This window comes from Moorena sp. SIO3I8 (assembly GCF_010692325.1).
Lineage (GTDB): Bacteria > Cyanobacteriota > Cyanobacteriia > Cyanobacteriales > Coleofasciculaceae > Moorena.
The window spans coordinates 1-41,669 of the sequence record NZ_JAAHHW010000055.1 but is presented as its reverse complement, the minus strand read 5'-3'; the positions used below and the strand labels follow the sequence as shown (position 1 = coordinate 41,669).

Sequence of the window (41,669 nt, the reverse complement as noted above, 5' to 3'; positions counted from 1 at the left end):
GAGATGGGGAGATGGGGAGATGGGGAGATGGGGAGATGGGGAGATGGGGAGATGGGGAGATGGGGAGATGGGGAGATGGGGAGATGGGGAGATGGGGAGATGGGGAGATGGGGAGATGGGGAGATGGGGAGATGGAGAAATTAGGTGTAAACAAACACAGGTGAATAGCACAATTCAATAATAGTGTCGGGCCAAATTGGCGGTTTTGCCAAATCTTTACATAACTAATTTTATTTAGTGCATAAATATTTGAACAAAACCAAGAAGCTTGAGTGGTGGATTGTCTAGGAAGGTTATCCCTTGATTAGCGGAATTTTCGGCAACACCAATTACCTACCAACAATGAAAATTCCATAAATTCTAATTATATTGACTGACTTAATACCTCAAACGGCGTAGTAGATATTTTAAAGTAATTAATTATTTCCCATCAACATATAAAGATTTCCCCTAGACTGCCTCAGAATTACGTAAAATTTTGATTAATTTATCACAATCCTAGTCCCAATCACTAGGATTAACTGAGATGATGGCAAATCGAAAGGATATATACATCTACCAACTTAACTATGTCAAATCAACTATTTAATCTTTCAAACCTTAACGGCAGAATTGGGTTCTCTATTAATGGTGTTACATTAGGTGACCGCTCCGGCTACTCAGTCAGCAGCGCCGGAGATATCAACGGTGATGGCAATCTTGACCTGATTATCGGAGCCCCAGGAGCTGATCCCAATGGCGATTTTTCAGGTACAAGCTATGTGGTGTTCGGTGGTCCAGGTGTGGGTGCTGGTGGTAGCATCGAACTCGCTAACCTAGACGGTACTAACGGTTTTGTGATTGGAGGTCTGAATGAGGCTGCATTCTTAGGCTTCTCGGTTAGCAGTGGTGGAGATATCAATGGTGATGATACGAATGACCTAGTGGTAAGTGCTCCCGGTGCTGGTCCCAACAACAATGGCGTGAGCTATGTGATATTTGGCGGTTCCACTGTCGGCTCTACTGGTAGCGTAGATCTCTCATCCCTAGACGGTACCAATGGCTTCGCTATCAATGGCGTCGATCCTGCAGAATTTTCCGGTTATTCCATCAGCAATTTAGGGGACGTTAACGGCGATGGTAAAGATGACCTCTTGATTGGTGCTCCTCATGCCTTGTTGCCTATTGCTTCTCCGGGTCTTAATCCTGGCAAGGCTTATGTAGTATTTGGTGGCACAGTAGGTACTGGCGGTAGCCTAGACCTCTCCACTCTGGACGGCACTAATGGCTTCCTCCTCACCAGTGGTGTTGCCGGAAACTTAGCAGGTTTCTCAGTCAGTAGTGCTGGGGATATCAATGGTGATGGCATCAAAGACTTCGCTATCGGTGTTCCTGGTAGTGATTCTCCTCTTACTGACAACAGTTCTGCTGGCAAGACTTATGTAGTCTTCGGTGGTTCAGGTTTGGGTGCCACTGGAACTCTAGACCTCTCATCGATACCCTCCTCCGACCCCAAAACTGGCTTCGTCATTAATGGTATTGATGAAGGTTCCACCCTTGATCTCGGTGACAGGGCAGGCTGGTCCGTGAGTGATGCTGGCGATGTCAATGGTGATGGTGTTAGTGACTTAATCATTGGGGCTCCCTTTGTTGACGCCGGTGACCAGACTAATGTTGGCCAGGCTTACGTAATCTTTGGCGGCACAGATGTTGCTGGTACAGGGAACTTAGACCTTGCCAGCCTCGACGGTACCAACGGCTTTGCCATCACAGGGATTGAAGCGAATGGTCTCCTGGGCTCGTCAGTTAGTTATGCTGGGGATCTCAACTATGATGGGTATGCTGATGTTGCGATTGGAGCTAAAGGTGCAGGCAAAGTTTATGTGCTATTCGGCAGTGAAGAGTTGGGAACTACTGGCAGTGTAGACCTTTCTACCCTAAACGGGGAAAATGGCTTAGTTATCGAAGGTACTGACTCCCTAGGCTTCTCAGTAAGTGGAGCAAAAGACGTTAATAGTGATAGCATTGATGACCTAGTTATCGGAGCACCTGGTCTTGAGCTGAGTACATCCAATGGCAACACTTCAGGGAATAGCTATGTCCTATTCGGTAATGTTGCCCCAGTGATAGACCTCAATGGTGTATCGGTCACAGATACCACGACTGATACCACGACTGATACCACGACTGATACCACGACTGATACCACGACTGATACCACGACTGATACCACGACTGATACCACGACTGATACCACGACTGATACCACGACTGATACCACGACTGATACCACGACTGATACCACGACTGATACCACGACTGATACCACGACTGATACTGATCCAGCACCCGAACCAATTATTGCTGCTGCCCCAGCTATTGCAGCTGCTGCCCCAGCTATTGTAGATACCGAAGGGATTGATGGTACTATCACATTTACCGGTAATCAGCTGGCACTGTTCCCAGATAACAAATTGACTCTGAGTGATGCTAATAACACCACTCTGGTTGGCGCAACAGTAAAAATTGCCAATCTGCTGAATCCCACACAGGAACTGCTGAGTGTTGACAACACTGATACCTCGATAGCGGTTAGCTTCGATGCCACCAATGGTATCCTTACCTTAGATGGGGTAGATACCATCCAAAATTACCAGCAAGTCCTCAACACCCTAGAGTATGAGAACACATCTGGTGTGACTAATGCCTCTGGTCGCATTATCCAGTTTGTGGTTGATGATGGTTTAGCTTTCAACAACGTCAGTGAGGTAGCTACTCTGATTACCATCCAAGATAATGACTCGACGGTGATTGGTACTTTCCAGGATGATACCTTGCTTGGGGGTAATGGCAACGATAGCCTAGAAGGTAGCTCAGGCAATGACTTACTCGACGGTGGAGCTGGTAATGATACCCTGGTTGGAGGAGATAACTCAGACACCTTGCACGGTGGTGACGGTGATGACGTCCTTGATGGTGGGACTAATGGCGACTTACTCAAAGGTGGAGCTGGTAATGATACCTTGTCTGGGGGAGAAAACTCAGACACCTTGATCGGTGGTGAGGGTGATGACATCCTTGTTGGTGATAACGGTGATGATACCTTAGAAGGCGGATTAGGGAATGATATCTTATCTGGAGGAGTCGGCTCTGACACCTATGTCTTGAACCCTGGTGAGGGAACAGATACTGTGAATGATTTTCAAAATGGAATCGATTTCTTCAAGTTAGGTGGAGGTCTGACCTTTGCTGACCTGGAGATTACTGGTAATATTGTCCAGAGTACTATTAGTATTGATGACACTGGCGAAGTCTTAGCACAGGTGTTAGGGATATCCGCAAGTCAGCTCACAGAGGCAGATTTTATTTAATTCAAGAGCCGCACACCCACTTCCAGAGTGGGTGTGTTGGTCCTTGCTGACAAATCCTCTGTACTTGTTGCTCCAGGCGTTTCTGTTCTAAGGGTGGTAATCCAAATAAAATATTGCGACTTTGCCAAACTAAGACGGCTAAGGTTGTGCCAATACAGATAGCCAGACCTATTGCAGGCACATGGTTGTAGATAATACTATACCGGAGTGCCGCCCAGGTAAAATGCGATCGCATCAGGGAAATTTCATAGTGCCAACCCCACAGGCTTAATGGAGCAACAGTTATCCAGAGGATGCCTACGAAAACCCACCTACCATAAACAGTTATTTGATGTAATCGTTTTACCCTGGCCTTAAAGATGGGGTCAAGGGTAATTTTTCTTCTTTGGCTACCTGGCTGCTCCATAATCAGAAAACTATTGAAAATTAGAACTAAACTTCATCAGAAAATTCTGCTTCAATCACTGAATTCCCCTCCTTTTCGGGATTAACCGGAACCTCTACTACAGACTGAGCTTTACCAGTGCGCTCTCTCCACCAAGCTAAGAGGGTACTGGCAATAAAAATACTGGAGTAAGACCCTGCTATAAAACCAATAATCAGTGCTAAGGCAAAGAATTTTAGGGTTTCTCCCCCGAACAGCAAGATTCCTAACAGGGGTAGCAAGGTAGTTAAGGTGGTATTAATGGAACGGGTTAAGGTTTGATTAACAGCATCCTCTACAATTTGATTGATATGTTGACCTGGCTTGAGTTTAATTACTTCTCGCACCCGGTCGTAAATCACCACAGTATCATTAACCGAAAAACCAATAATTGTCAATAGGGCAACCACAAACAAGGTATCGACTTCTACCCCTAGCACCAAACCTAGGATAGAGAAAAGACCAATGGCGATTAAGACATCGTGGAACAGGGCAACGAAAGCGAATAGGCCATAGTCAAATTCGAATCGGAAGGTAAGGTAGACAAAGATGCCCACAAAGGCCATAAACAAAGCGATTAAGCCAGAAACAAACAGTTGTCTGCCCAAGGTCGGACCAACGGTGTCAATCTGAGTAGATTTGGGATTGAAAACACCAAGACGCTCGGTTAGGGAAGTTTGCAACTGGGTGCGTTGTTCAACATCTAATGTTTTAGTCCGAATTGTTAGGGCTTGTTTTTCTTCCCCTAGAATTTGGATACTGCTATTGCCAAGACCTTGTACTGTCATCACCTCCCGTACCATAGCCACATCAATGGGTTGGTCGCAGTTTCCAGGTTGAGTACAGTCTCTCTCTAGCTGTAGGCGGGTACCACCAACGAAATCCAGACCTAACCGTAAAGGGGCTCCTAGTTGGAGAAAAGAAATCACCATGGCAATGATACCGACGGTAATCAGGGAGGTTGAGATGCTCCACCAAAGCGATCGCGTTTTAATTACATTAAGTTTCATATTGACTTTTTTATTAGTAAATCCTGATATAGCAAAGGGAGTAGGGAGTAGGGAGTAGGGAGTAGGGAGTAGGGAACAAAATTATCACAATTAATTTAATTTAGGATTGCTATAACCTAGGAATTATGAATGATGAATTATGAAATGGGTTTGTTGATGGAAACTGATCATGGTCAACTAAACACTTTATCCACAACTCTATTCACCACTTTATCTACAACTAGGATGAAGGATGAAATAGGTTTTTTAGTTAAACCGGATCATGGTGAAATAAACGCTTTATCCAAACCCTTGAATTACACTTCCTACTTCCTAGTTTCTACTTCCTAGTTCCTACTTCCTAGTTGCTAATTTCTAAACTATTAGGTTGGTAAATTAGGGCAGAAGAGTTCTGGTTTCTGACGTACCCCTGGAAGTCCTAAAACTGTCACGAGCATCAGCGTGCGACTACAGGTAAGGGCGGTAAACATACTGATTCCTACCCCAATGCCTAGGGTGACAGCAAAGCCTTTGACTAGACCTGAGCCTAGCCAAAACAGTACTGCACAAGCGATTAATGTGGTCACAGTTGCATCTACAATACTAGAAAATGCTCGGTAAAACCCGGACTCCACTGAGCGATACAAGGTCTTACCAGCACGTAATTCTTCCCGTGTCCGCTCAAAAATCAGCACATTGGCATCAACTGCCATACCGATACTAAGGATAAAACCAGCAATTCCGGGTAGGGTTAAGGTAACATCTAGTAGGGCAAATGCTGCGATGGTAAGTAAAGCGTAGATACTCAGAGCAATATCAGCAATGATGCCAGGGAGTCGGTAATAGACCACCATAAAGATTAATACTAAAATCAGACCCACTACAGCAGCATAGATACTACGTTGAATACTATCTCGTCCTAAGGTTGCCCCTACGGTGCGATTCTCCACGATTTCCACTGGCAAGGGCAAGGAACCTCCCCGCAGCTGGGCAGCAAATTCATAGGCACTTTCGGCATCAAAGTTACCCGTAATCACTGCTGCACCACCACTGATGCCATTTTCAGCATATTGCGCTGCCACACTCGGAGCACTAATTAGTAAATTGTCGAGGAAAATACCAATGCTGCGTCCTGTACCGGCAATGTTCTTGGTCAGCTCAGCAAACTTTTGAGCTCCCTCACTATCAAATCGGATAGCTACTTCCCAAGCACTACCACTTTGAAGAGGTTGGGGACGAGCATCTTTGAGGTTTTTGCCAGTCAGACCAGTACTTTCAAATAGTTCAAGGATGGCTTGGTTACTACGATTGATAGCAGCTTGATTTTCTGCGATCGCATCTCCATCACCACTGTTGCGTAATACTTCTTGGTTGAATTGTTGTTCTTGTAGCACTTGCTGTTCAACCCGCAGCTGTGCTTCTGTACCAATCTTTTGATTGAGAAAATCCAGCTGTGCTGTTCCCCCTAGTACCCGTTCCGCTTGTTGCGGGTCATTGACACCAGGTAGCTGTACCAAAAGCTGGTCTTTGCCAACGGTTTGCACTACCGACTCAGAAACCCCTAGGGCATTGACTCGGCCTTCTATAACCGTTTTAACTGCGGCTAATTGCTCAGCCGTGATTTCCGTAATCTCTTCGGTAGTGTTAATCTGAATTGTAAGTTGAGCCCCTCCCTGCAAGTCCAGTCCTAACCGGATCGGAATTTGCACCAGTACTATGATTGCTGTAATTACAAGTACTAGGATTAAGGCTAATAGTGAACGCTGTTTTTGCATGACTACGACCCGCCGCAACAAATGCTATGATAATCTGTTTTGGCGAGTGTAGTAACTGAGAAAGTCTGAAGTCTGAAGTCTAAAGTCTAAAGTCTAAAGTCTAAAGTCTGAACTCTGAAGTCTGAAGGCTGGAGGTTTAAGTATTCCATCGATTGGTTACTTAGTATAGTTAGTCACCAATCGGGATCTTTTTAACCTCCAGCATCCAAAGATCAGCAACGCCCCCTGCATGGCTAATGCCTAAGCTTTATTTGCCAAGCTTTAAATTAAATCCGCAAAGCCATCATCTTTTTCACACCCTCGACAATCTGATCGGGTTGGACAATGGTGAGATTTTCCAGAGTCCCGTTGTAGGGAGTGGGAATATCTTGAGATGAAAGCCGAAGCACTGGTGCATCGAGTTCATCAAACCAGCGCTCGTTAATCGATGCTGTTAATTCTGCCCCAATGCCACCGGTTTTCATGCACTCTTCTACAATAATGACTCGGTGGGTTTTGGCCAGTGAAGCACCAATGGTTTCAAAGTCTAGAGGCTTGAGGGAAATCAGGTCAATTACCTCAGGATCATACCCCTCTTTTTCCAGCTGCTTAGCCGCTTGCATGGCGTGGTAACGCATCCGGGAGTAGGTGAGAATGGTAACATCTTTACCGGAGCGTACAACTTCAGCTTTATCAAGGGGTACCAAGTACTCCTGTTCTGGCAGATTTTCTTTGAGATTGTAGAGCAGGACGTGTTCAAAGAACAGTACTGGGTTATCATCTCGAATGGCAGATTTCAGCAACCCTTTCCCATTGTAGGGGGTGGAGCAAGCAACGATTTTGAGACCAGGAACTGCCTGAAAGTAGGCTTCTAGACGCTGGGAGTGTTCGGCTCCTAACTGACGTCCGACACCACCAGGACCTCTAACCACCATCGGGATTTTAAAATTACCACCAGAGGTATAACGCAGCATCCCAGCATTGTTGGAAATTTGGTTAAATGCCAGGAGTAAAAACCCCATATTCATGCCTTCGACAATTGGTCGTAAACCTGTCATTGCTGCACCCACAGCTAGACCAGTAAAGCTATTTTCGGCAATGGGGGTATCCAGAAGCCGCAAGTCACCGTATTTTTTACACAGATCTTTGGTAACTTTGTAGGAACCACCGTAGTGACCAACATCTTCACCGATTACAAATACTGTCTCATCCCGTGCCATTTCTTCGTCTATGGCTTCACGCAGAGCATTAAAGAATAGTGTTTCTGCCATTAATAATTCAATATAGGGGGCTACTGTGATCCTAGCATTGCCAGAGCCCTCGAATGATTATGCACAGGGAAGTTTCCCTCAGGTAAGTCGGGCAGATTGAGCTGTGGTAGCGCTAATCAATAGTATTGAATCTACTACTTAACCCGATGTTCGAGTTTGCTAACATAATCTTTATTATGATACGATGCTTACTTTAAAATTATGCTCAATTTGAGCATAACTCAAGGGATAGAATAGATTCAGCACTTCGGGGCATCCCTTAGCATAACTGCAAGCGTCAGGGGTCTAGGGTGACTACGCTTCGGAAAACCGAACCACTGGCTATATACAATTTTAATCAAAATATCATCTATATATATAGTAGTTGAAATTCATTGAACGAGTTGACAGCATTCATCTTGAGGAGAATAAAGGACGCATGGGCAAGGTAGTCGGCATTGACCTGGGTACAACAAACTCCGTGGTGGCTGTCATCGAAGGCGGTAAGCCGGTGGTAATTGCTAATGCGGAAGGTATGCGCACAACTCCGTCAATGGTTGGCTTTAGTAAGGATGGGGAAAGGGTTGTAGGACAATTGGCACGCCGCCAAGCTGTGCTTAATCCCCAAAATACTTTCTATGGGGTGAAGCGGTATATTGGACGTAAGTATGCTGAACTGAATCCAGAGTCGAAGCGGGTTGCTTATACTATTCGTCGGGATGAAAATGGTAATGTGAGAATTAAGTGCCCCCGCTTGAAAAAAGACTTCGCCCCAGAGGAAATTTCTGCGATGATTCTGCGGAAGTTGGCGGATGAGGCCAGCCGCTACCTGGGAGAGGAGGTAACAGGGACAGTAATAACAGTCCCGGCTTACTTTAATGATTCTCAACGGCAAGCCACACGAGATGCTGGACGAATTGCTGGGTTAGAGGTTCTGCGGATTCTTAATGAACCAACAGCAGCGTCTTTGGCTTATGGCTTGGATCTCGAGGCAAGTCAAACAATCCTAGTATTTGATTTGGGTGGGGGTACCTTTGATGTCTCTATCCTAGAGGTGGGGGATGGGGTGTGTGAAGTCCTATCCACCAGTGGTGATACTCAACTGGGGGGCAATGATTTTGATCGAAAAATTGTTGACTGGTTGGCAGAGCAATTTTTGGAATCAGAAGGAATTGATCTGCGACGCGATCGCCAAGCCCTACAACGGCTGACTGAAGCTGCAGAAAAAGCCAAGATCGAGCTGTCTGGGGTGGGTGTAACTGATATTAATTTGCCCTTTATCACAGCTACAGAAGATGGTCCAAAACACCTAGAAACTAGGCTGAAGCGCTCCCAGTTTGAAGAGCTATGTGTGGATCTAGTTAGTCGTTTGCGCAGACCCCTAAAACGAGCTTTCAAAGATGCTGGCTTAACTCCTATGGAAATCGATGAAGTGATCTTGGTAGGAGGGGGAACCCGCACCCCGATGGTACAACAATTGGTGCGCAGCTTAATCGATCGGGCACCAAATCAAAACGTTAATCCTGATGAGGTAGTGGCAGTAGGAGCTGCAATTCAAGGAGGAATTCTCAACAGTGAAGTCAAAGATATCCTATTGCTGGATGTAACCCCGTTGTCCTTGGGTTTGGAAACTATTGGTGGGGTGATGAAAAAATTAATCCCTCGCAACACGACTATCCCAGTCCGGCGGTCTGATATTTTTTCGACGTCCCAAAATAATCAGACTTTGGTGGAAATCCATGTGCTGCAAGGGGAACGGGATATGGCAACAGATAATAAGTCCTTGGGTCGGTTTAAGTTGACTGGTATTCCCCCAGCACCACGGGGAGTGCCCCAAATTCAGGTGGCTTTTGATATTGATGCCAATGGGATTTTGCAGGTATTGGCACTGGATAAAACTACTGGTCGAGAACAAAGCATTACCATTCAAGGGGCTTCTACCCTGAGTGAGGCGGAAGTCAACAAAATGATTCGTGAGGCAGAAGAATACGCCCAGGTTGACCGGGAACGAAGGGAACGAGTAGAAAAGCGCAATCGGGCAGAAAGTTTGGCTAATGAAGCGGAACGGCAACTGAGGGAGGTAGCCCTAGATTTTGGTAGACAGTTTGCTAGTGGTTATCGGCGTCAGATTGAAGGCTTAATTCAGGAGATGCGTCAATCCGTTGCCCAAAATGATGACCGGGCTATTGATCGGGCTCAAGGTGATCTACAAGATGCCCTCTATGAGCTCAAGCGAGAGGTACGGCTGCAATATGAGGAAGAAGAGGATGATGACTTCTTTGGCTCAATTCGTCGCACCTTTACCGGAGATAGTGACACAGACAGATATTCTCAACGGGATTACCGCCGGGGGGGGGACTCCTATGACTCCTATGGGGCTAGTTCATCGAGATCCAGTCGCGATCGCTATCGCAGAAATCCCCTTGAAAATGATTGGGATGAGGATGATGATTGGTTCTAAATTAGTCAATAGTTAGTTGTCAGTAGTCAGTAGCCACAACTAATTAGCAATTAGTGTTTAGGTAAAAGCAAACTGGGCTCTTCGCTTCAAAAAATACTGACAATTGACCATTAATCAAGAATAGATCAAAAAAGCGATGCAGCCCCTTAATACGGGGGTTTCCCCGATGAGGGAATGCATTAAGACACTGACAATGGACTAATGACCAATGACTAAGACCAATGACTATGCAAAACTATCGAGATTACTATGAAATGTTGGGTGTACCCACAGAGGCATCCAGCGAGGAAATTAAAAAGGCTTATCGGCGGTTAGCTCGACAGTATCACCCTGACCTGAATCCTGGAGATAAGACAGCAGAAGACAAGTTCAAGGATATTGGTGAGGCATATGAAGTTCTCTCTGACCCGAATAGGCGATCGCAGTACGACCAATTTAGTCGATATTGGCAGAAGAATTTTGGTAGAAAAGCGGCTAAAGCGGCTAGTTTGATTAAAAATGTAGGCTGGAACGGCAATGGTCGTGGTTCATACCAAGCAGAGGATTATGGCAATTACCGGGACTTTAACACCTTCGTTGATCAACTACTCGGACGCCGCTCTACTAGAAAGGCAACATCAACCCCACCTCCAGGGACTCGGGTAAGTTCCGACAGTGCGTTTCGACCAGGGAAAACTAAAACAGCCTACACGGTTAGTTCTCGTCTGAGACCTCAACCGAAATCCCAGCCTCAGCCTCAACCTTATCCCAAACCTCAACCTCAAGATATTGACGCTCGATTAACCCTACCTTTGGAAAAAGCCTATAAAGGGGGTCGAGAGCGAATTCGCCTAGAAGATGGACGGGGTTTAGAAATTGAGCTACCTGCTGGGATGGTAACCGGTGCCCTGGTGCGGCTCCAAGGTCAAGGTATTGATGGTGGATGTTTAAATTTAAAAATCACTGTCTCACCTCATCCCTTCTTTAAATTAGAGGAATTTGATGTGATTTGTGTAGTACCAGTAACGCCTGCTGAAGCAGTATTAGGTGACTTAATAGAAGTTCCCACCTTGGATGGTATAGTGCAAATTAATGTTCCTAGTGGGGTGAGGTCAGGACAAAAATTGCGCTTGGCCAATAAGGGTTATCCCAATCAAGAGGGGGGACGAGGGGATCAGGTAGTAGAAATTCAGATTGTTGTGCCCACCGAAGCCACTCAGGAGGTCAGAGAACTGTACGAAAAACTACGGCAGATTGATAATTTTAATCCTCGCCAGGATTTACCGGTCTAGGAAAAAGGCTGACATCCAAGCATCCACAAGTATGGTTAGAGTCGATGCCTAGGTAGGGCTTGCTGAATAAGTCGGGGAAAAACAACCGATGAATTATTTAGTTATTTAAGCCTGAAGCAAAGATGAGTGTTTATTGTTGACAAGTCCCATGATTATTTAATAATAATTGATGCCCAGGCGTTATTATTTTGTTTGAAAATGTTCTGTAGTGGCGTGGCAAGCTTAAAATAGTGCAATAGATTTTTGCTCCCCATCTTCCCACACTCCCCACACTCCCCACACTCCCCACACTCCCCCATCTGTTTCTAATGCATCAAATTAAGCTTGCCACGCCAGTAGGGTGCGTTAGGGATGGACTAGCCCTGATTTTCGCGGTAGCCAGTTTGGAACAGTCCGTCCGATTGTAACGGGCAAGATGCCCATTCCACCCACCGTGTTAAACAGCATGGATTGAGATGCACCCTGTGATCCCTTAATTGGGAGTAATTCTAGCGGTCTTAGTAAACGCGGATATTTAGGAAACTCATTAGAAACAATGGGATCACATAATAATATAGTAGTGTAAAATCTGATAGCGCTCAAATAATGATTAGCAATGCGATCGCGCAGTTTAGATTAACTCTACCGATAGGATAAAATTCGATTACTGGAAAAATCCTCACAAGCATTGCGATCGCATAATTTTTAGTTAACTATAGCGCTATATTAAATTGATCTAATTTGCTTTCTGATCACAAATATGTAAAAAACACAACTTTTGCTTCCCCTATTCCCTACTCCCTACTCCCTACTCCCTACTCCCTACTCCCTACTCCCTACTCCCTACTCCCTACTCCCTACTCCCTACTCCCTACTCCCGACTCCCTTGACTCCCAATTAAAAACTGCTATAATCCCCCAATAACCTACCATAATCAAGAAACCAAAACTCTTTTGCCTGGGTCTGCGATAATCAAAGGCACCGGAGTTTTTCCCATTCTTGAAGCAAAACCCGTCACCATCGATGACGAAACTAATTATTCAAATCCCCTGCTACAACGAAGAAAACAGCCTAGGGATTACCCTTTCGGTGCTTCCCCGTCAACTGAGGGGTGTAGATACCGTTGAGTGGCTAATTATCAATGATGGCAGTACAGACCGCACCGTAGACGTAGCCCGCTCTTATGGCGTAGACCACATTGTTAATTTTAAACACAATCAGGGACTAGCCAAAGCTTTCATGGCAGGAATCGAAGCTTGCTTGAAAGCAGATGCGGACATTATTGTCAATACCGATGCGGATAATCAGTACTGCGCTGATGACATTCCCAAACTCATACAACCTATTATATCAGGTCGAGCCGAAATAGTGATCGGGGCGCGACCGATTCAGAAGATTAAGCACTTCTCCCCTATTAAAAAGTGTCTACAAAAATTCGGTAGTTGGGTAGTCCGAATTGCTAGCAATACTAATATCATTGATGCTCCCAGTGGATTCCGAGCCTTTAGCCGAGAAGCCGCCTTAAAGCTAAATGTCTTTAATGAATACACTTACACCCTAGAAACTATTATTCAAGCTGGACAAAAAGGCATCGCTATCACCTCTGTCCCAATCCGCACCAATCGCTATTTACGCCCGTCCCGTCTAGTCAAGAGTATCAGTGCCTATGTTAAGCGATCGCTAATCACTATCCTGCGAATCTCCATGACCTACAACCCCCTGAGATTCTTTATCACCTTGGGGACAATTCCATTTACCCTAGGAACCTTACTGGGGATTCGTTGGTTAATCCTATACTTCGCTGGTACTCCCAAAGCTCACGTACCCAGCCTAGTTTTAGCTGCTATTCTGATTCTAATGGGCTTTCAACTGTGGATATTTGGTTTAGTGGCAGACCTAATGGCAGTCAATCGTCAACTTCTAGAAGACATCCAACTACGACTACGTCGATTGGAAGTTGACTCCAATCACACTCCCCATTTGCCATCAACCGGAAATCATCAACAGCGGGAAAACCGTGATGAGGGGGGAGAAGGAGAAGAATTTGTCAATAGTTTCTTGAATCGTTGACACTCCCATTGTTATAGTTGGAAGCTCTTAAGACTACTTGTTATAGTGGGAAGCTCTTAAGACTACTTTTGGCTGAAAAGAATTAATCACTCTCGGACTCTCGGACTAACGCACTCAGCAGTAAATAATGACCAGAGACCTATTCGCCCGTCAAGCCCTAAACCAAATCCCTAAAATCCTTACCCTCCTAGACCGCAATCCCCACAGTCCCACCTACGGCTGCTTTGACCGTAACTTCTGGCACTATAAAATAATTGATTTTCCTAGTGGGATGGCACAGGAATTTGTCTGGCCCCTAGCACTAGCCTATCATACCCACTTGCCAGATAACCCGTTCTACCAGCAACCAGTAATTCTCGATTGGGTCGAAGCAGGGATACTTTTTGCTGCATCCAGTTCCCATCCCGATGGCTCTTGTGATGATTATTTCCCCTATGAGCGTGCTGCTGGAGCCGCCGCCTTTTCCTTATTGGCTAGCATCGAAAGTTACAAAGCCATGGGACTCCATAACCCCATTGCCTTACAATTCTTTGAAAAACGAGCAGATTGGCTAGCCCATCACATGGAAAGTGGACAGCTCAGCAACCACCAAGCCTTGATTGTCCTATGTTTAGACCTGCTATCGGAACTGTTGCATACCAATCAATGGGATAGAGCGCGATCGCAAAGACTAGAGCAAGTATTATCCTGGCAAAGTCCCGAAGGTTGGTTTATAGAATACGAAGGCTGCGACCCAGGCTACCACACCTTAACGATTTCCTGTCTAGCCAGGATTTATCTGTTGAGATTAGACCCACGCCTAAAAGAAGCTCTGATCAAAGCTGTCGAATTAGCCGCACAATTCATCCATCCCGATGGTTCCTATGGCGGAGAATACACTAGCCGTAACACTTACAACTTTTTTCCCCATGGCTTTGAATTAGTAGGACGCTGGTTTCCAGAAGCCCTAGAGATTAATGACCGCTTCTTGGTGGGATTAGCTAATGGTCTTGGTCCCTGTTACGCCGATGATCACATTATTGGTCACCATACCTGGAATTATCTCCTATCTTGGCGGGATTTTGTCAGCAACCGACCCAAACCAACTCCCCGTCGCAGTGGTCGCGTATGGTTGAAAGACGCCAACATCCTAATTGACCGCCGTCGAGGTACAGAACTTTATTTAGCTTTGAATAAAGGAGGCGTTTTTAAGATATTTCGAGACAATCAATTAATTGCTTCAGATACCCATTTTTCTATATTAGTACAAGAAAGAGGTAAATTAAAAAATGCTGTTGGTCATCTGATTGATGACTATCAAGTTAAAGTCAGTGAAGATGAAATTCTGATTGAGGGAAACTTGGGATGGGCGAAACAGAAGCAAATGACTCCAATGAATTTACTAATTCTGCGGGGAGTGATGTTAACGATAGGACGCTTCTTTCCCAATTTAATTCGGAAATTATTACAGAAATTATTAATTACTGGTAAAAAAGACGCTCCCTTCTGCTTTCGCCGATATTTTTATTGGCAAGGTGAGCGATGGTTAGTAATTGATGAATTACAAGCTAAGTCTTGGAAATCGGTACAAAGTGTCGGCATTGGTGGTGACCAGACATCGATTTATGTGGTCATGAGTCGTACTTTTCAAGCAGGACAATTACAAGCCTGGGTTGACCTAAGTGATGAGGTGCAAACCTTGGATGATTATGAATGGTTGAAGTTCGAGCAGCGTTTTTGAGATCAGGTAACTGGGAAAATATTTTTGAGTGCCTCAGTGGTCAAGTGTTGTGTGATCAATGCTTATCCCAACTATAGCGCTATAAAATTTGTGGTGATTAGATCATGTCTTATCAAAAAAATGGCGTTGCTGATTCTGGGTATGGTTTTGCCCCCCTAACCCCCCAATTCTGGGGGGAATAAGACGTTCAAAGTCCCCCGAGCGAGCAATCCCTCGCTCGGGGGATTTAGGGGGCTTTAACAAAACCAGATGATTGCGCATTCATTCCTTAATTCAGCAACGCCAAAAAAATTAGGGCTATATTTAATCCTCCCCAACCAAATTATTATACCGCTATAGTTTTGATAGGCTCCTACTCTTAAGTAAAGATAGCGCTATTTAATTAAGAGTATCCTTTGCCTCCGCCGGTCAAGTAATAGCGCTATAGTAATTGGGTTCAATTCAAGCTACTAAATATAGCGCTAATCTAATCAGCTTACTAACTTCCTAAAACTATAACGATAGCCAAGATATTAAATTATGTAACAATTACAAAAAAATACTAGCACTATTTAAAAATTTGTGTTAACCTCAGATAGAAACTATACAATAGCGCTATAGTAAAGAGGAAAAGACATGGTAGCAAAAGACATAGTGGAATTTTAGGAAGAATCTGAGGGTAATCTATATAGGCTAAGGTTTTTAGGTTAGTCTCTTTCGCGACTCAATCCGATCACAGAAACAGTTTCGATAGCAATGCCCACCTGCTGAGAGAGATGGTGTCAGCGTTTTGACAATGTCTTCAAATTGGGGCTATTTGGAATTTTATTCACAATTATAATTTAGCGCTGCCTTAGGCACTGCTTAATAGACCGGTTGTAAATCATAACATCACTAATTCTACAGAACTGCCCATAATTTTTATTAGATGATATGAACTATAAAAATTGGATGGAAAAATGGAGAAATCGAAATCTCTACTACTATAAAGACTTAGAAAAGTTTTTCCGCTTTTCAACACGTCCTGGCTATTCTGTCTTAGAGGTTGGTTCACGTTTGGGGTACTTATTAGCGGCTGTTAATCCAAGTTATGGCCTCGGAATTGATAGAAATTCCGAGGCCGTCGAAGATAGTCAGAAAAGTTTTCCAGGACTGGAGTTTCAGGTAGAGAATATAGAATATTTTCAACCCCTAGAGAAATTTGATTATATTTTATTGGCCAATACAATCAGCTACATAGAGGATATACAGAAGGCATTACATTCTATAGAAAAAGCCTGCCATAATAATAGCCGTTTGGTCATGACGTTTCAAAACCCTGTATGGGAACCTATTCTACAATTTGCCACCTTGATCGGGCAACGCATGCCCTTATCAGATCTCAACTGGTTGAGTCTGGAAGATATTCAAAATTTATTACAACTAACTGGTTTTGAAGTCCTTTATCACGGAAAAAGATTACTCTTTCCAAAGCGAGTGCCACTAATAAGCTATTTTATAAATCGGTTCCTAGCACCCTTGCCTTTTATCAACCAACTTTGTTTATGTGAGTATATTATTGCCAGATTACAGCCTAAAGATGCTGATGCTCAAACCCAAATTCAGCAAAGGACTTGTTCAGTGATTATTCCAGCACGAAACGAAGCAGGGAATATCGAAGCTTGCGTCACCCGGATGCCAAAATTGGGCCGACATACTGAAATCATCTTTGTAGAAGGAAACTCTAGAGATGACACCTGGTCAGAAATTCAACGGGTTCAGGAAAAGTACAAAGATCGATGGGATATAAAAGTTGCCCAACAATCAGGGATAGGCAAAGGAGACGCAGTTCGCCAAGGCTTTAACATGGCAACAGGAGACGTTTTTATTATCTTAGATTCCGATTTAACCGTTAAGCCAGAAGATTTAGTTTACTTTTTCGAGGCGATCGCTTCTGGATACTGTGAATTTGCTAACGGTTGCCGCCTCATCTACCCAGTAAATGCTACTACTATGCCCTGGTTGAACCGAATGGCTAACCGTTTCTTCGCCTGGCTACTATCCTATCTTCTTAATACTAAAATCAAAGACTCTCTCTGTGGAACCAAGGCAATTTCAAAAGAGAATTATTGCCGCATTGCGGAAAATCGGAGTTACTTTGGTGATTTTGACCCTTTTGGCGATTTTGATTTGTTATTCGGCGCTGCGAAGTTAGGATTAAAAATAAATGATATTCCCGTCCGTTATATGCCCAGAACCTATGGCGCTTCAAATATTCAGCACTTTAAGGAGGGGTTGGTACTTTTTAAAATGTGTGCTTATGCAGCCAAGAAGATAAAGTTTTCCTAATTATATAGCTGACTTCTGTGATTACTATGCTTAACTTATTAAGACTTCCTGAGTTATCTAAGATGACCAATCTAGATAATCCAAACAACATCCATGTATTAAGGGCAATAATTCAGCGCAAACCCTTTCTTATAAAAACTTATAATAGTTTTTATAATCAGTTATTAGTGAGAATTAAGACAATTCCACCAGATGGTAAAATTGTGGAGCTTGGTAGTGGTGCTAGTTTCTTAAAAGAATACAATTCTCAAATTATCACTTCAGATGTCTTACCCTATGATGGTGTTGATCTAGTTTTTTCTGCTTTAGATATGCCCTTTGAAGACAACGATCTTAGTGCCATCCTGATGATTGATGTATTGCACCATATTAAAGATTCGCGACAATTTTTTCGGGAAGCAGATCGTTGCCTTAAGCCTGGTGGAAAACTTGTCATGATCGAACCAGCAAATACTTGTTGGTCTAACTTTATTTATAAGAATTTTCACCATGAACCATTTAATCCACGGGGGTATTGGGGTTTTGAAGAAGGGGGACCATTGTCAGGAGCAAATATGGCTATTCCTTGGATTATTTTTAACCGAGATAGCGAACTTTTTCGGGAAGAATTTCCTCGTTTAAGAGTACGAAGTATAAAAAATCATACACCCTTAAGATATCTGATTAGTGGAGGATTGTCTATGAGACAACTTCTCCCATCAGCCCTTTTTAGTCTAGTGCAATTTATGGAATGGCTTCTATCACCCCTTAATCCTCACTTGGGAATGTTCATGACGATTGAACTAGAAAAAGTAATTTAAGTGATAGCTAATGCTTAAATTAATAATAAGGATAATTATATTAAAACAACTACGTTAATGCTTCTATGAACATCAGTCATTTCCGGCAGAAAGTATCTAAAAAAAAGCAATTTGTTTATTTATTTATTATCCCGGTTATCTTCGCTGTTATTTCTCTGATTATTAGACAGGAATTCGGTCCATATTGGCTTGGAATAAACTCTGATCCTGAGTATGCTTATCTCCTAAATTTTTTAAATATCATCCAATTCCAAACACCTGGTCATACCGATCATCCGGGCACTACTCTACAAGTTTTTGGTGCTATTGTTATTCAAATCACTTATTTTATTCAGTACCTGACGAATTCTGTTGTTTCTAATATTACAGAATCTGTACTGCAAAATCCTGAGTTTTATTTGATCACTGTCAACACCATCCTGCTTCTTATCATAACATCTTGCTTGTTGCTGGTGGGTTTAGTTGCTTTTGCATTCTCTCAGAATATTGCGTTGAGTTTACTATTACAGTTAGGACCTTTTTTGTGGACTCCCCTACAAGAATCCACCCGTGTGAGACCGGAAACCCTACTACTTTCTTTGACTCAAGTGTTGGTGATTCTGCTGCTATTTTATCTTTACTCAGAGAGAGCCCGATTGCCTAAATTTGCCCTAGCTATCGGTATAGTTTTGGGATTAGGGATATCCACAAAAGTCACATTTATCCCCATGATACTGGTGATTATGCTGCTTCCTGGTTGGTTTCAGAAAGGATTAGCAATTTTTACAACAATAGTCACGTTTTTTATTACAACATCTCCTATTTTTTCCCAATACCCTCGTCTTTTTAATTGGTTGACGTCGATTGCGACCCATACAGGACACTATGGCAGTGGTAATCCAGGTTTAGTTGATATTTAAAATTTACCAAGCACCTTTATTAACTTGATTCCCCAGGATAGATTTTTCTTTTATACTGTTGGCTTATCGGTATTAAATTTCTTCATTGTTACTGTTTGGTTTTGGTTGGCTAGACCGACCTTACAAAATTTCGATTTACAACACAAATACTCTCCTATCGTCCCCGTTCAAAAGCTTTATTTATTGTACTTATGTCTTTTGTTGATTATTGGGTTTCAAATAATGCTTACGTTAAAACACCCTGCTACTCATTATTTAATCCCATCTATGGGGTTATGTAGTCTGCTGATTTGGGTGCAAGTTACTCTATTTGAACAACAACTGACTACTCTTTTACAACCAAGTATTTATGCAAAACTAAGTCTACTTGTGTTAACGGTGTATGTGACAGCAAGTGCCGCAGTTACTTATCAGCTAATGTTACAGGATAAAAATAGTCATCAATCTTATAGGGGTGAAATTAAAACTATTAATCAGTTGATTAAGCAAAATTACAATAATTGTATTCACGTAAGATATTATCGGTCTAGCGATAGACAATATGCACTCAAGTTTGGTAACGATTTTGCTTCAAATCGGTTTTCTAAGGTCTTAGAATATAGTTTTCCTGATGGATTTTTCTACAATATATGGTCTCGTAAATATGAATCTTTTAATCAAGAATTAGATTTAAGTAATCTTATAGAGAAGAATTGCATTATTTTTCAGGGTAGCCCCTTGAACGAAGCACATTATTCACAATTCATGCCAAGCACAACAATAGAAATAATTTTTGATGGTCAGAGCGAAAGCCTTTACAAGCTAATACAAAAGCCCAATGACAAAATAAAGTAGGTGGGCAGCTAGGGCAAACCCATCTAATCCTCATAACCCAGCTTAGAAAAGAGTTTGACTAACCCTAATTATTAATTACTGGTAAAAAAGACGCTCCCTTCTGCTTTCGCCGATATTTTTATTGGCAAGGTGAGCGATGGTTAGTAATTGATGAGTTACAAGCTAAGTCTTGGAAATCGGTACAAAGTGTCGGAATTGGTGGAGACTGGAGTTTAGACTATGACAAAATAGCCCAGTCTTCTTTTTGGGCTGAGAGTTGAGTAAATTGACTCAAAATAAGTGTCTAAGTCTTCTTGTTTTTAGCTTTTTTGTCGTTACTTTTTCCTTTTTTAACTACTGGATAACGGGTTCGTTTGTTTCTTTTTTTACCAGTTTTCCATCCCGTTGATTTTCCACGGGGTTTGGGAGATTGTGCTGGAGTTCCAATCTCAACTAAAAGTCCTAACATCGACTGTGCAACTCTTCCAGGCGTTAGATTTGACTGGGGCTTTTGCCGGAGACGAAACCTTAGAATAGTGGAGCCTTACTGCAAGAGATTTAACCCTGATACCCATAGCCGATCAACTATAAAGGCTCCACTATTCTTACGGTAACTTCAAAGGAAGATGGTGTTCTTTCACTATATCCCTAGCTAACCATAGCTGCCAAGTCATTAATGGCATCAAATCACTCCATCTTTCACATTGCTGTGGTGTACTTAGGGAGGGTAATGTCCAATGTAATCTTTGTTTAATGAACCGATACCAATGGTCAACGGCAAAACGTCTTAAATATTTGTTCCATATCATTTCTAATGTCGGCCTTTTTTGACCAATGAAAACTAACCACAATGGTTTTTGTAAGATGCCTTGTTTATTGGGTTTAAGCCTCTCAACTAAAATCAACTCCATTGACACAGATGAAGAGTTACGAAAGTGTAATTTTGACCACTTTCGGATTCTTATGAGACCTAATTTTGGGTCATTTACCTCGATAGTTTCCTTGGCTGACCACCAAGTATTTTCATCATTTAACTTAAATTTATCACCATGTTTTTTGGGTCGCCCTCGACCACTATACTTTCCTGGTAACCCATATAAGCAACAGTTTGAGCGAATTCTGATCAAGCAATCCGCTTCGATATCTTTTGTTGTGTTGACCCAAGAGGCATTGCCATATTCACTGTCTAATAGGGCTAAAATTGGTTGTTTTGAATTTTTTGCTACTTGTTTTAGTTGCCACGCTGCCTTACTAATTGGAGTTTCAAAACTTGTTATTCTCTCGTGTCTTAACGGCAGTGCCCAACTGCCTTTTTCTTCTGGTATCCATGCTATAGTACTATAACTATGTCCTGTCGTGACTTTTTTCTCTGCCGATGGCGAGTGATGGTAACCTCGGTCTTTCAATGTTGGGGAGTCTACTCTCGGACTCGATGTATGGTCAATTGCTACCATCAAATAGGATGATTCATCTGTATCTTTTCCTACTTCTTCTAGATACCTCTTCATTAACTTTTGTCGTAATGGACGACAATCTTGTAATGATTCATAGGTAGAAGACCATTCTCTTCTAAATACTGGAGACAGAGAAAAGTCAGCCAAAGAATTGGCAGTTCTTGTAGTTAAAACTGCATCAATCAAATCCATTGTAGCATCGGATGCCCGACCCAGTAAATTATAACTATCAATTCTAAATTGTTGCAGTCTACTTATGCTAGTATTCATAAGTGAGGGAGTAACTTTATTGTTTTAGCTTTTCAATTTTCTCCCTTTTTACAATGGGTGTTTTTATGAATATTTGTAACGGATAAGGCTCCGATAGTCGTGACTCACTCCAGCCTCTGGCGATCAGGTGACCCAAAGAGTGAGCACGCTGTTGCTAAGCTCAGCGATCAGCGGAAGCTGGTGCCGTAGGCAATCACGTTTCTGAATTAGCGATCGCATTTCTGGATTAGTGATCGCGTTGGCCACGATTAGCGATCAGCGGAAGCTGGTGCGGTAGGCAATCGCAGTCTTGGGAAACCTCAGTTACTCTGAACTCCAGACTAAACTCTCAGCCCAAAAAGAAGACTGGGCTATTTTGTCATAGTCTAAACTCCAGTGGAGACCAGACATCGATTTATGTGGTGATGAGTCGTACCTTTCAAGCAGGACAATTACAACCCTGGGTTGACCTAAGTGATGAGGTGCAAACCTTGGATGATTATGAATGGTTGAAGTTCGAGCAGCGTTTTTGAGATCAGGTAACTTGGAAAATAGTTCTGAGTGCCTCAGTGGTCAAGTGTTGTGTGATCAATGCTTATCCCAACTATAGCGCTATAAAATTTGTTGGTAATTAGATCACCTTTGCTGTGAAATTAATAGCGCTATATGAATTGGAACAATAAACATAGCGCTATATAAAACCACTAACAACACTGAATAAAGCTAGCGCGCTTATTAAGCTAACGGCCAAGATACTATAACGCTACATTAATTCATTAGCTAACACTCTGATGATTAAACTATAGCGCTATTTAATTTCTTGCCAATACTGTTTAAATCACCTGTCCCAAAAAGCAATAGCGCTATAGTAATTTGACTAATAAGATTAATCAAACTACATCAACGATCTAGTACTTTACTTCCCACTCTAAACTCAAACCTATAACACTATATAAACAACATAGTATTAAATTATGTAACATTTTTTACCAAAACACTAGCGCTATTTAAAAATCTGTGTTATATTAAAATCATGAACAAACAATAGCGCTAGACTAAAAGGCAAAGACATGGCAGCACAACAGATAACTACAATTGGAACCACTCAAGCAGCTTATCTTTTAGGAATTTGTGTCCAACGAGTTCGCCAACTCCTCAAAAGCGGCAGAATTAAAGGCGCTCAAAAAGTTGGCAGATTTTGGCAAATTCCCCTATTTAACGGCATGCCCAGAGTCATTCCTGGTAAGCGTGGACCAAAAGGAACCTGGAAAAAAGTTGCTCAAAAGGTGGCGACTTACATCCACGTCAACCAGCAAATTATTAAGGAAAATAGAAAATACGATACTTACAAGCCTGTCCTGACCGTCAAACAAGGCAACCGCAACACCTACGGTCATTATGTAGAAATCAAAGGCCCATCTCGCTTAGTTTATCAACCCAATTGTCCTAAGCATTGTGGGGCTACGGTGTGGCTAGAAGTTGACCCAGCTGTTGAAATTCTGACTAAAGTTTTTGGTTAGCATCAGATGTTGAAGGTTGTTCGCCTTTGGCGTTCCCCTAGGGTAGATTGAAGGTTGACCGTTGCCGGTTGCCTTTTGCCTTTTGCCTTTTGCTGCTAATCCATGAAACGACTAATCTCGATTGCCATCAGCCTAATCATCCTAGGGGTAATTTATACCAAAATTGACTTTCCCGAACTGATCGCTGTATTTAAAGAATGCGATCGCATGTGGATGGCGATTAGTCTGGGCATGGTGATTCCGATCACCCTGTTTACGGCTTGGCGACTGCAACAACTAATGCCGACGGGTTCCCAACTCCGATTTTGGGAAGCCAATCGCCTGATTTTAGCTGCCAGTACCCTGAATATGGTCTTGCCCTCCAAAATGGGAGATATTGCTAAAGCCTACTTTATGAAGCAGCGGGGTAATTTAGCTGGGAGCTTGTCGTTAGCCATCGTGATTTTCGAAAAAGCTTGTGACATGCTGTCTCTACTGCTATGGTGTGTCTTTGGTTTATTACTATATCCGGGCAAAAATGACTTCTTTTGGCTGATGACCGCTGGGATAATTTTCGGGTTAATTCTAGGGCTATTCCTGCTAAGCTCCCGCAAATTTGCCCATTTATTTTTCTTGCTGACAAAAAAAATTGCACCCAAAAAATTCCGCTCAAAGCTAGAAAAAATGCAAACTTCTTGGGGGGAAATGCACGGCTACTTCTGGCATGACCCCAAGCAGTTATTCAAAATTACCCTAACTTCAATTTTTATCTGGTTCTTACACTTATTGCAAATTTGGTTATTTATCCTCGCCCTCAACGCCTGGACACCCTTTTTAACCAATCTCGCTCTGTCCCCCCTAGCCATTTTAGCGGGATTGTTACCACTAACCTTTGCGGGGGTTGGCACCCGTGACGCTGCGCTAATTTTCTTCTACCAACCCTATTTTCCGGCTGCTACAGCTGCCGCCTTAGGGTTGCTGTGTACTTCCCGCTACCTACTTCCCGCCATTGGTGGATTACCCTTTCTAGGACAATATTTGACTACAGTGCGTAACTTGGGAAAAAAACCTTCTTAATTTGACTGTTGTCAAGGGGAGATGTATGTTAAATTTATTTAAATTCGGAGCAGTTTAGTTAATATTTTTTTAAACAACCGCTCAGGGATGGCACAATTCCCCAACAGCAAATACTATAGTCTGTAGCGGAAACCCATCCTTCAACAGGCAGCTAAAATGCTCAATAGTAATGGTCGTGAGGGAAAAAGGTGAGGCAACAATCTATGTTAATCAGTCGCAGAACTTTACCCCCTAGCTCTGGCAAGCGGGTCAAACCTAATCCAACGGTTCATAAAAACTTCACCAAGTGGAAAACTAGTTGGCAACCTACCAATCAGACACTAGCTGAGCCAATAATTGACCGTAAAAGAGTGGAAAAATCTCTCTTAGCAGTCCAACAGAGATATCGGTCTCTATTTGAAAACTCCACTGATGGTATCTTTAAAATTACCCCTGATGGTTACTATATAGCCTGCAACCCATCACTAGCTAGACTATATGGCTATGAATCACCTAACCAATTCCTCAGTCATGTAACTGGTGTTGGGGAGTACCTTCACAAAGATCCCCAGCGACGCTATCAATTCCTTGAACTACTGCACTTGAGGGGTTTGGTAGAGGATTTTGAATCCCAGGTCTATCGCCAAGACGGCACCCTAATGTGGATTTGCGAAAGTGCTTGGGCAGTGCGTGATGCTACTGGTTACATTCTATACTACGAAGGTTTTGTAAAAGATATTACTAAACAAAAATTAACTGAAGCAGCTTTACAAGCAGCACAAGCAAAATTAGAAGCCCAAAGCCAGGAACTGGAGAATGTCTTAAAGAAGCTGCAACTGGCTCAAGAGCAGTTAAAGCAAAGTGAAACAATGTCCACCTTAGGACAGTTATGCGCTGGTGTTGTTCACGAAATCAACAATCCACTTAACTTTATCTGTGGAAATGTGACTCCAGCAAGGGACTATAGCGAAGATTTATTAAGACTGTTGGGATTATATGTCAAACACTATCCCCAGCCTGTAGCCGAAATTCAACAGTACGCCGATGCAATTGACCTAGATTTCCTAATCCAAGATTTTCCCAAAGCCCTATCATCCATGGGATTAGGTGCAGAACGCTTGCAACAGATTGTGCAGTCAGTGCGCCACTTTTCCCGACAGCAGACCGATGAAAAGCAGCGCGTGAATATTCATCAAGGGATTGATAGTACTCTGACTATCCTCCATAATCGCTTAAAGCCCAAAGGAAACAATCCCGGGATTACCGTGACCAAGGACTATGGAAAACTCCCTTTAGTGGAGTGCTACTCTGGTCCAATCAACCAAGTGTTGATGAACCTGCTGTGCAATGCCATTGATGCTCTAGAAGAGGCACAGGTTAATAGGTTCTTTGTTAGAGGTTCTTCACCTGTTCAGGTAGACAGGTTTAAGGTTCGAGTTTCCCCTCAGTCTTCTGATTCCCCGCAAGGTGTAAATCAAAAGACACCAGCACTGCCTAATATCACCATTCGGACAGAATTTATAGGCAGCAATGGTGATCTTGGGGACAGTTCTGGTGGACAGGTCGTGATCAGAATCATCGATAATGGTCCGGGAATGACAGAAGAGGTTAAACAGAAGATATTTGAACCATTCTTCACCACCAAATCAATCGACAAGGGAACTGGCTTAGGGCTAGATATCTGCCGGAAAATCGTTGTTGAACAGCATGGCGGTCAAATCCTATGTACCTCTAATCCCGGTAAGGGAACAGAATTTGCGATCGCAATTCCTGTAGGTTCATATCATAAAGGCTTGCAGGCAAAACAGACGAACCAATCACCAATGACTAACGACCAATGACTAATGACTAATGACTAATTAAACTTTTGCCTCCAAAGACTTGAGATATTCAGTATTGACTCCCGATTCTCGGGTTAGGGCGATTTTGCCAGTCCGGGCAATTTCGCGGATACCAAACTTATTCAGCATTTGGGTCAGTGCTACCATTTTACCTGGGTCTCCCACAACTTCTAGAGTTAGTGACTCCTCAGATGTATCTACGATATGGGCACGAAACACCTGGGCTAATTCAAGAATCTCCGAGCGGGTGGAACTAGTAGTGTTAACCTTGAGCAGCATCAACTCCCTTTCGACACAGGGAATTGTGGTAATATCCTGTACTTTGAGGACATTAATTAGCTTATAGAGTTGCTTAGTCAGCTGCTCAATGCTGCTGTCATCTCCAGGTACTACCATCGTAATTCGAGATATACCAACCTGCTCAGTTGGTCCAACGGCAAGACTTTCGATATTGAAGCCTCTACGGGCAAATAAACCAGCAATGCGAGTTAGAACACCGGCTTCATCTTCAACTAAAACGGAAAGGGTATGTTTCATAGTTTGACTTGGGAGTGGTGGGGGCGTGTGCTGCCTAAATTGCTATCAACGTGATTTATTGGTGAGACTGTTGAGTGGTTAAGTGTTGACTAGCCCGATACTTTTTAGCTACCAAAGTCTACCAAGATAGACTTTTGCCCGCCAATGCAAGATGCTTTCACATCCAGGGGGTATCTCCGCGCTTCTCTGACGGAATATCCCGCGAGCGCCATAAAAATGTCAAAAAAGCTGGTTCCACCGGGATAGAGAGCGCAACTATTAAACCCTTGGTTTTCGGCTTTAATTTAAGTTACATAATAATCCCTGTCGGTGTTACCATAATTTAATTCTAACAAATAATAAGAGTTTTTGGGAGACTCTGCGACATTTTCTCTAGCTGTTTACTAACCCTTTTTTAAGGGGGGATAAGGGATGAGCAACGGTTAACTGTTAAGTTTTTTGAAGCTAAGCGTCAACGGTCAACGGTAAACCAACTACCATTTTATCCAGGTTTTGAGTAACCAAGAACTCTAGTAACAGTGTGCTGTATCTAAAGATATATTTTTTCTGAAACTAGGCAGCTAATTGCCAAATTCCTCGGTAACATAAAAATCGATAAAAACTGATTGGAGTGAAACACAATATTTATGGGTTGGTTACAACGACTTTTTGGATTTGGAAGCCCAGAGGAAGCTGCCGCAGCTAGTACCCCTTCAGAAGATGCACCAGCAGGAGATGACATTCCCCCAGAACGACTGGGGTTAAATGGAGAATACGACCAAAGCGGCCTTGCCAAGCGAGTTGTTTGGGCTTTTGACCAAGACAACGACCTGGATGACGAGGAGAGGCTCTGGGTTGCTCAAACTGGCGGTAAAGTTGTGCTGAAAGGAGAAGTAGCTAGCCAGGAGGTTCTAGATAAGATGGTTGATGTTGCCTCAGGTGTAGATGGTTGCACGGAGGTTGACACTGATCAAGTGAGCGTCGGCTAATAGGGATTTTGGGTATAATCAAACCTTAGCTCCTAGCCACTCTAACAGGATCAGATTCACCTGTTCCGGACATTCATCGTGGGGACAGTGACCAGCATGATCTAACTCCAATAGCTCTAAATTAGGATTGAGTTTAACAAACTTGCGAGCTAAGATGGGGGGAATCATTCGGTCTTTTAGTCCCCACATCAATAGCATAGGAATATCTAATGTAGGTAATAGGGATTTGACCGGTAGACTAAAGTTAGGAGCACTCATCCCTCTCAAAAGTCTACTAAAGGTTGCCGCAGCTCCGGGATCGGTGGCAGGTACACTCAGAATTTCTACTAAATCATCTGTAACTGCCTCTGGATTAGCATAAGCTAACCCTGCCCACTTACGAACAACCGTTGGACGTCGTACTACGTAAAATAGGGCTTTGAGTAGCACTGGTGATGCCACTAGATTCTCAACTGTTGAGACTATCGGTCCGAGCCAACTAGGAATGGCTTCTTCTCGGGCTTGGAAATCTGGTAAATTAATCATCACCAGACCTTTAACCATCTCTGGATGGGTTGCTGCTGCTCCTAGACCAACTAGGGAACCAATGGAGTTACCTACTAACACTACGGGTTTTTGGATAAATGTTTGCCAAAATTCATAAACCTGAGCTACCCAAAGGTCAATGGTGTAGTCAACCGCAGCTTTCCGGGATGCCCCAAAACCCAGCAGATCTAAAGCATAAACGGTATGATGTTGACCGATTACGTCTAGGTTATTACGCCAATGCCCGACCGAAGCACCAAACCCATGAAGCAGAATAACTGGTGTTGTCGGCTGGACAGTTAGGGGTTGGGGTGGGCGAAAATAGGTATAACGGATCGGCCAACCCCGCCAGACCCAATCCCTTTGACTACCAACTCGTTGCTGCCAATGCAAAGATTTGGTCACAAACTGCCTCAACTTCAAAAATATTTACAAAGCTTCTTGTGTCCATTATGCCTTCCCTATCAGGCAAAGGAGTAAGTTATAACTATTCCATCGGCCTTAGTTTCCTACGTGATGTTAATAATTTGAACAGAAACAAGAAAGGAATTAGTAAAATGGCAAGTGTATGTAGTAAGTCTATTTTTTGATTAATCCACTTAAGAAAATAAACAAACGCCTGTGAGTGATAATAGAAGACGCCAACGCGATCTACCCCAAATTAACGAAAGAATTAGGTTTCCCAAGATTAGAGCCATTGATACCGATGGGGCACAGCTGGGTATAATCACACCTCAAGATGCCCTGCGGATTGCTGAGGAAAAGGAGTTAGATCTTGTCCTGGTTAGTGACAAGGCAGATCCGCCAGTTTGTCGCATCATGGACTATGGCAAGTACAAATTTGAACAAGAGAAGAAAGCCCGTGAAGCCAAGAAGAAGCAGCACACGGCTGATGTCAAAGAAGTGAAGATGCGCTACAAAATAGAAGACCATGACTACAATGTGCGGGTCAATCAAGCGGAGCGCTTCCTGAAATCTGGCGATAAGGTCAAAGCTACCATTACCTTCCGAGGTCGAGAAATCCAACACAGTAATTTAGCTATGGCACTACTCGAGCGCATGGCTAATGATTTACAGGAATTGGCAGAAGTCCAGCAAGCCCCTAAGCGGGAAGGTCGCAACATGATGATGTTGCTCTCCCCCAAAAAATAGTGGTTATAGTGATTGGTCATCAGTGATTGGTCATTAGTGATTGGTCATTAGTGATTGGTCATTAGTCATTGGTCATTAGTCATTGGTAGCCACATGTGCAGGTGCCTGGAATTCATGTCTGAATACGTATGCACGGAGCAAGCAGCTTAAAATACCAAGGACTAGTGACGAAGGACTAGTGACGAAGGACGAAGGACTCTATGAAATTGCCATCTCCGACTCGCCTGAAGGGTGACTGGGTTAGAACAATCCTAGAGTGGGTGAATCTTCGCCCAGAAGAAGGCGAGCGGACATTGTTGATGTTCGCCTTCCATACCACCACTTCCATTGGACTGCTTTGGTTAGAGTACAGTGCCATTGCCTTGTTTCTAGAGAAATATGGCGCGAAGTGGTTACCGGTGATTTATATTGCTAGTTCCGTGATCTGCTCTGGGTTGGGAGTATTATACTCCTGGTTGCAGAGCATTTTACCCCTGAGGTCAGTCTTGGTAGCGATCGCAATCCTAGCTGCCTTACCCTTGTTAGTGTTCCGCCTAGGCTTGGAGATTGAGTATGGCTATATTACTGTAGTCACTATCTTTCTATTGCGATTGTGGATGGATGCGGTGTACATCCTCAATGACCTTAATTCCCAGGTAGCGGCTAATCAATTATTCAACATTCGGGAAATTAAGCGTACTTATCCCCTCATCTCCAGTGGACTTTTGGTAGCTGATGTCCTCTCTGGCTTCTCATTACCTCTATTATTGCTGTTAGTGGGACTCAACAATGTGGTGGCTTTTGGGTCTGGCATGATGCTCCTCGGAGCACTGATCTTGGTTTATCTATGTCAGCACTACCAGCAAGCCTTTCCTAACTCCCCAGCACGACAGTGGGAAGAAATGGAGCCAGACTTTGCTGTGCGTCAGCCGAGTCAATCCCTCAGACGGTATGTCATCCCTTTATTTGCCTTTTTTATCTTAGGGGAAGCCCTGTACCTCCTAATTGAATTTCAGTATATGGGTCAATTGGAGGACAAACTGGATAGTTCAGCCATTGCTGGTTTTCTGGGTATATTCAGTGGCACTTTGGGACTTTTTGAACTGGTGACCCAATGGTTTATCTCTAGTCGGGTGATTGATCGCTTTGGTCTTTTCCTAAGCGCTATGGTATTACCTGGTTCTTTATCTGTGATTGGCTTAGTTACCCTAGCTAACATGGCAAGTTGGCTAAATTTTAATATTGGGTTGTTGCCTAGCTGGATAACAGGGCTATTTATTAGTGTAGTCTTACTCCGATTCGTTGATGAACTATTGCGCTTTACTTTAATTGCTAGTGTTCAACCGGTACTCTTCCAAGCCTTACCATCAGGGTTACGCTCTGTGGTGCAGACTACTGTACAAGGGATTGCCAAACCCATGACTACTGGCATTACTGGTCTTGGGATTTTAGCTACCATTGGGCTGCTGGATTGGGCTTTCCCCAATTTTGAGCCATTGCGGCATTGGGTGTTTATTCTAATGGTAGTGATTTTTGCCCTATTATGGCTGCTGAGTACCTGGTTGATGCGGGCTAATTATGGTTCATTGCTGCTGATCAATGCTGAGCAAGGACGTTTGGGTTCTGCCAATACCAATTTGCTGGATACTAAGACCGTCTTTGAGGAAGCGGTAAAGCGACTGAAAACTGAGCCGAAGAACCGCTCTGCTTACATTCAACTGTTGTATCAAATGGCTCCGGAAAAAGCGAGTAAGGTTCTTTCTCCCTTGCTGGGAGAAATGTCTACAGATTTGCAGCGCCAGAGTTTAGAGGTGATGTTGCCCTATCCCAACCCAGATTGTCTAAAAGATGTGTCTGGGTTGATTGATCAAAGACCACCAGTAGAAGTCCTGGCCTTAGCATTGCGCTATCTTTGGCTGGCTCAGGAAGACCTGAATATTCGGACAATTAAGCCTTATCTACAACCGGCTGTTGACCCAACTGTAAGAGCTACAGCAGCTGCATTAATTATGGGTCGGGGTACACCAAAAGAGAAATTTGAAGCCGTCAAAACCCTGCGGCGGATGCTCACCTCAAAAAAAGAGCAAGAACGGTTGATGGGTACCCGAGCTTTGGCAGAGATGGATTACTTGGAATCCTTGGTGGTTTATATTGATGACCTGTTAAGGGATAAGTCATTAAAGGTACGCTGTGCTTGTTTAGAGGTGATTGCTGCTAAAAGATTTGAAAAGTACTATCCGTCTTTAGTCAAGGCACTCTACTACACCTCTACCCGCAATGCTGCTCGTATGGCTTTGGTCAAGCAAGGGGATGAAGCCATTCCTTTATTGAGGGTTTTGTCTGAAGATATTCACAAGCCAGACCCAGTCAGGCGGCAAGCTTGGATGGCTCTCGGTGAGATTGGCAGACTCCAGGCTATAACTCAGAAGGGTACTCCTGAAGCTATGAAGCATTTGGTACAACAGTTGATGAGTAGTTGGGGGACAACCCGTCGTAATATTCTCACGATCCTGCTGAAGATTCCAGGGGAAGTTGGGATTGAAGCGGTGATGAACGAGTTAGGGCGTAGGGTCGTAGAAGCCTTAATTGAGCAAGAATTGATGTTTTTGGGTCAAATTTATGGCGCACTGCTGGATTTGACCTCAAAGAAAATAGCTGGACTGGAGGCAGATTTGCTGCGGCAGGGGCTTAATGATCTTCAACAAGATCTGGTGGATGTGTGTTTCTTACTCATGAAGTTTCTTTATCCATCGAGTGCCATCAAAGCAGCTGAGTTTAATCTAGCATCCCATTCTCGGTCAAACATTGCCCTAGGGTTAGAAATTTTGGATAATACCCTAGATATTCCTAATAAGAAAGTATTTTTGTCAATTTTAGACCGGCGTTCTCTGAAAGAAAAATTAGCTGCCCTAGTGGATTTAGTGCCTTATCAACCCATGAGTGTAAGCGATCGCTTACGTCGGTTAATCGAGTTACGACATTTCTTGTCAGATTGGCCCCTAGCCTGTTGTTTTCATGTGGCCAGAGCAGCACACTGCTCCCTAGCACCAGCAGCGGCTCTGAGTTGCCTACGTCATCCTACCGGTTTTGTGCGGGAAGCGGTTGTGGCTTATCTCAAAGAGATGTCACCTCGTGCTTGTGCAGAGTTGTTGCCAGTGCTTAGGAATGACCCAGATCCCTTGGTAGCTGCTCAAGCACAAGAGATTATCGGATAGTTTGATCAGTATAGTTGCCTATTGTTTGTACACTTTGCTGGCATCATCTCTAATCTCTGATGGCAGTGGACAGTAGACCTAGGGGTGAAATAATGTCTGAAATTACCACAGTACAGTGGTTGAATCTTAATTCCACGTCTAGGTCTAGTTAACCATTAACTATCAACAATTAGCGGTATGGGTTAAACTTGTATTTTACTACACAACGGCTAATCCCTAGCAGCCAACCGCTAACCTAACCGCTAACCAATGTTATCTAGCATTGATCGTTTAATTTTTATCAGGGGTGTCCCAATTTTTCACGAATTGCGGGACGATTTTCTGATGCGACTAGCCTCTGTGATGGACGAGCTAGACTTTCCTTCTAACCATACCATCTTTGCTCAAGGGGAAGAGGGTAGGGAACTTTATATTGTAGTCTCAGGTTTGGTAAGAGTTCACATTGGTGAGCGGAATTTGGCACAGTTCAAGCAAGGAGCCTGCTTTGGGGAGATGTCCTTGTTTGATGCAGAACCTCGTTCCGCTTCTGTGACCACCATCGAACCTTGCCATTGTTTGATGTTGACACAGCTACAACTCTATGATGCCATTGATGAGACACCAGAATTTGCAATTAAGATTATTCGTATGCTGTCCCGCCGTATTCGCGAACTTAACAGAAATTTGAATGCTGATCAGGTTAAAAAAGCACCATCGGATTTGAGAAGGGTCGGAAGTCGTTTAACTGATTTCCGTGCTTAAGATAAGTCCTAGTTTTTTGATACTAGTTTTTTTGGGTACTAGACGTGGCTCGTAGGTCCGTTAATCATTAACTTAATCAGCAACATCGGTTTATAATTAACAGTAACTATGTCTTTTGTTGGTCTACACATTCACAGTGATTATAGCCTACTAGATGGAGCATCTCAGCTACCAGCACTGGTGGATCGAGCTGTTGAGTTGGGAATGCCTGCGATCGCACTGACAGATCATGGTGTGATGTATGGTGCTATTGAACTGATTAAAGTTTGCCTAAAAAAGGGCATTAAGCCGATAATCGGTAACGAAATGTATGTGATTAATGGGGATATTGAGGTCAAGAAGCGTTACCGAAAATATCATCAAGTAGTCTTAGCTAAAGATACCCAAGGCTACAAAAATTTAGTAAAAATAACAACTATTTCTAACCTGAAAGGGATGCAAGGAAAAGGAATTTTTGCTCGTCCCTGTATTAATAAAGAATTACTGGAGCAATATCACGAAGGGTTAATTGTTACTAGTGCTTGTTTGGGGGGTGAAGTTCCCCAAGCTATCCTAAAAGGTGACTTAGATCAAGCCCGTAAAGTAGCTAAGTGGTACCAAGAGGTTTTTGGGGATGATTACTATTTAGAGATTCAAGACCACGGCTCTGTAGAAGACCGAGTGGTTAATGTTGCTATTGTCAAAATCGCTAATGAGTTAGGTATTAAAATTATTGCGACTAATGACTCCCACTTTATCTCCTGCTATGACGTAGAAGCTCATGACGCTTTGCTGTGTATTCAAACCGCTAAACTGGTTACGGAAGAGAAACGGATGCGCTATAGTGGCACGGAGTATCTCAAGTCAGCAGAGGAAATGAAACGGCTGTTTCGAGATCATTTACCGTCGCAGGTGATAGAGGATGCGATCGCAAATACCTTAGAAGTGGCAGATAAAGTCAAGCACTACAATATTATGGGGGAACCTCGCATCCCACACTACAAGGTATCCAAGGATTATACCCCTGACACCTATTTAGAAGAAATTACCTGGAACGGACTGATGAAGCGGCTAAAGTGTCGCTCTCGTAGTGAAATTGATCCAGTGTATAAAGCCCGGCTGGAGTATGAGTTAAAAATGCTCCAGCAGATGGGATTCTCTACCTACTTTTTAGTGGTTTGGGACTACATCAAATATGCCAGAGACAATGATATTCCCGTTGGTCCGGGTCGTGGTTCAGCAGCAGGTTCTCTAGTGGCTTATGCCTTAGAAATTACCAACATTGACCCCGTACATCATGGGCTACTGTTCGAGCGCTTTCTCAATCCAGAGCGGAAATCAATGCCAGATATTGACACAGATTTCTGCATTGAAAGACGGGATGAGGTGATTAAATATGTCACTCATCTTTATGGTGAAGACCGAGTAGCCCAGATTATTACATTTAACCGCATGACCTCTAAAGCGGTATTAAAAGATGTAGCGAGAGTGTTAGGAATTGCTTACCAAGACTCTAATCGTATGGCTAAGATGATTCCAGTGGCGCGAGGTAAGCCAGCCAAACTCTCAGTGATGATTTCTGATCAGACACCAACACCAGAGTTTAAAGAGGCTTACGATCAAGATCCGGAAGTTCGTCGCTGGGTGGATATGGCGATTCGGATTGAAGGGACAAATAAAACCTCTGGTGTCCATGCTGCTGGTGTGGTTATTTCAGCAGACCCTTTAGATGAAATTGTGCCATTACAGCTGAATAATGATGGTGCAGTGATCACCCAGTATTTTATGGAAGACCTGGAAGCTCTGGGACTCCTGAAAATGGATTTTTTGGGACTGAAGAACCTAACGACTATTCAGAAAACCAAAGAGTTAGTTAAAAAGACTAAAAATATTGAACTCGATTTAGATGAGATTCCCCTAGAAGAAATTAAATCTAGGAAAATTTTAGCCAAAGGTGAACAGAATAAAAAACCCCCATATGTTCAAAACACTTACGACCTTCTAGAAAAAGGCCAGTTAGAAGGAGTATTCCAATTAGAATCTTCGGGAATGCGTCAGGTGGTGCGAGACCTGAAACCTGACAGTATTGAAGATATTTCTTCAATTCTAGCTCTTTATCGCCCTGGTCCTCTGGATGCTGGTCTGATTCCTCAGTTTATTAATCGTAAACATGGTCGAGAAAAAGTAGAGTATCAACATCCTCTATTAGAGCCTATTTTAAAGGAGACTTATGGAATTCTATGTTTACCGAAAGGTACGTTAATTGATCAGCCCGATGGTTCTTATGTGCCCATTGAGGAAATTAAATCTGGCGACCTAGTATTAACCTCTGATGGTAAACAAGTTTGGCAAGCAAGGGTAGCCAAACAATGGCGCAGTGGTATCAAAGACATCCTGAAAATTACGTTATCTAGTGGTACAGTTATCTATTCCAGTAAAAACCATCGCTTTTTAACACCAGATGGAGACAAATTTGCCTATGAGCTGAAACCAGTAAACCCAGTCGTCAAGAATGCTAATGGTTTGGCTTCTCAAGTTTATGAAAAATTCCCTGGAGCTAGCAAGAGTTTAGACCCGGTGGTGCGTTACGGGACGGGCTGTTCCAAAGCTGGCTACGAGGCGGAAAATCAGGGCGACCCCGTCCCTAACGCACCCTACGGAACTCTACAGGCAACGCTAGCCAGACCGAAAGAGTCACATTACAAGACTTGGGATGTTCGGATAGTTTATGTTACTGCTGTTGAAGAGAGTGGGCAACAGGAGTGTTTTGATCTACAAATGGAGGAACAATCTTCCCCATACTTTCTGGCTCATGGCGTAGTAGTTCATAACTGCTTTCAGGAAAGCATCATGCGGATGGCCCAGGATTTGGCCGGTTATTCTCTAGGTCAAGCGGATTTACTGAGGCGGTGTTTGAGTGGATCAACTGAGATCGTGGATCCAGCAACCGGTCGTTTAGTTTCCCTGAGGGAGATTGCTTCTAAATCTAGTTACTGGTTGGGACGAAAGGTTTTTTCCCTGGATTTAAAGACCAAAAAAATTACCCAACGACCAATTATCGAAATTCATCCTAATGGGATTCGTGATGTTTGGGAGATTACTACCAAAACTAACCGCAACATTCGCGCCACGGATGATCATCTTTTCTACACCACTCTAGGATGGAAGCCTCTGAAGGAGTTTACCATAGGAAGCCCGATCGGTTTAGCGAAAACATTACCAATTAGCTATACTCGTGAACTATCGAATAGTAAAGGTAAGCTAACTGATAATATCATTAGACTTCTTTCAGAAGTTGGTAACAGGGAAAGGGTAACAGGGAACAGTGGACAAGAATTAACGCAAACAGTTGCGACTCCGAGTTTAGCACGTCACCAAGGCATTACTGATTCAGATGTTTTCTGGGATGAGATTGTGGAGCTGAAGTATCTTGGCCAAGAGGAGGTTTTTGATTTAAGTATTGCTGAAACTCATAACTTTATTGCCAATGACTTTATTGCTCACAATTGTATGGGTAAGAAGAAAGTGGCTGAGATGCAGAAGCATCGGGAGATTTTTATCGATGGTTCAACCAAAAATGGCGTGACTCAAGACATAGCTGAAGAGTTATTTGACCAAATGATTAAATTTGCTGAATATTGTCTCAGCTATGATACGGAGATTATCACAGTAGAGTATGGTCCGATGGCCATTGGTGAGATTGTCGAAAAAGGTATCCCATGTACTGTTTATAGCGTTGATAGTAATGGCTATGTTTATACCCAACCTATTGCTCAGTGGCATAACCGGGGAGAGCAAGAGGTGTTTGAATATACTCTCGAAGATGGCTCAGTGATTCGAGCCACAAACGATCATAAGTTTATGACGATTGATGGTCAAATGTTGGCAATTGATCAGATATTTGAGGGAGGATTGGAGTTGAAACAGTTAGGGGAGTTGCCTTTAGGGTTAGTTGAGAAAGTTAGTTAATGTTTATGTAGTTTTGTGTAAGCATTCAGCTTATGCGCATTGCGCATTGGCGCACGCTACGCGAACGGCGCACCCTAGGGGAACGCGAACAGCTTGCATAGGTAAGCATTCGTTTAATCACTATTACAAAAACTTGATGGCTGATAGCTGAATGCTTAGATAACTAGTAACTATTAATACTTAAAATCACATCGTTACCGCCACCACCAAGAATATCATCACCATCTCCGCCATCTAGATAATTTTTACCTTCTGTTGTCGAGGAAGACGAAAATGCAATGCCGATAATATTACTATTAGGGTTGATAGTAATAGCTAATTCTCCGTAAAGAGAATCATCGCCACTACCACCAATTAGTCTATCATCTCCACGCTCACCAGCGATCGCATCATTACCTGCGTTGCCGTTAAGAAAATCGTTGCCATTTTTCCCGTCAATTACATCATTACCATCCCCACCGTTGAGGGTATCGTTACCATTTCCACCTGTGAAAGTATCAGTAACGGTTGAAATTAGACTTCTCGCCACATTGGCGACGCTTTAGAAATCTATAGAAAAATCTCTAGAAAACGAAAGAAAAGTACTCTCTGGGGTAGCATACTCCGGTAAAATGAAAACTATAATACCAAAACTGAAGAATTGTAAAGTAATATTAAGTAAAGGCATACATCGATTGAGTGTTTTTTCCTCTATGACCACCCAGTTTTTTGCTTCCCAGTGTGTGGAAATGACTGTGCCACAGGAATCTGTGCCGATTCAGCACTACTTGCGTCAGCCGGAACGGATAGTTTATGCGATCGCAGACCTGAATCGCATCCAACAACTGACTCAGAAGCGTTTTCGCCTGAAAATGAATCCATTACACTTTATGTCCTTGACATTTCAGCCCACGGTAGATCTAGAAGTGTGGGCAGAATCTGACGCTACTGTTCATCTGAGGTCTGTCGGTTGTGAAATTATAGGATTGGACTACATCAATCAACGCTTTGCACTGCAATTAACCGGAAAACTGCATCCTTGGGAAGATCACGGAGTGACTAAGCTCACCGGTAGAGCGGATTTAACTGTCAAGGTTGATGTGCCCTTACCTTTTTCCCTTACTCCCAAGCCAATCTTAGAAACCACTGGCAATGGTTTGCTCAAAAGCGTTTTGGTCAGGATTAAGCAAACGTTGATGAACCAGCTGTTATTGGATTATCGTCAATGGGCTAACAACGGCACCCAAACAAATATATATACCCAGCACCAACCACCAGGAGCTCCCGCCACCTGATCTAGCAATCGGTGTGGGAGATGGGGAGATGGGGAGATGGGGAGATGGGGAGATGGGGAGATGGGGAAAACTATACCATAAGTGCTCTTGATTTCTCTGACAGTTATTTCGTCGTTAACCATTAACCATTAACCCTTCATAATTCATTTCTTGTGATAAAAACTATTACTAATCTCCCAATTAAAGCTGGTATAGTTGGTACTGGGTTTGCGGCTAAGCTACGAGCGCAGACATTGCAAGCGGATTCGCGATCGCATTTAGTGGCTGTCTGTGGTCATACCCCTGCCAAAACCCAAGAGTTTGCTGAAACCCACGGCACTACAGTGGTTGATTCTTGGCAGCAATTGGTAGAACACCCGGAGCTTGATCTAGTATTTATTAGCACGATTAATCGGGATCATGGCAAAATTGCCCGTGCTGCTCTTAATGCTGGGAAACATGTTGTCACTGAATATCCCCTTTCCCTTGACCCCAAAGATGCCGAATCCCTGATTACCCTTGCCAACGCTAAGGGTAAGCTCCTCCATGTAGAACATATTGAGCTTTTAGGGGGCTTGCATCAAGCCTTGCGCCAATCCTTGCCCAAAATTGGTCAACCGGTTTATGCCCGTTACGTAACTATTGCGCCCAAACACCCTGCACCCCGCAGCTGGACATACAATCTGGAACTATTTGGCTTTCCCTTCATTGGTGCTCTTTCTCGCATTCACCGCTTTACAGACTTGTTTGGTGAGGTCGCTTCTGTGTACTGTCAATCCCAGTTTTGGGATGCTGGTGATCAGTACTTTACTGCCTGTCTATGTAATGCCCAACTGCGCTTTACTAGTGGTCTAATCGCAGATATTACTTATGGTAAAGGGGAAATGTTCTGGCAGAGGTTACGGAATTTTGAGGTCCATGGAGACCAAGGCACACTGCTGTTTGAGGGAGACCAAGGTAATCTGATTAAGGGAGAGGAAAGCAAACCAATTGAAGTAGCAGGGCGACGGGGTTTGTTTCTGAAAGATACCGCTATGGTAATTGACCATCTAGTTAAAGGAACACCCCTGTATGTCTCGACCGTAGATAGTTGTTATACTCTCAAAGTGGCAGATGCATTACGTCAGTCCGCAGCTACAGGTAATGCGATCGCGTAGCGTGGCCTACGGCCAATCGCTTTATTGTAGTGCTAAGTAATCAGCGATCAGCTATCAGCTTATAGATCACAGGCTAGAAGCCTGTGCCGCTAGAAGCCTGTGCCACAGTACTTGAGGTGCTTTTGAATCAAATCAGCTGACGGCTTACACTTATCATTTTAAATAATTTATACCTAAAGATATATACCATAAAATTTAACTCAATCTTGTATAAATTACCTAAACTATATAAAACTTAACAAATATTTTAAACTTCATTACAAAATCAGATATGCCGTTGGGATACCATGATATCTTCTGTAACATACATCGAGTCGCGGTTCCTATGGGCTGATTGGACACGCAGCTTTCCCGCTCTCGAACTACCTAATGGTTAAGTTAGACAAGGAGGACACTTTGGATTTGCATTCTACTCAACCCCACAATGATCATGCTTGTGAAGGCATTAGCGATTATGTCGCGGAGCTTCAGTTTCACATGGCACTCCACGCCCGCAAATTAGTTCCTAACCTCACTAAAGCAGCAGATAGTAGAGAGCAACTATTGCAGCAAACCCAAGCTAATTTTGAAAAACTAGTTTCCCGACAATCCCGTTCACAGTGATAAAGCCTTAGCTCGATTTGCAGCAATCAACGATTCTGTATACTGTAGCGCCTCTTGCCAAACCTGATAGCCAAGAGGCGTTAAGTGTATGCCATCGGTTGTCAAGTTGTGCTGCATCTGACCTTTACTATCAGTAAATAACTTGTGAAGATTGAGATAAGCTGCTCCTTCTTGTTGAGCAATCTTAGCAATTTGTTGATTAAGATTACGAATGCGCTGATTAGAAATAGCAGTAGCTCGTGTCGGTAAAATCGATTGGATAATCAGTTGAGCTTGTGGGTGATTTTGCCGCAATTGACGAGTAATCTGGCGCAGGTTGTTGAGAATAACTTGATCGGTTTTCCCCTGACGCAAATCATTGATACCTGCCATCACATAAATTGTATCAGGACGAGTCTGGGAAAATGCCGATAATCGACTCAAAATTTGACTGGTATTCTCACCAGAAATGCCTTGATTGAGCCACAGTTGATATTTAGGTAATCCCTGTGCCGGTAACCACAAACTTAGGGAATCTCCCACTACCATAGACAGACGATTGTTACCCTGTCCGTAGGTAACAGCTCTGGCTTCCTGTGCCAAGAGTTGTTTCCATTGCTGATAGGTAGGTTTTGTGAGAGGGACTCCTTTGTGATTTAATCCCTTTGCCCAAAACGATGAGAAACTATGAGCAGGTAAGCGAGTATAAAGTTTGCCAGCTCTGAGGGCAGCTAATCGTTGGTAATATAGTTCCGTTCCCGATTTTGGTGAAGGAGTAGCAGGTCGATAGTTGGGTAAACGTTGCTGATACTTTATTTGCTGATACTTTAATACTTTAGCAGGGCTACGTTTCTGCCATTGACTACTAAATTGAGGAGAGGAGTTTTCTACAGTGGTTTCTACAGTAGGGACAATCTTATGACTAACCCCAGCCTGCAATGCTTTATTAGCTGTTGAAACTAACAGGCTTGAGAGGCTATCTGAGGGATTGGCAGGTAGGGGTGGTGGTGGTGGAGCAGACATTGCTCCTCCAGTCAATAGACTTGTTGTTAACAGATATAAATTGCTCATAATTTGCCCACTTTCCTCTCTATACTCTTTTCACATCAAGCAATGGAGGAAATCCGGACAAATTTAAAGCGTTTCTAATATTGTGTCAGGATAATGGCGTTGCTGAATGTTTGAATGAATATGAGTAGAGTGGGCATCCTGCCCGCCCGGAAATATATTGAAACTGGCAAGATGCCAGTTCCACGCAAGATGCCCATTCCACAAAACTCTTAAAATCATTCCATTATTCAGCAACGCCAACATAATTACCCTTAATCAAATCTCCCCATCTCCCCATCTCCCCATCTCCCCATCTCCCCATCTCCCCATCTCCCCATCTTCCCATCTCCCCATCTCCCCACCTCCCCCTCTCCCC

The 41,669-nt window shown here is 43.3% G+C and carries 32 protein-coding genes; 22 read left to right on the top strand and 10 right to left on the bottom strand.

Annotated elements, in window-relative coordinates; all coding sequences use genetic code 11:
- Window positions 1–19: 19 nt before the first annotated feature.
- Together F6K51_RS20470 and F6K51_RS20465 are read left to right on the top strand one after the other, a co-directional pair.
- On the top strand, window positions 20–181 hold the full coding sequence (locus F6K51_RS20470) for a hypothetical protein (RefSeq protein ID WP_365940009.1): 162 nt from the start codon (window positions 20–22) through the stop codon (window positions 179–181).
- Between the two features lie 388 nt (window positions 182–569).
- On the top strand, window positions 570–3,350 hold the full coding sequence (locus F6K51_RS20465; RefSeq protein ID WP_293023512.1) for a hypothetical protein: 2,781 nt from the start codon (window positions 570–572) through the stop codon (window positions 3,348–3,350).
- Between the two features lies 1 nt (window position 3,351).
- On the opposite strand, the gene F6K51_RS20460 is transcribed toward F6K51_RS20465, so the two are convergent.
- The 4 genes from F6K51_RS20460 to F6K51_RS20445 all read right to left on the bottom strand — a co-directional run bounded on the left by F6K51_RS20460 (window position 3,352) and on the right by F6K51_RS20445 (window position 7,788).
- Entirely contained in the window at window positions 3,352–3,756 is a 405-nt protein-coding gene (locus tag F6K51_RS20460; RefSeq protein WP_293023509.1) for a hypothetical protein, read from the bottom strand.
- Between the two features lie 26 nt (window positions 3,757–3,782).
- On the bottom strand, window positions 3,783–4,784 hold the full coding sequence (secF, locus tag F6K51_RS20455; RefSeq protein WP_293023506.1) for a protein translocase subunit SecF: 1,002 nt from the start codon (window positions 4,782–4,784) through the stop codon (window positions 3,783–3,785).
- A gap of 362 nt (window positions 4,785–5,146) precedes the next feature.
- Window positions 5,147–6,538 (bottom strand): protein translocase subunit SecD, encoded by a 1,392-nt coding sequence (gene secD / locus F6K51_RS20450; protein ID WP_293023503.1) that lies wholly within the window; start codon window positions 6,536–6,538, stop codon window positions 5,147–5,149.
- A gap of 266 nt (window positions 6,539–6,804) precedes the next feature.
- The gene (locus F6K51_RS20445) at window positions 6,805–7,788 is read right to left on the bottom strand and encodes an alpha-ketoacid dehydrogenase subunit beta (RefSeq protein ID WP_293023500.1); all 984 of its coding nucleotides are present in this window, start codon (window positions 7,786–7,788) and stop codon (window positions 6,805–6,807) included.
- Between the two features lie 418 nt (window positions 7,789–8,206).
- Here F6K51_RS20445 and dnaK point away from each other — a divergent pair, with 418 nt between their 5' ends.
- From dnaK to F6K51_RS20400, 9 genes are all read left to right on the top strand, one after another.
- Window positions 8,207–10,228, top strand: coding sequence for a molecular chaperone DnaK (gene dnaK, locus F6K51_RS20440; protein WP_293023520.1), 2,022 nt, complete (start codon window positions 8,207–8,209; stop codon window positions 10,226–10,228).
- Window positions 10,229–10,455: 227 nt separating this feature from the next.
- Window positions 10,456–11,499 carry a DnaJ C-terminal domain-containing protein gene (locus F6K51_RS20435; protein WP_293023517.1) on the top strand — a complete coding sequence of 348 codons (1,044 nt, stop codon included), beginning with the start codon at window positions 10,456–10,458 and terminating at the stop codon, window positions 11,497–11,499.
- 757 nt (window positions 11,500–12,256) lie between these two features.
- Window positions 12,257–12,379 (top strand): hypothetical protein, encoded by a 123-nt coding sequence (locus F6K51_RS20430; RefSeq protein ID WP_293023497.1) that lies wholly within the window; start codon window positions 12,257–12,259, stop codon window positions 12,377–12,379.
- 122 nt (window positions 12,380–12,501) lie between these two features.
- Entirely contained in the window at window positions 12,502–13,548 is a 1,047-nt protein-coding gene (locus tag F6K51_RS20425; RefSeq protein ID WP_293023494.1) for a glycosyltransferase family 2 protein, read from the top strand.
- A gap of 127 nt (window positions 13,549–13,675) precedes the next feature.
- The gene (locus tag F6K51_RS20420) at window positions 13,676–15,268 is read left to right on the top strand and encodes a hypothetical protein (RefSeq protein WP_293023491.1); all 1,593 of its coding nucleotides are present in this window, start codon (window positions 13,676–13,678) and stop codon (window positions 15,266–15,268) included.
- Window positions 15,269–16,180: 912 nt separating this feature from the next.
- The gene (locus tag F6K51_RS20415; RefSeq protein ID WP_075901089.1) at window positions 16,181–17,575 is read left to right on the top strand and encodes a glycosyltransferase; all 1,395 of its coding nucleotides are present in this window, start codon (window positions 16,181–16,183) and stop codon (window positions 17,573–17,575) included.
- A 62-nt stretch (window positions 17,576–17,637) separates the two neighbouring features.
- Window positions 17,638–18,375, top strand: coding sequence for a class I SAM-dependent methyltransferase (locus F6K51_RS20410; RefSeq protein ID WP_081431501.1), 738 nt, complete (start codon window positions 17,638–17,640; stop codon window positions 18,373–18,375).
- Window positions 18,376–18,440: 65 nt separating this feature from the next.
- Window positions 18,441–19,274, top strand: a complete 834-nt coding sequence (locus F6K51_RS20405) for a hypothetical protein (protein WP_293023484.1) — start codon at window positions 18,441–18,443, stop codon at window positions 19,272–19,274.
- Window positions 19,275–19,496: 222 nt separating this feature from the next.
- Entirely contained in the window at window positions 19,497–20,108 is a 612-nt protein-coding gene (locus tag F6K51_RS20400) for a hypothetical protein (RefSeq protein ID WP_293023482.1), read from the top strand.
- A gap of 283 nt (window positions 20,109–20,391) precedes the next feature.
- On the opposite strand, the gene F6K51_RS20395 is transcribed toward F6K51_RS20400, so the two are convergent.
- Window positions 20,392–20,556, bottom strand: a complete 165-nt coding sequence (locus tag F6K51_RS20395) for a hypothetical protein (RefSeq protein ID WP_198954181.1) — start codon at window positions 20,554–20,556, stop codon at window positions 20,392–20,394.
- Between the two features lie 136 nt (window positions 20,557–20,692).
- The gene (locus tag F6K51_RS20390; RefSeq protein ID WP_293023480.1) at window positions 20,693–21,811 is read right to left on the bottom strand and encodes an NF041680 family putative transposase; all 1,119 of its coding nucleotides are present in this window, start codon (window positions 21,809–21,811) and stop codon (window positions 20,693–20,695) included.
- A 1,049-nt stretch (window positions 21,812–22,860) separates the two neighbouring features.
- On the opposite strand from F6K51_RS20390, the gene F6K51_RS20385 reads away from it, so the two are divergent.
- The 3 genes from F6K51_RS20385 (at window position 22,861) to F6K51_RS20375 (ending at window position 26,186) form a co-directional block, all read left to right on the top strand.
- Window positions 22,861–23,310, top strand: coding sequence for a helix-turn-helix domain-containing protein (locus F6K51_RS20385; protein ID WP_075901083.1), 450 nt, complete (start codon window positions 22,861–22,863; stop codon window positions 23,308–23,310).
- A 102-nt stretch (window positions 23,311–23,412) separates the two neighbouring features.
- Window positions 23,413–24,366: a lysylphosphatidylglycerol synthase transmembrane domain-containing protein gene (locus F6K51_RS20380; RefSeq protein ID WP_075901081.1), complete on the top strand. Its 954-nt coding sequence runs from the start codon at window positions 23,413–23,415 to the stop codon at window positions 24,364–24,366.
- Window positions 24,367–24,569: 203 nt separating this feature from the next.
- A complete protein-coding gene (locus tag F6K51_RS20375) occupies window positions 24,570–26,186 on the top strand; it encodes an ATP-binding protein (RefSeq protein WP_293023475.1) in 1,617 nt (538 codons plus the stop codon).
- Window positions 26,187–26,204: 18 nt separating this feature from the next.
- Here F6K51_RS20375 and ilvN read toward each other — a convergent pair whose 3' ends face one another.
- On the bottom strand, window positions 26,205–26,723 hold the full coding sequence (ilvN, locus tag F6K51_RS20370) for an acetolactate synthase small subunit (protein WP_075901077.1): 519 nt from the start codon (window positions 26,721–26,723) through the stop codon (window positions 26,205–26,207).
- Between the two features lie 626 nt (window positions 26,724–27,349).
- Here ilvN and F6K51_RS20365 point away from each other — a divergent pair.
- Entirely contained in the window at window positions 27,350–27,691 is a 342-nt protein-coding gene (locus F6K51_RS20365; RefSeq protein WP_075901075.1) for a BON domain-containing protein, read from the top strand.
- A gap of 18 nt (window positions 27,692–27,709) precedes the next feature.
- On the opposite strand, the gene F6K51_RS20360 is transcribed toward F6K51_RS20365, so the two are convergent.
- On the bottom strand, window positions 27,710–28,621 hold the full coding sequence (locus F6K51_RS20360; RefSeq protein WP_075901073.1) for an alpha/beta fold hydrolase: 912 nt from the start codon (window positions 28,619–28,621) through the stop codon (window positions 27,710–27,712).
- Window positions 28,622–28,837: 216 nt separating this feature from the next.
- Here F6K51_RS20360 and infC point away from each other — a divergent pair, with 216 nt between their 5' ends.
- The 4 genes from infC (at window position 28,838) to dnaE (ending at window position 37,251) form a co-directional block, all read left to right on the top strand.
- A complete protein-coding gene (gene infC, locus F6K51_RS20355; protein ID WP_075901071.1) occupies window positions 28,838–29,368 on the top strand; it encodes a translation initiation factor IF-3 in 531 nt (176 codons plus the stop codon).
- Window positions 29,369–29,568: 200 nt separating this feature from the next.
- Window positions 29,569–32,562 (top strand): MFS transporter, encoded by a 2,994-nt coding sequence (locus tag F6K51_RS20350; protein WP_293023470.1) that lies wholly within the window; start codon window positions 29,569–29,571, stop codon window positions 32,560–32,562.
- A 249-nt stretch (window positions 32,563–32,811) separates the two neighbouring features.
- Window positions 32,812–33,303, top strand: coding sequence for a cyclic nucleotide-binding domain-containing protein (locus tag F6K51_RS20345; RefSeq protein WP_293023467.1), 492 nt, complete (start codon window positions 32,812–32,814; stop codon window positions 33,301–33,303).
- A gap of 108 nt (window positions 33,304–33,411) precedes the next feature.
- Entirely contained in the window at window positions 33,412–37,251 is a 3,840-nt protein-coding gene (dnaE, locus tag F6K51_RS20340) for a DNA polymerase III subunit alpha (protein ID WP_293023464.1), read from the top strand.
- A gap of 163 nt (window positions 37,252–37,414) precedes the next feature.
- Here dnaE and F6K51_RS20335 read toward each other — a convergent pair whose 3' ends face one another.
- Window positions 37,415–37,780 (bottom strand): calcium-binding protein, encoded by a 366-nt coding sequence (locus F6K51_RS20335; RefSeq protein ID WP_293023461.1) that lies wholly within the window; start codon window positions 37,778–37,780, stop codon window positions 37,415–37,417.
- A 163-nt stretch (window positions 37,781–37,943) separates the two neighbouring features.
- Between F6K51_RS20335 and F6K51_RS20330 the strand changes: the two genes are divergently transcribed.
- The 3 genes from F6K51_RS20330 to F6K51_RS20320 all read left to right on the top strand — a co-directional run bounded on the left by F6K51_RS20330 (window position 37,944) and on the right by F6K51_RS20320 (window position 40,264).
- The gene (locus tag F6K51_RS20330) at window positions 37,944–38,525 is read left to right on the top strand and encodes a DUF1997 domain-containing protein (protein ID WP_293023514.1); all 582 of its coding nucleotides are present in this window, start codon (window positions 37,944–37,946) and stop codon (window positions 38,523–38,525) included.
- Window positions 38,526–38,677: 152 nt separating this feature from the next.
- Complete coding sequence (locus F6K51_RS20325) at window positions 38,678–39,661, top strand: Gfo/Idh/MocA family oxidoreductase (protein ID WP_293023458.1); 984 nt, start codon at window positions 38,678–38,680, stop codon at window positions 39,659–39,661.
- Window positions 39,662–40,030: 369 nt separating this feature from the next.
- A complete protein-coding gene (locus F6K51_RS20320) occupies window positions 40,031–40,264 on the top strand; it encodes a hypothetical protein (RefSeq protein WP_293023456.1) in 234 nt (77 codons plus the stop codon).
- Here the strand turns inward: F6K51_RS20320 and F6K51_RS20315 are convergent.
- Complete coding sequence (locus F6K51_RS20315) at window positions 40,256–41,314, bottom strand: GDSL-type esterase/lipase family protein (RefSeq protein WP_293023453.1); 1,059 nt, start codon at window positions 41,312–41,314, stop codon at window positions 40,256–40,258. The two genes, F6K51_RS20320 and F6K51_RS20315, sit on opposite strands and share 9 nt — an antisense overlap.
- Window positions 41,315–41,669: the final 355 nt, after the last annotated feature.

What these genes read in the sequence shown, in the direction of transcription:
- dnaE (WP_293023464.1), top strand. Translation starts at nt 33,412, where the DNA reads ATGTCTTTTGTTGGTCTACACATTCACAGTGATTATAGCCTACTAGAT.
- secF (WP_293023506.1), bottom strand. Translation starts at nt 4,784, where the DNA reads ATGAAACTTAATGTAATTAAAACGCGATCGCTTTGGTGGAGCATCTCA.
- F6K51_RS20380 (WP_075901081.1), top strand. Translation starts at nt 23,413, where the DNA reads ATGAAACGACTAATCTCGATTGCCATCAGCCTAATCATCCTAGGGGTA.
- F6K51_RS20465 (WP_293023512.1), top strand. Translation starts at nt 570, where the DNA reads ATGTCAAATCAACTATTTAATCTTTCAAACCTTAACGGCAGAATTGGG.
- F6K51_RS20405 (WP_293023484.1), top strand. Translation starts at nt 18,441, where the DNA reads ATGAACATCAGTCATTTCCGGCAGAAAGTATCTAAAAAAAAGCAATTT.
- F6K51_RS20330 (WP_293023514.1), top strand. Translation starts at nt 37,944, where the DNA reads ATGACCACCCAGTTTTTTGCTTCCCAGTGTGTGGAAATGACTGTGCCA.
- F6K51_RS20375 (WP_293023475.1), top strand. Translation starts at nt 24,570, where the DNA reads ATGTTAATCAGTCGCAGAACTTTACCCCCTAGCTCTGGCAAGCGGGTC.
- F6K51_RS20425 (WP_293023494.1), top strand. Translation starts at nt 12,502, where the DNA reads ATGACGAAACTAATTATTCAAATCCCCTGCTACAACGAAGAAAACAGC.
- F6K51_RS20445 (WP_293023500.1), bottom strand. Translation starts at nt 7,788, where the DNA reads ATGGCAGAAACACTATTCTTTAATGCTCTGCGTGAAGCCATAGACGAA.
- ilvN (WP_075901077.1), bottom strand. Translation starts at nt 26,723, where the DNA reads ATGAAACATACCCTTTCCGTTTTAGTTGAAGATGAAGCCGGTGTTCTA.
- F6K51_RS20320 (WP_293023456.1), top strand. Translation starts at nt 40,031, where the DNA reads ATGGTTAAGTTAGACAAGGAGGACACTTTGGATTTGCATTCTACTCAA.
- secD (WP_293023503.1), bottom strand. Translation starts at nt 6,538, where the DNA reads ATGCAAAAACAGCGTTCACTATTAGCCTTAATCCTAGTACTTGTAATT.
- F6K51_RS20460 (WP_293023509.1), bottom strand. Translation starts at nt 3,756, where the DNA reads ATGGAGCAGCCAGGTAGCCAAAGAAGAAAAATTACCCTTGACCCCATC.
- F6K51_RS20365 (WP_075901075.1), top strand. Translation starts at nt 27,350, where the DNA reads ATGGGTTGGTTACAACGACTTTTTGGATTTGGAAGCCCAGAGGAAGCT.
- F6K51_RS20435 (WP_293023517.1), top strand. Translation starts at nt 10,456, where the DNA reads ATGCAAAACTATCGAGATTACTATGAAATGTTGGGTGTACCCACAGAG.
- dnaK (WP_293023520.1), top strand. Translation starts at nt 8,207, where the DNA reads ATGGGCAAGGTAGTCGGCATTGACCTGGGTACAACAAACTCCGTGGTG.
- F6K51_RS20400 (WP_293023482.1), top strand. Translation starts at nt 19,497, where the DNA reads ATGCTTACGTTAAAACACCCTGCTACTCATTATTTAATCCCATCTATG.
- F6K51_RS20420 (WP_293023491.1), top strand. Translation starts at nt 13,676, where the DNA reads ATGACCAGAGACCTATTCGCCCGTCAAGCCCTAAACCAAATCCCTAAA.
- F6K51_RS20415 (WP_075901089.1), top strand. Translation starts at nt 16,181, where the DNA reads ATGAACTATAAAAATTGGATGGAAAAATGGAGAAATCGAAATCTCTAC.
- F6K51_RS20470 (WP_365940009.1), top strand. Translation starts at nt 20, where the DNA reads ATGGGGAGATGGGGAGATGGGGAGATGGGGAGATGGGGAGATGGGGAG.
- F6K51_RS20390 (WP_293023480.1), bottom strand. Translation starts at nt 21,811, where the DNA reads ATGAATACTAGCATAAGTAGACTGCAACAATTTAGAATTGATAGTTAT.
- F6K51_RS20410 (WP_081431501.1), top strand. Translation starts at nt 17,638, where the DNA reads ATGACCAATCTAGATAATCCAAACAACATCCATGTATTAAGGGCAATA.
- F6K51_RS20350 (WP_293023470.1), top strand. Translation starts at nt 29,569, where the DNA reads ATGAAATTGCCATCTCCGACTCGCCTGAAGGGTGACTGGGTTAGAACA.
- F6K51_RS20395 (WP_198954181.1), bottom strand. Translation starts at nt 20,556, where the DNA reads ATGTTAGGACTTTTAGTTGAGATTGGAACTCCAGCACAATCTCCCAAA.
- F6K51_RS20345 (WP_293023467.1), top strand. Translation starts at nt 32,812, where the DNA reads ATGTTATCTAGCATTGATCGTTTAATTTTTATCAGGGGTGTCCCAATT.
- F6K51_RS20385 (WP_075901083.1), top strand. Translation starts at nt 22,861, where the DNA reads ATGGCAGCACAACAGATAACTACAATTGGAACCACTCAAGCAGCTTAT.
- F6K51_RS20315 (WP_293023453.1), bottom strand. Translation starts at nt 41,314, where the DNA reads ATGAGCAATTTATATCTGTTAACAACAAGTCTATTGACTGGAGGAGCA.